49 protein-coding genes (2 of these 49 running past the window's edge) are annotated in these 57,671 nt (G+C 70.2%); 25 read left to right on the top strand and 24 right to left on the bottom strand.

Annotated features, from left to right (window positions below; translation table 11 throughout):
• The 5 genes from AB0J71_RS21090 to AB0J71_RS21070 all read left to right on the top strand — a co-directional run.
• Positions 1-388, top strand: the 3' portion of a protein-coding gene (locus AB0J71_RS21090; protein WP_364415603.1) for an ATPase. It extends 1,730 nt beyond the left edge of the window; only the last 388 of its 2,118 coding nucleotides appear in the window; its start codon lies beyond the left edge, outside the window; its stop codon occupies positions 386-388.
• A 131-nt stretch (positions 389-519) separates the two neighbouring features.
• Positions 520-1,734 (top strand): cytochrome P450, encoded by a 1,215-nt coding sequence (locus tag AB0J71_RS21085; RefSeq protein WP_352318863.1) that lies wholly within the window; start codon positions 520-522, stop codon positions 1,732-1,734.
• A gap of 240 nt (positions 1,735-1,974) precedes the next feature.
• Complete coding sequence (locus tag AB0J71_RS21080; protein ID WP_364415601.1) at positions 1,975-2,919, top strand: alcohol dehydrogenase catalytic domain-containing protein; 945 nt, start codon at positions 1,975-1,977, stop codon at positions 2,917-2,919.
• A 3-nt stretch (positions 2,920-2,922) separates the two neighbouring features.
• Entirely contained in the window at positions 2,923-4,215 is a 1,293-nt protein-coding gene (gene melA / locus AB0J71_RS21075) for an alpha-galactosidase (protein WP_352318859.1), read from the top strand.
• Entirely contained in the window at positions 4,212-5,270 is a 1,059-nt protein-coding gene (locus AB0J71_RS21070; RefSeq protein ID WP_364415599.1) for an amidohydrolase family protein, read from the top strand. Before melA ends, AB0J71_RS21070 begins: the two co-directional genes overlap by 4 nt.
• 4 nt (positions 5,271-5,274) lie before the next feature.
• Here AB0J71_RS21070 and AB0J71_RS21065 read toward each other — a convergent pair whose 3' ends face one another.
• A complete protein-coding gene (locus AB0J71_RS21065) occupies positions 5,275-6,138 on the bottom strand; it encodes a sigma-70 family RNA polymerase sigma factor (RefSeq protein WP_352318855.1) in 864 nt (287 codons plus the stop codon).
• Between the two features lie 217 nt (positions 6,139-6,355).
• Between AB0J71_RS21065 and AB0J71_RS21060 the strand changes: the two genes are divergently transcribed.
• Positions 6,356-7,663 (top strand): FAD-binding oxidoreductase, encoded by a 1,308-nt coding sequence (locus AB0J71_RS21060; protein ID WP_364415597.1) that lies wholly within the window; start codon positions 6,356-6,358, stop codon positions 7,661-7,663.
• On the opposite strand, the gene AB0J71_RS21055 is transcribed toward AB0J71_RS21060, so the two are convergent.
• On the bottom strand, positions 7,664-8,935 hold the full coding sequence (locus AB0J71_RS21055; protein ID WP_364415595.1) for a C39 family peptidase: 1,272 nt from the start codon (positions 8,933-8,935) through the stop codon (positions 7,664-7,666).
• 253 nt (positions 8,936-9,188) lie between these two features.
• Between AB0J71_RS21055 and AB0J71_RS21050 the strand changes: the two genes are divergently transcribed.
• Together AB0J71_RS21050 and AB0J71_RS21045 are read left to right on the top strand one after the other, a co-directional pair.
• Positions 9,189-10,172 (top strand): polysaccharide deacetylase family protein, encoded by a 984-nt coding sequence (locus AB0J71_RS21050; protein ID WP_364415593.1) that lies wholly within the window; start codon positions 9,189-9,191, stop codon positions 10,170-10,172.
• Positions 10,173-10,244: 72 nt separating this feature from the next.
• Positions 10,245-10,703, top strand: a complete 459-nt coding sequence (locus AB0J71_RS21045; RefSeq protein WP_352318849.1) for a GNAT family N-acetyltransferase — start codon at positions 10,245-10,247, stop codon at positions 10,701-10,703.
• 27 nt (positions 10,704-10,730) lie between these two features.
• Here AB0J71_RS21045 and AB0J71_RS21040 read toward each other — a convergent pair whose 3' ends face one another.
• Positions 10,731-11,177, bottom strand: a complete 447-nt coding sequence (locus AB0J71_RS21040; RefSeq protein ID WP_352318847.1) for an Lrp/AsnC family transcriptional regulator — start codon at positions 11,175-11,177, stop codon at positions 10,731-10,733.
• Positions 11,178-11,270: 93 nt separating this feature from the next.
• Here AB0J71_RS21040 and AB0J71_RS21035 point away from each other — a divergent pair, with 93 nt between their 5' ends.
• Positions 11,271-14,753: an indolepyruvate ferredoxin oxidoreductase family protein gene (locus AB0J71_RS21035; protein ID WP_352318845.1), complete on the top strand. Its 3,483-nt coding sequence runs from the start codon at positions 11,271-11,273 to the stop codon at positions 14,751-14,753.
• Positions 14,750-15,883 (top strand): acyl-CoA dehydrogenase family protein, encoded by a 1,134-nt coding sequence (locus AB0J71_RS21030; protein ID WP_364415591.1) that lies wholly within the window; start codon positions 14,750-14,752, stop codon positions 15,881-15,883. Before AB0J71_RS21035 ends, AB0J71_RS21030 begins: the two co-directional genes overlap by 4 nt.
• A 76-nt stretch (positions 15,884-15,959) precedes the next feature.
• Here the strand turns inward: AB0J71_RS21030 and AB0J71_RS21025 are convergent, their stop codons facing one another.
• Entirely contained in the window at positions 15,960-16,142 is a 183-nt protein-coding gene (locus AB0J71_RS21025) for a hypothetical protein (RefSeq protein ID WP_352318842.1), read from the bottom strand.
• Between the two features lie 23 nt (positions 16,143-16,165).
• On the opposite strand from AB0J71_RS21025, the gene AB0J71_RS21020 reads away from it, so the two are divergent.
• Positions 16,166-16,894 carry an XRE family transcriptional regulator gene (locus AB0J71_RS21020; protein ID WP_352318840.1) on the top strand — a complete coding sequence of 243 codons (729 nt, stop codon included), beginning with the start codon at positions 16,166-16,168 and terminating at the stop codon, positions 16,892-16,894.
• Between the two features lie 935 nt (positions 16,895-17,829).
• On the opposite strand, the gene AB0J71_RS21015 is transcribed toward AB0J71_RS21020, so the two are convergent.
• The 3 genes from AB0J71_RS21015 to AB0J71_RS21005 form a co-directional block, all read right to left on the bottom strand.
• Complete coding sequence (locus AB0J71_RS21015) at positions 17,830-18,387, bottom strand: hypothetical protein (protein ID WP_352318838.1); 558 nt, start codon at positions 18,385-18,387, stop codon at positions 17,830-17,832.
• A gap of 315 nt (positions 18,388-18,702) precedes the next feature.
• On the bottom strand, positions 18,703-20,748 hold the full coding sequence (locus AB0J71_RS21010) for a hypothetical protein (protein ID WP_352318836.1): 2,046 nt from the start codon (positions 20,746-20,748) through the stop codon (positions 18,703-18,705).
• A gap of 451 nt (positions 20,749-21,199) precedes the next feature.
• Entirely contained in the window at positions 21,200-21,571 is a 372-nt protein-coding gene (locus AB0J71_RS21005; RefSeq protein WP_352318834.1) for a hypothetical protein, read from the bottom strand.
• 504 nt (positions 21,572-22,075) lie between these two features.
• On the opposite strand from AB0J71_RS21005, the gene AB0J71_RS21000 reads away from it, so the two are divergent.
• Complete coding sequence (locus AB0J71_RS21000; protein WP_352318832.1) at positions 22,076-22,249, top strand: hypothetical protein; 174 nt, start codon at positions 22,076-22,078, stop codon at positions 22,247-22,249.
• Between the two features lie 692 nt (positions 22,250-22,941).
• Here the strand turns inward: AB0J71_RS21000 and AB0J71_RS20995 are convergent.
• The 6 genes from AB0J71_RS20995 to AB0J71_RS20970 all read right to left on the bottom strand — a co-directional run bounded on the left by AB0J71_RS20995 (position 22,942) and on the right by AB0J71_RS20970 (position 28,885).
• A complete protein-coding gene (locus AB0J71_RS20995; RefSeq protein ID WP_364415589.1) occupies positions 22,942-24,399 on the bottom strand; it encodes a hypothetical protein in 1,458 nt (485 codons plus the stop codon).
• Positions 24,396-25,739, bottom strand: coding sequence for an AAA family ATPase (locus AB0J71_RS20990; RefSeq protein WP_364415587.1), 1,344 nt, complete (start codon positions 25,737-25,739; stop codon positions 24,396-24,398). The genes AB0J71_RS20995 and AB0J71_RS20990 overlap by 4 nt, the downstream gene beginning before the upstream one ends.
• The gene (locus tag AB0J71_RS20985) at positions 25,736-26,212 is read right to left on the bottom strand and encodes a hypothetical protein (protein WP_364415585.1); all 477 of its coding nucleotides are present in this window, start codon (positions 26,210-26,212) and stop codon (positions 25,736-25,738) included. Before AB0J71_RS20985 ends, AB0J71_RS20990 begins: the two co-directional genes overlap by 4 nt.
• A gap of 488 nt (positions 26,213-26,700) precedes the next feature.
• Entirely contained in the window at positions 26,701-27,144 is a 444-nt protein-coding gene (locus tag AB0J71_RS20980; RefSeq protein ID WP_364415583.1) for a hypothetical protein, read from the bottom strand.
• A 137-nt stretch (positions 27,145-27,281) separates the two neighbouring features.
• Positions 27,282-28,196: a restriction endonuclease gene (locus AB0J71_RS20975; RefSeq protein WP_364415581.1), complete on the bottom strand. Its 915-nt coding sequence runs from the start codon at positions 28,194-28,196 to the stop codon at positions 27,282-27,284.
• Between the two features lie 314 nt (positions 28,197-28,510).
• Entirely contained in the window at positions 28,511-28,885 is a 375-nt protein-coding gene (locus AB0J71_RS20970) for a hypothetical protein (RefSeq protein WP_352318828.1), read from the bottom strand.
• 925 nt (positions 28,886-29,810) lie between these two features.
• Between AB0J71_RS20970 and AB0J71_RS20965 the strand changes: the two genes are divergently transcribed.
• Positions 29,811-33,614 (top strand): NB-ARC domain-containing protein, encoded by a 3,804-nt coding sequence (locus tag AB0J71_RS20965; RefSeq protein ID WP_352318826.1) that lies wholly within the window; start codon positions 29,811-29,813, stop codon positions 33,612-33,614.
• Positions 33,615-33,677: 63 nt separating this feature from the next.
• Here the strand turns inward: AB0J71_RS20965 and AB0J71_RS20960 are convergent, their stop codons facing one another.
• Complete coding sequence (locus tag AB0J71_RS20960; RefSeq protein WP_364415579.1) at positions 33,678-34,238, bottom strand: GNAT family protein; 561 nt, start codon at positions 34,236-34,238, stop codon at positions 33,678-33,680.
• A gap of 193 nt (positions 34,239-34,431) precedes the next feature.
• Here AB0J71_RS20960 and AB0J71_RS20955 point away from each other — a divergent pair, with 193 nt between their 5' ends.
• From AB0J71_RS20955 to AB0J71_RS20925, 7 genes are all read left to right on the top strand, one after another.
• Entirely contained in the window at positions 34,432-34,752 is a 321-nt protein-coding gene (locus AB0J71_RS20955) for a hypothetical protein (protein WP_364415577.1), read from the top strand.
• A gap of 527 nt (positions 34,753-35,279) precedes the next feature.
• Positions 35,280-36,179: a lipase family protein gene (locus AB0J71_RS20950; RefSeq protein ID WP_364415575.1), complete on the top strand. Its 900-nt coding sequence runs from the start codon at positions 35,280-35,282 to the stop codon at positions 36,177-36,179.
• Between the two features lie 251 nt (positions 36,180-36,430).
• Positions 36,431-38,128, top strand: coding sequence for a serine/threonine-protein kinase (locus AB0J71_RS20945; RefSeq protein WP_364415573.1), 1,698 nt, complete (start codon positions 36,431-36,433; stop codon positions 38,126-38,128).
• Positions 38,129-38,285: 157 nt separating this feature from the next.
• The gene (locus AB0J71_RS20940; protein ID WP_352318817.1) at positions 38,286-38,459 is read left to right on the top strand and encodes a hypothetical protein; all 174 of its coding nucleotides are present in this window, start codon (positions 38,286-38,288) and stop codon (positions 38,457-38,459) included.
• Positions 38,460-38,487: 28 nt separating this feature from the next.
• Positions 38,488-39,012 (top strand): MauE/DoxX family redox-associated membrane protein, encoded by a 525-nt coding sequence (locus AB0J71_RS20935; RefSeq protein WP_352318815.1) that lies wholly within the window; start codon positions 38,488-38,490, stop codon positions 39,010-39,012.
• Positions 39,013-39,021: 9 nt separating this feature from the next.
• Positions 39,022-39,549, top strand: a complete 528-nt coding sequence (locus AB0J71_RS20930) for a TlpA disulfide reductase family protein (RefSeq protein ID WP_352318813.1) — start codon at positions 39,022-39,024, stop codon at positions 39,547-39,549.
• Complete coding sequence (locus tag AB0J71_RS20925; protein ID WP_364415571.1) at positions 39,546-41,438, top strand: ABC transporter ATP-binding protein; 1,893 nt, start codon at positions 39,546-39,548, stop codon at positions 41,436-41,438. The genes AB0J71_RS20930 and AB0J71_RS20925 overlap by 4 nt, the downstream gene beginning before the upstream one ends.
• Here the strand turns inward: AB0J71_RS20925 and AB0J71_RS20920 are convergent.
• From AB0J71_RS20920 to AB0J71_RS20910, 3 genes are all read right to left on the bottom strand, one after another.
• Positions 41,354-41,854, bottom strand: coding sequence for a S26 family signal peptidase (locus AB0J71_RS20920; RefSeq protein ID WP_364415569.1), 501 nt, complete (start codon positions 41,852-41,854; stop codon positions 41,354-41,356). The genes AB0J71_RS20925 and AB0J71_RS20920 overlap by 85 nt on opposite strands.
• Before the next feature lie 99 nt (positions 41,855-41,953).
• Positions 41,954-42,628 carry a helix-turn-helix domain-containing protein gene (locus AB0J71_RS20915; RefSeq protein WP_352318808.1) on the bottom strand — a complete coding sequence of 225 codons (675 nt, stop codon included), beginning with the start codon at positions 42,626-42,628 and terminating at the stop codon, positions 41,954-41,956.
• A gap of 122 nt (positions 42,629-42,750) precedes the next feature.
• On the bottom strand, positions 42,751-44,040 hold the full coding sequence (locus tag AB0J71_RS20910) for a cytochrome P450 (RefSeq protein ID WP_364415567.1): 1,290 nt from the start codon (positions 44,038-44,040) through the stop codon (positions 42,751-42,753).
• Between the two features lie 221 nt (positions 44,041-44,261).
• Between AB0J71_RS20910 and AB0J71_RS20905 the strand changes: the two genes are divergently transcribed.
• A complete protein-coding gene (locus AB0J71_RS20905; RefSeq protein ID WP_352318804.1) occupies positions 44,262-45,158 on the top strand; it encodes a cation diffusion facilitator family transporter in 897 nt (298 codons plus the stop codon).
• Here the strand turns inward: AB0J71_RS20905 and AB0J71_RS20900 are convergent.
• Together AB0J71_RS20900 and AB0J71_RS20895 are read right to left on the bottom strand one after the other, a co-directional pair.
• The gene (locus AB0J71_RS20900; protein ID WP_364415565.1) at positions 45,137-46,393 is read right to left on the bottom strand and encodes a DUF3500 domain-containing protein; all 1,257 of its coding nucleotides are present in this window, start codon (positions 46,391-46,393) and stop codon (positions 45,137-45,139) included. The genes AB0J71_RS20905 and AB0J71_RS20900 overlap by 22 nt on opposite strands.
• Positions 46,394-46,413: 20 nt before the next feature.
• Positions 46,414-47,121: an FCD domain-containing protein gene (locus AB0J71_RS20895; protein ID WP_364415563.1), complete on the bottom strand. Its 708-nt coding sequence runs from the start codon at positions 47,119-47,121 to the stop codon at positions 46,414-46,416.
• Positions 47,122-47,188: 67 nt separating this feature from the next.
• Here AB0J71_RS20895 and AB0J71_RS20890 point away from each other — a divergent pair, with 67 nt between their 5' ends.
• Entirely contained in the window at positions 47,189-48,055 is an 867-nt protein-coding gene (locus AB0J71_RS20890) for a fumarylacetoacetate hydrolase family protein (protein ID WP_364415561.1), read from the top strand.
• A 29-nt stretch (positions 48,056-48,084) separates the two neighbouring features.
• A complete protein-coding gene (locus tag AB0J71_RS20885; protein WP_352318799.1) occupies positions 48,085-48,915 on the top strand; it encodes an AraC family transcriptional regulator in 831 nt (276 codons plus the stop codon).
• Here the strand turns inward: AB0J71_RS20885 and AB0J71_RS20880 are convergent.
• Positions 48,908-49,822, bottom strand: coding sequence for an NAD(P)-dependent oxidoreductase (locus tag AB0J71_RS20880; protein WP_352318797.1), 915 nt, complete (start codon positions 49,820-49,822; stop codon positions 48,908-48,910). The two genes, AB0J71_RS20885 and AB0J71_RS20880, sit on opposite strands and share 8 nt — an antisense overlap.
• Positions 49,823-49,911: 89 nt before the next feature.
• Positions 49,912-50,637: an MgtC/SapB family protein gene (locus AB0J71_RS20875; RefSeq protein WP_352318795.1), complete on the bottom strand. Its 726-nt coding sequence runs from the start codon at positions 50,635-50,637 to the stop codon at positions 49,912-49,914.
• A gap of 126 nt (positions 50,638-50,763) precedes the next feature.
• On the opposite strand from AB0J71_RS20875, the gene AB0J71_RS20870 reads away from it, so the two are divergent.
• Positions 50,764-51,585: an NAD(P)H-binding protein gene (locus tag AB0J71_RS20870; protein ID WP_364391188.1), complete on the top strand. Its 822-nt coding sequence runs from the start codon at positions 50,764-50,766 to the stop codon at positions 51,583-51,585.
• Positions 51,586-51,681: 96 nt separating this feature from the next.
• On the opposite strand, the gene AB0J71_RS20865 is transcribed toward AB0J71_RS20870, so the two are convergent.
• Entirely contained in the window at positions 51,682-52,593 is a 912-nt protein-coding gene (locus AB0J71_RS20865; RefSeq protein ID WP_364415559.1) for an alpha/beta hydrolase, read from the bottom strand.
• 115 nt (positions 52,594-52,708) lie between these two features.
• Positions 52,709-55,558 carry a LuxR family transcriptional regulator gene (locus tag AB0J71_RS20860; protein ID WP_364415557.1) on the bottom strand — a complete coding sequence of 950 codons (2,850 nt, stop codon included), beginning with the start codon at positions 55,556-55,558 and terminating at the stop codon, positions 52,709-52,711.
• A 206-nt stretch (positions 55,559-55,764) separates the two neighbouring features.
• On the opposite strand from AB0J71_RS20860, the gene AB0J71_RS20855 reads away from it, so the two are divergent.
• Positions 55,765-57,210, top strand: a complete 1,446-nt coding sequence (locus tag AB0J71_RS20855; RefSeq protein ID WP_364415555.1) for a long-chain fatty acid--CoA ligase — start codon at positions 55,765-55,767, stop codon at positions 57,208-57,210.
• Positions 57,211-57,229: 19 nt separating this feature from the next.
• Here the strand turns inward: AB0J71_RS20855 and AB0J71_RS20850 are convergent, their stop codons facing one another.
• On the bottom strand, positions 57,230-57,671 hold the 3' portion of the coding sequence (locus AB0J71_RS20850; RefSeq protein WP_352327147.1) for an endonuclease/exonuclease/phosphatase family protein. 566 nt of this gene lie beyond the right edge of the window; the window shows 442 of its 1,008 coding nt (coding positions 567-1,008); its start codon lies beyond the right edge, outside the window; it ends in the stop codon at positions 57,230-57,232.

Genomic DNA, 57,671 nt, shown 5'->3' with positions numbered 1-57,671 from the left:
GCGCGGCCAGGCCGAGCTGGCCCGCGGGCGGGTGGCGGCGGCCGTCGCCTACGGGCAGGCGGCGTTGCGCACCAAGCGGAGGCTGCACGACGACTTCGGCATCGGGCTGACCGTCGACCTGCTGGCGCTCGGCGCGGGGGCCGCGGGCCGGCCGGAGCGGGCGGCCCGGCTGCTGGGGCTGGCGCAGCGGATCTGGAGCAGCCACGGGCAGGCGCAGGCCAGCGTCCCGGCCTGGGTGGCGGCCCGGCAGGAGTGCGAGCGGCAGGCGCGCGAGGCCCTGGGCGACGACGCGTACGGGTCGGCGTTCCGCGCCGGGTACGACGGCGAGGTCGACGCCGGGATCGCGTACGCGCTCGAACCCGAGGGGGAGGGGCTGCCGAACGTGTGAGACCGCCGATCCTGGGGCTCCGACGTGGCGGAGGAGGCAGATGTTGCCTGCCTGGCGGTGACAACCTCACCCCTTGGATCCCTCGGCGTTACCACGGAGAGTAGGGAGACATCCGTACATGGGAGGCTGCATTGGACACCGCGCCACTTCCGTTCCCGGTTCCCGGCGAGCGGACGTCCGACACGATCCGCCGCCTGCGGGACGAGCACGGACCGGTCCTGCCCGTCCTGCTGCCGGGGGAGGTGAACGGCTGGCTGGTGACCTCCTACGAGGCGACGGACGAGGTGCTGGCCAACGACGAGGCGCTCTACAGCAAGGACGCCAGGAACTTCACCGGCCTTCATGACGGCACCGTCCCCGCCGACTGGCCGCTGCGCCAGGTCATCGAGGGCGACCACCTGCTGACCAAGGACGGCGCCGACCACCGGCGGCTGCGCAGCCTGATCAACCGCGCCTTCACCCCGGCCCGGGTGGCCGCCCTCGCGCCGCGCGTGCAGGAGATGACCGACGAGCTGCTCGACCGCATGGCCGGGCGGGACGGCGAGGTCGACCTCGTGGCCGCCTTCACCGAGCCGCTGCCGGTCGCCGTGATCTGCGAGCTGTTCGGCGTCCCGGGGGAGGAGCGGGCGCAGATCCGCGAGTGGACGGGGGTGATGTTGTCGCACGCCGCCGCCCCCGACGAGGTGAACGCGGCGGCCGGGTCGCTGCTCGGCTACCTGGCGGCCTTCATCGCGCGCCGCCGCCGTGAGCCGGCCGACGACCTGACCACCGGCCTGATCCGCGCCAACGAGGATGACGGCGGCCGCCTGTCCGACAACGAGCTGCTGTGGATCCTGTGGGTCGTGCTCGTCGCCGGCCACGAGACGACCGTGCACCTGATCGCCAAGGCGGTGGTGGCCCTGTGCGCCGACCCCGTCCAGCTCGACCGCGCCCGTACGGAGAACGCCTGGGAGCAGGTGGTGGAGGAGGCGCTGCGCAGCCGTAACTCGGTCGTCGGCCTGGTCTTCCGCTACCCGCTCAAGGACGTCACGGTCGCCGGCACGACCATCCCGGCGGGCCGGCCCATCGTCGTCGGGCTCACCGGCGCGGGCACCGACCCGGCCCGCTACGGTCCGGACGCCGGCCGCTTCGACCTGGGCAAGGCCAAGGAGGGGCATCTGGGCTTCGGCCGGGGCCCGCACTTCTGCCTGGGGGCGCCGCTGGCCCGGCTGGAGGCCAGGATCGCGTTGTCGTCGTTGTTCGGCAGGTTCCCGGGGCTGCGCCTGGCGGTGCGCCCCGAGGAGATCGCCTACACGGCGTCGATCATCACCGAGGGGCCGCTGGCGGTGCCCGTGCTGCTGCGCTGATTCTGCCTGTCAAACCGGCTTTCCGCGATTCGGAACAGGACGGCCGGGCCGAGGGTGACGTCCTTGGCCCGGCCGTTCCTGGCGTGCGGGATGCGGTGACGCCGCCTCGCTTCCCGTCGGCCTCTTGACATGATCTTCGCCGCAGTGGTCTCCTAGCGCCAGTTCGGAATAGCATTCCTCATGACGGAATAGGATGGGGATCTCCATGGTACGCGCGCATTCGACCGCCGGCCGGCCCTCGTGAGGGCTCTCGTCTTCACCGCCCCCGGCGTCGTGCAGCAGCGGGACGTGCCCGAGCCGGTGGCCGGGCCGGAGGAGGTGCTGGTGCACGTGGTCGCCGCCGGCATCTGCGGCAGCGAGCTGCACGGCGTGCAGACCCCCGGGTTCCGGGTGCCGCCGCTGGTCATGGGGCACGAGTTCGCCGGGCGCACTGACGACGGGCGGCCGGTGACGGTCAACCCGATCCTGTCGTGCGGCGCCTGCGACGTGTGCCTGATCGGCCGGCCCAACGTGTGCAGGAAACGGCAGATCATCGGCGTGCACCGGCCGGGGGCCTTCGCCGAGCGCGTCGCGGTGCCGGCCGCGTCCGTGGTGCCGCTGCCCGACGGGCTCGGCTGGACCGCCGCGGGCGTGGTGGAGCCGGCCGCGAACGCCGTGCACGCCTGGGGGCTGGCCGGGCGGCCGGCCGGGGCGCGCGTGGGCGTGATCGGCGCCGGGGCCATCGGCCTGACCTGCCTGCTGACCGCCCTGTCCGGCGGCGCGGCGAGCGTGGACGTGGCCGACCGCTCGCCCGAGCGGCTGGCCGTCGCCGCCGGGCTCGGCGGCGTGGCGGCGGGCGCCGAGCTGACCGGCGAGTACGACGTGATCTTCGACGCCGTCGGCGCCGCCGCCACCCACGAGCAGTCCCTGTCCCGGCTGCGCCCCGGCGGCGTGGCCGTCTGGCTCGGCCTGGCCGACCACGTCGCCGGGTACGACGCCGCCGACCTGGTGCGCGGCGAGAAGCGCGTGCTGGGCTCGTTCGCCTACGACGCGGCCGACTTCGCCGCGGCCGTCGGCCTGGTCGGCCGCTGGGACCTGAGCTGGGTCCGGACCTTCCCCCTCGAAGAGGGCGCCGAGGTCTTCACCCGGCTGATGAACGGCCAGGCCACCCCCGTCAAAGCCCTGCTGACCCCGGAATCGAGGTAACCCATGGCCCGCATCGTCCTGGTGGGCGCCGGCAGCATCACGTTCGCCAAGAACCTCCTCTCAGACATCCTGACATTTCCGGAACTGTCGGAGTCCACGATCGTGCTCCACGACATCGACCGGGCCCGGCTCGACACCGCCGCGGCGATGGCCCGCTGGATGGTCGCCGAGCTGGGCATCGGCGCCCGGATCGAGGCGTACGCCGACCGCCGGCCCGCCGTCGAGGGCGCCGACTACGTGATCAACGAGATCGCGGTGGGCGGCCTGGAGGCGGTCAGGCGCGACCTGGAGATCCCCGCCGCGTACGGCGTGCGCCAGACGATCGGCGACACCCTGGGCATCGGCGGCATCTTCCGCGCCCTGCGCACGATCCCCGTGATGGTCGGCATCGGCGACGACCTGGCCGAGCTCGCCCCCGACTCGGTGTTGTTCAGCTACACCAACCCGATGTCGATGATCCCGTGGTCGGTCTACGCCGGCACCCCGTTCAAGAACGTCGTGGGCGTCTGCCACGCCGCCCGCGACACGCAGAGCACGCTGGCCGCCATGGTCGGTGTCCCGGAGGAGGAGATCTCCTTCCTCACCGCGGGCGTCAACCACCAGGCGTTCGTGCTGCGCTTCGAGCGCGACGGCGAGAACCTCTACCGGCGGCTCGACGAGCTGATCGACCAGGACCCCGAGCTGCGGCGGCGGGTGCGCGTGGAGGTCTACCGCAACTTCGGCTACTTCCCGACCGAGTCCTCCGAGCACGGCTCGGAGTACCTGCCGTGGTTCCTGCCGCACGCCGAGGAGGTCGAGCGGTACCGCATCCCGATCAACGTCTACCTGGAGTGGCTGGCCGAGGGCTACGAGGAGTACGAGCAGTACAAGAGCTCGCTGGAGGCCGGCCGGGGCGTGCCGATCGAACGCGGCGACGAGCTGGCCTCGCTGGCCATCCACTCGATGGAGACCGGCACCCGCAGGCTGATCCACGGCAACGTGCGCAACGGCGGCCTGATCTCCAACCTGCCGCCGGAGGCCACCGTCGAGGTGCCCTGCCACGTCGACCGGTCCGGCGTGCGGCCGCTGCCCGTCGGCGAGCTGCCCGCCCAGGTCGCCGCGCTCAACCGGGCCTTCCTCAGCGTCGGCGAGCTGACCGTCAAGGCCGCCCTGGAAGGGCGGCGCGACCACGTCTACCAGGCCGCGCTGCTCGACCCCAACACCGCCGCCACCCTGCCGGTCCGTAAGGTCCGCGAGCTGGTGGACGCCCTCATCGAGGCCCACGGCGACCTGCTGCCCGAAGGCATCAGGAAGTGACCCTGCCCGACGCCGGCCTGCCGCTGTCCCGCTACCGTCCGGTGTCGCAGCTCCGGGTGGCCGTGCACGAGGTCGGCCGGGCCCGGCTGCCCGCCGTGGACGCCCACCTCCACCTCGGCCGCTGGCTGACCGAGGACGGCGGCTGGATGGTCGAGGACGTCCCCGCCCTGATCGGCATGATGGACGAGCTCAACCTGCGCGGCATGGTCAACCTCGACGGCCGCTGGGGCCGGGAGCTGGCCGAGAACCTCGAACGCTACGACGCCGCCCATCCGGGCCGGTTCGCCACGTTCTGCCACGTCGACTGGTCGCAGACCGCCACCCCCGGATTCGGCGAGCGGCTGGCCGCCCAGCTGCGCCGCTCGGTCGCCGAGGGCGCGGCCGGGCTGAAGGTGTGGAAGGACGTCGGGCTCCGGGTGCGCGACCACCGGGGCGAGCTGGTCCTGCTCGACGACCCCCGGCTGGACCCGCTGTGGGCCGCCGTGGGAGAGGCGGGCGTGCCCGTCGCCCTGCACACCGCCGACCCGGTCGCCTTCTTCCAGCCCGCGGACGAGCGCAACGAACGCCTCGAACTGCTGGCCGCCCGGCCCGACTGGAACTTCTCCGGGCCGGGGTTCCCGCCGTTCGAGCGGCTCATGGAGGCCATGGAGTCGATGGTCGCCCGGCATCCGGCCACGACCGTGATCGGCGTGCACGCCGGGTGCTGGCCGGAGAACCTGGGGTTCGCCGGCCGGATGCTGGACGCGTACCCGAACTTCCACATCGACATCGCGGCGCGCGTCGCCGAGCTGGGACGCCAGCCGCGCGCCACGCGGGCGCTCATGCTCCGCCACCCCGGCCGGGTGCTGTTCGGCACCGACGAGATCCCGCCGCACCCGGACGTCTACCGGATCCACTTCCGGTTCATGGAGACCGACGACGAGGCGTTCGCGCACTCCCTCGACGACCCGCCGCTGATGGGCCGGTGGACGATCTCCGGGCTCGACCTGCCCGACGACGTCCTGGAGCAGGTGTACGCGCGCAACGCGCTGCGGCTCGTGCCCCGGCTGGCCTGACCGGTCAGGGCGCGAGGGCGACGTCGAGGGCGGCCAGGCGGGCCGGGTCGGAGACGATGTCGATCTCGGTGATGCGCTCGCCGGACGTCGTGACGCGCAGCACCAGGAACAGCCGGCCGCCGCGCAGCACGCCGATGCCCGGCCTGCCGTCGACGAGCACGAGGTCGGCGAAGCGCGCGCCGCCGGAGTCGGTGAGCGTGCCCTGGGCCACGGGACGGGCGCCGCGCCGCTCGCCGCCCGACCCCGGCACGTCCGACCGGTGCAGCACGTCGGGGTCGAGGACCGCGAGCAGGGCGTCCAGGTCGCCGGCGCGGGCCGCGGCGAGGAAGGCGGCCACGAGCCTGCGCTGCCGGGCGTGGTCGGCGGCGGGCAGGACGGGCGTGCCGTGCACCCGCTGCCGCGCCCGGCTGGCCAGCTTCTTGGCCGTGGCGGGGGAGCGCGCCACGATCCGCGCGATCTCCCCGAACGGCACCGCGAACAGGTCGTGCAGCACGAACGCGACCCGCTCGGCCGGGCTCAGCGTGTCGAGGACGACCAGCAGGGCGAGCCCGACCGAGTCGGCCAGCACCGCCGCGTCGGCCGGATCGCCGTCATGGACGCTCACCTGGTCGAACCGCTCGCCCTCGACGAGCTGCTCGTCCCTGCGCCGGCGGGCGCGCAGCATGTCGAGGCAGACCCGGCCGACGATCGTGGTCAGCCAGCCGGGCACGTTCGCGACGCCGTCCGTGCCGGCGCGGGCGGCCCGCAGCCAGGTCTCCTGGACGGCGTCGTCGGCCTCGTCGGCCGAGCCGAGCATGCGGTACGCCACCGCCCGCAGATGGCTGCTGGCCAGGTCGAAATGGCCGGCCAGGTCGGCTTGCGCGTTCATCGGTCACCTTTCGTCGCGCCGGGTCGTCATACAGGCGGCTGGGCGACGACGGGGGGCGACCATGGCGGCATCCTAAGCCGTCCGGACGCGGTGAGGGGCCCCGGCGCACGAGCGCGCAGGGGCCTGCCGGCATGTCCCCAGGCGATCTTTCCGGTGACCGGTCACCTTTCCCGGGCCCGCGTCGTCAAGGTGGTGAGTCTTCATGAAGGAGTGGACGATGACGTACGACAAGCTGCGCACCGCGGTCGAGGGACGCGTGTGGCTGCCCGGCGACGAGGGGTTCGAGGCGGCGGCCAGGGCGTGGAACCTGACCGTGGCCCAGCCGGTGGCCGCCGTGGTCGAGGCGGCCGACGCCGGCGACGTGGCCGCCCTGGTCCGCCATGCCCGCGAGGAGGGGCTGACCGTCTCCGCCCAGCCGCGCGGCCACGGCGCGAGCGGCACCGCCGACGGCGTGATCCTGCTGCGCACCAACCGGCTGGACGAGCTGGAGATCCACCCGGCCGAGCGGCGCGCCCGCGCAGGGGCTGGCGTGACCTGGGGGGCGGTGCAGACCGAGGCGGGCAGGCACGGCCTGACCGGCCTGGCCGGCAGCAACCCCGCCGTCACCGTCACCGGCTACACCCTGGGCGGCGGCCTGAGCTGGTTCGGCCGCAGGTACGGCTGGGCGGCCGACAGCGTGCGCGCCTTCGACGTCGTGGACGCCGAGGGCCGGCCCGCCCGGGTGACGGAGGAGAGCGACCCCGACCTGTTCTGGGCGCTGCGCGGCGGCGGCGGCGACTTCGCGCTGGTGACCGCCGTCGAGTTCGACCTGTACGCCGAGCGCGCCCTGTACGGCGGCCGTCTGATGTGGCCCGGCCAGAAGGGGGCCGAGGTGTTCGCGGCCTTCCGCGAGCTGACCGCCGACGCGCCGCCCGAGCTGTCGTTGTGGGTGAACCGGGTCCAGTTCCCCGAGGCGCCCCCGATGGTGACCGTGGACCTGGCCTACCTGGGCGAGGCGGCCGAGGCCGAGGACCTGCTGGGCCGGCTCGCCAAGATCGACGGCGTGCTGAGCGACACGCGGGCCGCCATGGCCACGGCCGACCTCGGCGCGATCACCGCCGAGCCGACCGACCCGGCGCCCGCGGTGTCCCGTACCGAGCTGCTGACCGGGCTGGACGCCGGCGCCGTGGAGATCCTGCTGGCCGAGCCGGTCGGGCCGCTGGTCGCCATGCAGGTCAGGCACCTGGGCGGCGCGCTGGCCCGGCCGGGCGGCGGGGCCGGGGGAGCGCTGGCCGAGCCGTACCTGCTCTACCTGCTCGGCGCCGGGATCAGCCCCGAGCTCGGCCAGGCCGTGCGGGCCAAGCAGGACGCGGTCGTCGCCGCCCTGGGCGACCGGGTCAGCGGGCGCAAGCCGTACACGTTCCTGTCGCCGGGCGAGCGGGCGGCTCAGGCGTTCCCCGAGCCGGCGCTCGCCCGGCTGCGCGAGATCAAGCGGTCGCGCGACCCGCAGGGCGTGTTCCGCGCCAACTACCCGGTGCTGGACTGATCACCAGTTGGCGGGCAGGCCCGGCGTCGTGGCGGGCAGCGCGTGGCCGGGCGGGCGGATGACGTAGACGACGCCGCCGCTGCTCGAACTGCGCAGCCACACGTTCTCGAAGTCGGCGCGCGGATAGACGTGGCGGACGGCGTCGTTGCCGGACGAGGCGGGGTCGTTGGCGATCACGTCGCCCGTCGCGGTGAAGCCGACGATCACCATGAGGTGGCCGTCGGTGCCGTAACCGGCGCCGGGCAGCTCGCCCTTCTTGAACGACTGCGAGGTGATCACCGGGATGCCCGCCTTGATCAGCCGCTCCAGCTCGGTCAGCGTGCGCAGGCGGGTGACGAAGCCGTCCAGGCCGTAGCGGCCGGCGTAGGCGGTGTTGAACGGCCAGTTGCCGGCGCCCTGGTAGGCGTGGTCGTAGGTGTAGCGGGCCGCGTGGTCCACCTCGGGGTTCGGGTCGGACGGGTCCACCCAGGAGGTGTCCTGCGCGCTCGGCCACTTGTCCCAGTAGCCGAGCACCATCGTGGTCGAGGTCGGGCTGCACCACGCCTCGCCGCCGCCGTCCCATTCGGGGTAGTGGCCCGCGTGCACGTTCTGGGAGCGGCGCGGGACGTTCAGCTCGACGCCCCACGCCCCGCCGCCGGGGCTGACCGGGACGGTCTTGCGCTCGGGCACGTTCGAGGCCATCGCGCCGAACGTGCGCACCCGGGGCGTCACGGCCGTGCCCGGCCTGCGGTAGAGGGTCAGGCGGAGCTGGTACGCCGACAGCTGCCGCCCGGACGCCGCCACCAGCGTGTCCACGGCGACGGACCCGTCCGCGTCGCCCTGACCGGCCACGGAGGTGCGCAGGATGTCGCCCTCGGCGTAGGACCAGCGGCCGAGGACGTACCACTTGCTCAGCCCGGCGGTGTTCCTGGCCCTGGCCTCGACCTGCAGCCAGCTTCCCTGGGGCACGTCGGCCGTCCAGGAGGCGATCAGCTGGGTGGCGGGGAAGCCGACCGTGCGCTCGGGGCCGGTCCAGCGGGCGTACTCCCACGTGCTGGTGCCCAGGGCGTCGGTGTAGGAGGTGGTGCCGGCGGCCGCGGCGAACGACAGCCCGTCGGCGGCGGATGTGCCCTCGCCGGTGCCGGTGGCGAAGTCGGCCCGCTCGTAGACGACGTCGGGGACGACCGGCCCCGGCTTCGTCCCGGCGACGTCCTTCCCGGCGACGGCGACGGCGGGCGGTTGGAGGGTGGTGGCCAGCAGGAGTCCGGACAGGAGGACGGTCAGCGCGCGCATGAACCCACCTTGCTCGGAAGGCTTCGGATGCGCCCGACAGTAGGGACATCCGGCGGGCAAGACATCGGGAAATCTACGTATGGGTCATGAAGCTTTCCAGGCGCCGAAACTTTCTCTCCCGATCGGCGCAGCTCGTCGCGGTGTGTGCGGTGGTCGGTGGCGAAAGTTTCTGCATTCGATTGACATGTTTCGGCAGGGTCATCACACTCGCGATCGAGCTTCCCCTTACCGCCGCCCGCTTCGGAGGCAGAACATGATCAGGAAATTGCTCGTCCTGGGCGCCGCCTGCACGCTCGCCGCGGGCATCGCGGTGACCTGGGCCAACACCCCCTCCAACGCCGCCGACTGCAGCGGCGGCTACGTCGGCCTCACCTACGACGACGGCCCCAACCCGGCCACCACCTCCAGCCTGCTCAACGCGCTGACCTCCAACGGCCTGCGGGCCACGATGTTCAACGTCGGCCAGAACGCGCAGAACAACCAGGCCCTGGTCCGCGCCCAGCAGAACGCGGGCATGTGGATCGGCAACCACAGCTGGACCCACCCGCACCTGACGCAGCTGAGCGCCGCCCAGATCCAGTCCGAGCTGCAACGCACCCAGCAGGCGATCCAGCAGGCCACGGGCGCCGCGCCGAGGCTGTTCCGGCCGCCGTACGGGGAGACCAACGCCACCCTCCGGACGGTCGAGCAGCAACTCGGACTCACCGAGGTCCTCTGGGACGTCGACTCCCAGGACTGGAACGGCGCGAGCACCGCCCAGATCGTCCAGGCCGCCGGCCGGTTGCAGAACGGCCAGGTCATCCTCATGCACGACAACTACGCGACGACCGTCGCCGCGATCCCGCAGATCGCCGCGAACCTGCGCGCCCGCAACATGTGCGCGGGCATGATCTCGCCGGCGACCGGCCGGGCCGTCGCGCCCGACGGGAGCGGCCCGACCAGCCCGCCGTCGTCCCCGCCGCCCGGCGGCACCTGCACGGCGACCGTTTCCGCGGGCCAGCAGTGGGCCGACCGCTTCAACCTGTCGGTCACGGTCTCCGGCACGGACTCCTGGATCGTCACCGTCACCGTGCGCAGCCCGCAGAAGATCATCGCCACCTGGAACGGCACCCCGGCCTGGGACGGCACCGGCAACGTCATGACGATGCGGCCGAACGGCAACGGCAACACCTTCGGGTTCACCGTCCAGCACAACGGCAACTGGACCTGGCCCGCGGTCTCCTGCCGGGTGGGGTGAGGCCGGTCCCGGTATGGAATGCTCTCCGCCATGCTGATAAGGAACGGGACAATTGATGACATTTCCCCGATCGTGGCGTTGCACGTGGAGAGCTGGCGTACGGCCTACGCGGGCATCATGCCCGACGGTTTCCTGAACGGCCCCCTGGACGACGACCGGCTCGCGCTCTGGCGGGAGCGGCTGGACCCGCCCGTCCGGGGAGCGGGCCTGTTCGTCGGTCACGACGACGAAGGAAAGCTGCTCGGCTTCGCCTACCTGCTGCCGGCCCAGGACGGCCGCATCCTGCTCGACAACCTGCACGTGCGGCCGGGGAGCACGGGCTCGGGCGCCGGATCGCGGCTGCTGCGGCACGGGCTGGCCTGGGCGGCGGACGAGCATCCCGGCCGGGAGGTCTACCTGGAGGTGCTCAGCGCGAACACCCGGGCCATCGGCTTCTACGAACGGCACGGCGCACGCCGCACCGACGAGCGGATGTGCCGTTTCCCGCAGGGGTTCGAGCTGCCCGAGCTGGAGTACGCCTGGCTGAACTGACCCTCCGGCGACGCGCGCCGCAGGCGGTCAGGTGAGGGCGTCGCGCGTCCAGGAGCCCAGGACCAGCAGGGATTTGGTGCCGGTGACGTTGCCGGCCCGGCGCAGCCGGTCGATGACCTGCTGGAGGTGCCCGAGGTCGCGCACCCGTACGTGGATCAGGGCGTCGGGGTCGCCGGCGATGGTGAAGACGGCCTGCACCTCGGGCACGTCCGTCGCGGTGCGGACGATCTCGCCCACCGGCGTGGTCCCCGGGTACCGCAGCTCGGTGAACGCCTCGATGCCCCAGCCGAGCTTGGCGTAGTCGATCTGGACGGTGAACCCGGTGATCACCCCGATCTCCCTGAGCCGGTCGACCCGCCGCTTGACCGCCGCCACCGACAGTCCGACCTGGTCGGCCATCTCGGAGAAGGTGCGGCGGCCGTCCTCGCGCAGCAGCCGGAGCACCTGATGGTCGATGTCGTCGATGTCCGGCATGTGAGAATCCTCCTTGGTGACGCAAAGATCTTCTGCGCCAGAATCGCCCAGCTCACATTATTTGCGTCTTCGTTGTGGTTTCACGTCTGATACTTGCGCACAGTAGCTCTCCGTTGCTGTGCTGGGAAACCCCACATACGCATTGCCCGCCAGGAGGTTCGCGTGAGCGTGAACAGCGCGACCGTGTCGCTCGACGACAAGTACGCCGCGCCGGACGGCCGGGTGCTGATCTCCGGCATCCAGGCCCTCGTCCGGCTGACCCTCGAACAGCGGCGCCTGGACCGGGAGCGCGGCCTGAACACCAGGGCCTTCGTCTCCGGCTACCAGGGCTCCCCGCTAGGCGGCCTGGACCTGGAGATGGGCCGCGCGGCCCGTTTCCTGGACGAGGCCGGCGTCGTCTTCAAGCCCGGACTCAACGAGGAGCTGGCCGCGACGGCCGTGGCCGGCACGCAGCTCCTCGGCCAGGTCCCCGGCCGCAGCCACGACGGCGTCACCGCCTTCTGGTACGGCAAGAACCCCGGCCTCGACCGCGCCGCCGACGCCATCAGGCACGGCAACATGGCCGGCACCGCCGCGCTCGGCGGCGCGGTGGCCTGGATCGGCGACGACCCCGGCTGCAAGTCCTCCACCGTGCCCAGCTCGTGCGAGCCGATGTGCCAGAGCCTGTCGATGCCGCTGCTCGCGCCCGGCTCGGTCGCCGAGATCATCGAGTTCGGCCTGCACGCCGTCGCGCTGTCCCGCGCCACCGGCCTGTGGACCGGGCTGAAGATCGTCGCCGACATCGCCGACGCCTCGGCCACCGTCGAGCTGGGCGCGCCGTACGACATCCCCTTCCCCGACCACGCCGACCGCGGGAAGTCGCCGATCCTGGTCGGCCCCTCCGCCCTGGACGCCGAGTACGACCTGCTCACCCGCAGGCTGGAGCTGGCCCGCGACTACGGCCGAAGGCACGGGCTCAACCGCGTCATGCGCGACGCCCCCCGCGCCACGCTCGGCATCCTGGCCTCCGGCACCACGTACGCCGTGGTCCTGCGCGCCCTGGCCGACCTCGGCCTGGACGAGAACGCCACCGAGGACCTCGGGCTGCGCCTGATCCGGCTCGGCATGCCGTTCCCGCTGGCCGAGGCCGACCTGGCCGCCATGACCTCCGACCTCGACCGGGTGCTGGTGGTCGAGGACAAGGTGCCGTTCCTGGAAGGGCAGCTCAAGCAGGCCCTCTACGGCGGCGAGCGCGCCCCCGTCGTGTCGGGCCGGGACCTGCTGACCGCCCGCGGCACCCTCGGCGCCGAGGACGTCGCCAAGGCGCTGGCCGCCTGCCTCGGCCCCGACCGGCTCCCGCGCGGGACGGTCCACCTGTCCCGGCCCGCGTCCGCCGCGCGCCGCCTGCTGCCGATGGTCGCCGCGCGCACGCCGTACTTCTGCTCCGGCTGCCCGCACAACTCCTCCACCCGCACGTCCGACGACACGCTGGTCGGCGTCGGCATCGGCTGCCACGCCATGATCGCCCTCGACGGGCACGGCCGCGGCACCCAGATCGGCATCACCCAGATGGGCGGCGAGGGCGCCCAGTGGATCGGGCTCGCGCCGTTCACCCGGGACCGGCACTTCGTGCAGAACCTCGGCGACGGCACCTTCCACCACTCCGGCTCCCTGGCCGTGCGGGCCGCGGTGGCCGCCGGGGTGACGATGACCTACAAACTGCTCTACAACGACGCTGTCGCCATGACCGGCGGCCAGCGCGCCGAAGGGCGGCTCGACGTGCCCGCGCTCACCCGCTCGCTGGCCGAGGAGGGCGTGCGCAGGATCGTCATCACCACGCCCGAGCCGGAGACGTACCGCGGGGTGCGGCTCGCGCCGATCGCCTCCGTGCGGCACCGCGACGACCTCGCCGACGTCGAGCGGGAGCTGGCCGCGCTCGACGGCGTGACCGTCCTGCTGCACGACGACAAGTGCGCGGCCGAGGAACGGCGGCTGCGCAAGCGCGGCAAGCTGCCCACCCCGACGGCGAAGGTCGTGGTCAACGAGCGCGTCTGCGAGGGCTGCGGCGACTGCGGCGACGTCTCGACGTGCCTGTCCGTCCAGCCCGTCGAGACCGAGTACGGCCGCAAGACCCGCATCCACCAGCCGTCGTGCAACTCCGACCTGAGCTGCCTCAAGGGCGACTGCCCGTCGTTCCTGCTGGTCGAGCCCGGCACCAGGGCGCCGCGCGAGCTGCCGCCGCTCCCGGTGCGGCTGCCGGAGCCGGTCGTCCGGCTCGACGGCGACGCCGAGACGCTGATCCGGATGCCCGGCATCGGCGGCACCGGCGTCGTCACCGTCTCGCAGATCCTGCAGATGGCCGCCCACCTCGACGGCCTGCACGCCGCCGGCATCGAGCAGACCGGCCTCGCGCAGAAGGGCGGCCCGGTCGTCAGCGACGTGCGCATCGCCAAGCGGCCGGTGGACGGCTCGGTGCGCGCCTCCCGCGGCACGGCCGACGTGCTGATCGGGTTCGACCTGCTCGGGGCCGCCGCCGACGCCAACCTCGCCGTCGCCGCCCCCGGCCGGACGGTCGCCGTGGTGAACACCTCCATCGTGCCCACCGCCGCCATGGTCACCGGACGGGCGACCGTGCCCGGCTCCTCGGCCGACGCCGTGGTCAGGCTGGAGTCCGCCACGGAGGGTGCGGACAACCTGTACCTCGACGCGCACGAGCTGTCCGAGGCGCTGTTCGGCGACCACATGCCGGCCAACATGCTGCTGGTCGGCGCGGCGTACCAGCACGGCTGCCTGCCCGTCTCGGCCGCCTCGATCGAGGCGGCGATCAGGCTCAACAAGGCCGCCGTCGAGCAGAACCTCGCGGCCTTCCGCTGGGGCCGGGCCGCCGTCGCCGACCGTGAGGCGGTACGCCGGGCCGCGCTCGCCGAGCCCGCCGAGCGGCCCGAGACCGGCCTGGAGGAGACGCTGGCCCTGCGGGTGGCGGACCTGACCGGCTACCAGAACCAGACCTACGCCCGTACCTACGAGAGCGACGTCAGGCGCGTGATCGCCGAGGCGGCCAGGCGGGCGGGGGAGGAGGCCGGCGCGCGCGTCGGGCTCGCCTACGCCCGCTCCCTGCACAAGCTCATGGCCTACAAGGACGAGTACGAGGTCGCCCGCCTGCACCTCGACCCCGAGGAGCAGGCCAGGCGCGAGCGCGAGTACGGCGCCGACGCGGTCGTGTCCGTGCTGCTGCACCCGCCGCTGCTGCGCGCGATGGGCATGAAGCGCAAGATCCGGCTGCGCCGCTCCGCGCCGGTGCTGTTCCGCGGTCTGCGGGCCGCCCGCGTGCTGCGCGGGACCGCCCTCGACGTGTTCGGCCAGGCCGAGGTCCGCCGGGTCGAAAGGGAACTGATCACCGAATATCGTGATCTCATGCGTGCCGCCCTCGCCCGGCTGACCCCCGGCACGATCGACGCCGTCGCCGAGATCGCCGGCCTTCCCGAGTCGATCCGCGGGTACGAGGACATCAAGCTCGCCCGCGTCGCCGAGTTCCGTGAGCGGGCCGCGGCCGCCCTGGCCCGCCTCGCCGAAGCCGCACCCAAGGAGTCGTCGTGACCGTTGACCGCCTGCTCCCCGACCAGGACGCCAAGGACCTGATCGAGCTGACCCGCGACATCGCCGACAAGGAGCTCGCGCGCCGGGTCGACGAGCACGAGCGCGCGGAGACGTACCCGGAGGGGCTGTTCGCCACCCTCGGCGCGGCCGGGCTGCTCGGCCTGCCCTACCCCGAGGAGTTCGGCGGGGGCGGCCAGCCGTACGAGGTGTACCTCCAGGTGATCGAGGAGCTGGCGGCCCGCTGGGCGGCGGTCGCGGTGGCGACCAGCGTGCACACGCTGGCCTGCTTCCCCGTGGCCGCGTACGGCACCCCCGAGCAGCGCGAACGCTGGCTGCCCGACATGCTGGCCGGACGGATCGTCGGCGGCTACAGCCTGTCGGAGCCGCAGGCGGGCTCGGACGCGGGCGCGCTCACCTGCCGCGCCGAGCGCACCGAGAGCGGCGACTACCGCATCACCGGCAACAAGGCATGGATCACCCATGGCGGCATCGCCGACTTCTACGCCCTGTTCGCCCGTACCGGCGAGCGCATCTCCTGCTTCGTCGCGCCCGGCGCGGCCGAAGGGCTGACGTTCGGCCGCCCCGAGGAGAAGATGGGCCTGCACGCCGTGCCCACCACCAGCGCCCACTGGGACGGCGCCGTCATCGACGGCGACCGGCTGATCGGCGAGGAGGGCCAGGGCCTGCAGATCGCCTTCAGCGCCCTCGACTCCGGCCGGCTCGGCATCGCCGCCTGCGCCGTCGGCCTGGCCCAGGCCGCCCTGGACGAGGCCGTCGCCTACGCCAAGGAACGGCAGACCTTCGGCAAGCGCATCATCGACCACCAGGGCCTCGGCTTCCTGCTGGCCGACATGGCGGCGGGGGTGGACAGCGCGCGGGCGACGTACCTGGACGCCGCCCGCCGCCGCGACGCCGGCCTCGACTACAGCCGCCAGGCCAGCGTGGCCAAACTGGTCGCCACGGACACCGCCATGAAGGTCACGACGGACGCGGTCCAGGTGTTCGGCGGCTACGGGTACACCAGGGAGTTCCGGGTGGAGCGCTACATGCGCGAAGCCAAGATCATGCAAATCTTTGAGGGGACGAACCAGATCCAGCGACTGGTGATCAGTCGTCATCTGGCCAAGTAGCCTTTGACGTGCGGAAACCCCGCTTCCCTGTGGTGGGAGGCGGGGTTCACTGTGTGGGGATCGGGCGTCTAGATGATCACTGTTCCGTGCCTGTTCCGTGAGAGACCTCGCGTGGACGGAACAGGCGGTTGTCGATGGCCTTGCGGGCTCGGTCGTGGGAGCCGGGCATCAGGTGGGCGTAGACGCGGAGGGTGAACCCGGGGTCGGCGTGGCCGAGGTACTCCGCGAGTTCCCTGACCGAGACGCCGCCAGCCAGCATGACGCTCGCGTAGTAGGCCGGTCATGAACAACAACCTCCGCTACGCACTGGCCGCAGCCCGCCTCAACACCACCGACGTCGCCGCCGCCCTGGCCGTCGACCCCAAAACCGTCAGCAGATGGCTCAACGGCCGCATCCCCTACCCCCGCCACCGCTGGGCCGTCGCCGACCTCCTCAACGTCGACGAAGCCGCCCTATGGCCAGAAACCGCGCCGAGACACCCGGCACTCGCCGACGGGATACACGCCGTCTATCCCCACCGCTGGGCCATCCCCCAAACGACCTGGCGCACCCACTTCAACAACGCCACCAGGGACATCGACATCCTCGCCTACAGCGCGTTGTTCCTCGCTGAGGATCCAGCCATCCAGCGCGTCCTCGCTGAGAGGGCCGGGGCCGGCGTCCAGGTCCGCATCCTCCTCGGCGACCCCGAAGGCCCGGAAGTCGCTGCGAGGGGAGTCGACGAAGGGATCGGCGCCGAGGTGATGGCAGCCCGAATCAAGAACGCCCTCACGCTGTACCGCCCGCTGCTCGACGCGCATGGAGTCGAGATCCGGCTCCACCGCACCGTCCTCTACAACTCCCTCTACCGCGCAGACACCCAGCTCCTGGTTAACACTCACGCCTACGGCACCCCCGCAGCCAACGCCCCCGTCATGCACCTCACCCCGACCGACGACGAGGGGCCGGCGAACACCTACCTCACCAGCTTCAACCGCATCTGGACCACGGCCCAGCCCCACAACCACTAGCTCAAACCTCAGCAGGAACAGCTACGGTCAGACCAGAAAGCAACTTCTCTCCACGTCATCAAGGGCAGCCCGCCTGCGGCGGCCTGCCGCGCGTTTGGTGGTCGCTGGCCGCGCTGCGGCTCTTCGGCCGGTCGCGGCCAGCACCACCCACGCGCTGTCAGACAAGCTCGGCGACGAAGAACTCAACGATGGCTGCTCCTACCGAGATTATGGCTCCCAGGCAAGAGATGTGGCGAGGGCGTCCTTAGGCAATGGCCAGAGGCCGCGATTGATCTGCCCCCATCGCTCGGCGCCTAACTTCCGTTTGAAGTTTTGGCGTTTGTGCTCGCATACCTGATTGCATCCGAAGAGAAGCCCGCTGACGTTGTACCAGCAACGTTGGCCCTCTGTTCGGTTCTTAGCACCACACTGTTCTTGTAGAGATCAAGCGGCGGCGCGGCGCGCCGCCGTACCCTCGACCCTCGCCCGCCCGCCATCCGTGCGTGCGGCCTGGGGGTCGGTCCCGGACGGCAGCGGGACCCGGGCCGGGCACCGCGCGCCGGCCCCGCCGTAGCAACCGAACGCCCCGGCCAGGGTTGCCGCGCCGCCGCACAGATGCAGCCCTACGATCGCCACGGTATGGCTGAACGCCGTACGTGCTTGGGGGCGATCGACGAGCCAGGGCTCGTTCCTCACCCTGGCTCACCGAGTAACGTGGCTGATCTTCGGACTGCGGACAGGTTAACCAACTAGGCTCCGCCCATGCCCAAAGGCAAGGCTTTCTTAGCTCTGGTGTGGCGGATATCTTCACCGACCATGAATGCCCAGTACGCGTGGTCTGATCTCTTCCGGCAGCCGCCCTCGTGACCGTCATGCCACTCCTGCGTCGCTTCTGATAGTGAGCCTGGCGAGCACGGAACAGACAAAGGGGGACGATGTCACCCTGCTCTCGCCAGTCACTTCACGAGCCGGCCGTTGCTTTTGCTGGTCTTATCGCTGTCTCTCCCTAGATCGGGGTCAGCATGAGAACGCGTAGATGGACGTGGCGCAGCACTCGTCTGTGGAGGGTATTGGGCTGCCATCAAATGCTCAATGCTGGCTGCCATATTTGGGCGCCCTGCCTTATCGAATCCCAATGCCATCAGCGTCATAAGCATGCGTTTTTGATGGTCCTGAGGAAAGCTTGAGACGAAGCCTCTTAGAAGCTCGAGCAGCTGATACTCAACGGGGACATCAGTGAGCGGCACCAGCTTGCGGATCGCACTGGTCACCTCAGTGAGGGAGCTGAGCACGTTCATCAACTGGTCGGCCGACAGCGTGGCACTTAGGGCTTTTGTCTGTGGATCGAGCCACCATGGCACGGCGGTGGCTGGATCGCTGAGAATCCGACGGAGATGCTCAGCGCGTTGTGCTTCTACAGTGTCGTCAATACCTTGTGCACGCCGCCGAGCCAGAAGTTGTCGAACCGCGTCTCCGTCTTCTGCCGACAACCCCAAGGAGATCGAAGCTGACACGTAGACATCCGGGTACCTGGAAAGGGTCCGCCTCGCCTGAAGGTGCAGTGCGCAGACATCATGAGCAGCGGCTATATCGGCGGGATCACATCGACGGGTGACATCGGCCGCTGCATGACGCACTAGGTTACGGATGACCGTCGAGCTTTCGTGAGGAGCGTGCATGAGGGCCTTGAGGTCGCCAGTGGGCAAGGCGCTCATGCGTGCGTGAAACGCGATGCCCGGGCAGGACGAGGGCAGACGCGCAGGGAAGTTCGTGATGCCCTGCCGCAGCTGGCGCTCGGCTCGGCGGCGTGTCAACCAAGTTTCCACCGGCTAGCTTTCTGCAAGGGTGGCTGAAGGGCTGGGAGCGTGGACTCGCTGCCAGAGCAGGCGGCGCACGCGAGCGAGCCCGCCGGGATGAGGCTCCGGCTCAACGGTGGTGTCGTACAGGAGTGCGGAGACCGGGCTGGCGGTCAAGTGGTGCTGGACAATTTGATCCAGCAGGTCCAACGTCGTTGATTCGGGCAAGGTGCCTGCGACGATGCCGTATGCCCAGGCCGTGAGCACCGCTCGGGCCGCTCCGTCGAGCGTTTCGTCAAACAGCGTGGCCCGCCAGGCGTCCAGGAGGGTTCCTCTGACTTCCGGTTTCTCGTCGGCGACGACCAGCAGTTCCTTCAAATTTGAGTACGAGGGTCGCGGGTCCACCATGGCGAGGAAGGCACGTCGGCCCGACAGCAACCCATCCTTGACTGCCCATCTAGTGATGGTCGGCCAGACGTCCTTGACCAGCAAGGTGGGGTGAGCTGCCATGAGCCTAACGGCCTTTTCTGCAGCCCTTACGGCTTCATCGTCTTGAGGACGCCGGAGAATCCATTGCAGCCGTACCAGCGCCTGCCGGGGGTAGTGTTCAGCGAAGGTCATCTGGCACACCAAGGCCACGGTAGTCGCGAGGTCGAGCGATGCCTGGGCCCACGTGAGCAACTGATCCCGTACCACCGGTCCCAGGGCGGCGTCCTGGGCGGCCTCGTTCAGAATCGCGGCCACAAGGGGTCGGCGGTCGGTTGCCGCACCTTCGGCCTCCACCCATTTTTGGACGAGTCGCAGCAGCCGTACATCTGTGTGAGCGGCGGCAAGACGTACCAGCATCCTGCCGATGTGCTGCAGATGTTCTTCGGCTTCGGCCTTAGGAGCGGTGATCCTAGTGATCCACTCCAACAATGGCTGGTGAAGATCGGGGCGCTGCGTCCAGACCCGTTCGATAGTGGCCTTGTCGAGTCCCGGCTTGCCCGCCAGAGAGACGTTCTGTCCCTTCTTGGTCGCACCGATCGCCTCGAACCTCGTCTTAAGCTCTTCCCCTGCCAGAATGCGACGAACACTGCTGGTGTCGCTGTTGCCGGTGGACGCCGGCACGCCCACTAGATCGCGAGCCACGGATTGAATGCGCAGCATCGGCGCCTCACCGACAAACGCAGCAGAGATCAACAGGGCACGATTGTCAACGTTCTTGTCTCCCTCGCCTCCGAAGACTTTGGTCAGGTGCGTGTCCCATTGCTGGAATGCATCGATCGCAGCTTTGATGCCATCCTTGTCATCCGTCGCGCCGGCCAAAAGCGTAGCGAGATATGCAGCGTCGGCCGGTGCAGTGTCGTCCGTGATCAGGTGAGCGCACGAACCTGGCTGTGCTCCATCGTGAGGCAGCCTCAGCCAGGCCGCGCGAGCGGACTTCCCATGGATCTTTTCCAGATGAGCTATGGCTATCTCGCGGGGCTCCGGCCGCTCCAACGCCGGAACGAACGGCGCCGCCACTGTCCCAGTGCCGTGCGGCCAGCCGGACTGGTTGGAGATCAGAATGAGACAAGATCCCTCCTCGCGCAGACGAGCGGCGCGCGCCACCAAGGCGGAGGCTGTTTCCAGGGGATTGGACCATTCGGAGATCTCGGCGCTGACGTCGAGCAGATAACCGCGATTCGCCTCGACGGGAAGCACGCTCGCTTGCGGGGTCTTCCTCTCCCAGTCAGGGGTGAGCTGCTGCAGCTTCAGGGGCTTTCCCCCAGCAGCTACTCTCTCATCGGAATACTCGATGAGCGCGCGAATGGCACTGGACCGCTTGCCCATGCCGGGGGCACCACCGATCACTGCCAGCCCGCCCGATTGAAGCCGTTCGACTAGGCTGGAGACCACGTCAACCTGCACCCATGCTGCGCGCAGCGTCGCGAGCTCCTCCTCTGGAATGTCATCCTCTGGCAGCGTTTCACCGAAGTAGATGGAGCCGAGTGCTTGGAAGATCTTGGCGCTGTCCCTTGCTACAGCGCTCATCTCAATGGGCCGATCTACGTCACCATGCGGCAGATCCCCAGACGGATAGCTCTCGTCGATCACGGCACTCCCAATAGTGGTCGTCAGACACCATGGCCATTATCCAGATGATCTGGCTGCCGGTCATGGAGTAAAGCAGACGTGTGTGTACGCGGTTATCTATACACGTGTTTTAGCAGCCAAAAGGGCTCCACCGCGTGCTCATGGCACCCAGCAAGACGATACGAGGGTGAGAGATAGCGGAAACAGTTAGGCCTCACTCCTTAAACAGAGACGAACCAATATCCACGCGTCGAAGGTGATCTCCATGGCGCTGAACGAACATGACGTCGGCCATCTCCTTCAAGCGCCCGACGAACAGCACGGCCTGCACGGGGAAGGATCATGTTCAGAGGAGAGTGGCCACCTGTTCGACCAGCCCCATAGCTGGCGTCGCCCCGTGGATAGTTCGGCCGCGCCTGGCGTGATATGTCCGATCATGCATAGCAGCGTGGACCTTCCTCGACGGCCTGGGTCACCGCTCATGGATGGTCTGGTCACGGCCGGCCTGATAGACGCGCCCGCGCCCGCTGGCCTGCGCCTTCATGACCAGCGAGCCGATCCGCTCCCGCTCGACCGGTTGCAGTGCTGGGGTGAGCACCTCGTCCAGCACTCGCTGGATTTCGCCTGCCAGAGATGGATCGACGCGCAGCAGCTGCTGCAGCCGCACCTGCCAGGCCCCGGCCAGGGCTTGCTCGGTGTCGGCGTCGCCCTCGCGGCGAGCCTCGATCACCTGCTCGCGGACCTCGACCAGCTCCGCCTCGACGACCTGGACCTGCTCGGGGCGAGCCTTGCGCCACAACGCGACCGCGCCGTCGCGAGCAGACTGCCAGGCGTCGGTGGCCATTGCCGTCACCAACGCGGTACCCGCCGCCAATACAATTGGATCCACATTGACCCCCTCACATGCGAAGATCGACCCTCACGGTAGGTGAAACACATGGGCCATCGATCAAGCAGCATGACTCATCCGGGGTATCGTCGACGATCATGCATGCGTTACCGCAGCTAGTGGCTCACTAGCTGCAGTAACGTTCCCAGGATCAACCTGATCGGTAATCCCTACCACTTGCAAGCGCCCCATAGCGCTCCTGACATCGTCACGAGCGGAACAGTCTTGCACCGCCAAGCTGCGGGCCCTTGAGGGTCTCTCACGTAGTCTGATCGTTTCGTACGACGTCACCCGGTTGAGCAGCGGCGTCGGCCCTGGGTCACGCTCCTACGCTTCACTCGTAATGATGGACAGGGCGACCACGACGCCGGCGACGTTCGCGGGGACTTACTGAACTTGATTGGGCGACGTCGGATGATTGCCTGACAGTTGAGAGGTGGGTCCGGTAGGTCTGTGCGGGTGAACGCCTCCATGCCCAACCAGACCATCTCTCAGGACGACGAGACCACCTCCGTCACCGAGAGATTGAAGAACCTGTTTAAGAAGAACAGGAAGATCGTCATCATCATCGGTGGCACGGCCCTCGTCGTCGCCACCGGCGTGCTCATCAGTCGCACCGGGGGCAGGTCGTGACCGAGGACACCGAGGGCCTCGAGTTGTACCTGGACCCCGTAGCCGAGGACCCGAAACGCAAGTCCCCTTCCAGACACGAGGTAGCGCAATACCAGAGGACGACTAAATTCGGGATTCAGACTGTTCGGCCTCATGAGCGGGGCGGCTCCATGGCGGCCTGAAGCCGACAGCGCTCCCGCCTCGCCCTCCCGGCGTCGGTCAGCCGGCGCCCGCGTATCTCTCGCCCAACCAGAACTACAGGAACCGACACACTACTGTCAGACCGATACCCTCGACATCACCCAATCAAAATCAGTAACCACAAGCTGAGCCTTACGCAGGTGTGACGGAACTTCGCAGAGTTCGGTGCGAATCGGAAACAGGCCCTACCTCACGCCAGAGCTCCTCGTCCGGACGAGTATCCCGATAGGCAATTTTTCTAACGCTGCTGCTAACAATAGCCCTGAACGATCATGAACGAGTGTGGAATCCCTGAGACCAAACGTCCCTTCCGAACTGGTGCTCATGCCGATAATGAGCACCTAGGACGTCTCCGATCTTGCTACGGATCAGATGCTAAAGCACGATCGCACGTTGCATGCTGTACAGCAACACCAACGTACATGAGCACACGCCCGAAGGGTCCCGAAGCACTAATGACCGTATATCGACCGCCCAAATGATCGGGGTCCCGATTATCGCATAGAGTAGAATTACGACTTTACTTTCGGCACTCCACCCTTGCGTCCAATGGAGAAGGCGATCCGATAGACGTCGGGTAGGTCAATGCGGCCATCCTTACGTCGTCGCATCACACCAAGTTCGATGAGTTCCTCAATGAGTCCGGAGTATCGGTCAGGGTACCGCGGACCAGTCCTTACTTTCTCGCCCTCGACAACATATGCTGCCTGCCGTTGCAGAGCTTCAGTCAGCCCATGTTCGGACCACAGATCGATCACGGCGCCCTCATCGATCGGTACTTGCTGCCCGGCCAAGGGATCGATGGCCACTTGCACCCACGGTAGGTCTTCCTTAATTTCCCCCACACGGGTTGCCGATGCAGCTTGCACTCCACGTCGAATGCCTTCATGGTGAATAGCGTACTCATGCGCAGCGTACTGAGCAGTGGTCTCCTCCACAGCTTTGGTCAGCGCACTAAGAAAACTGCGAGGACTGACCTGTTCGGCGCCGTCCATCAAGTGATTGGGAAGCCATGTATAGGTATGACCCTTGCGAAAGTTCGCACCCATATATGGGCCAGCGATCGCTGTGAACAACTCAGCCTGTTGTTGTTCGTCGCCGAGAAGATGTGGAGGCGGAAGGTGTCGTCCGGGAGTAGCTTCGATCCAGCCCGGGATCTCCGCACGGAATCGTTCCGCCGAAGGAGAGTCATTATTCCCAAGATAGTGAAAAAGCAATCCATATAGATTAGTAGGCGACCATTTAAGACTGGCAGCATTTGCAGTGAGCTTTGACGCGTCCGGGAACGAGAGGAGCGCACCATCGAACATATCTGGTCTAATGAAGATTTTGAATCGAATATTGCGCGTGCTTAGTCGCAGCTCCAAGGCGAGTTGGAGAATGCCTATGACAAGTTGGTCCGCTTGTCGACGGTCGCGATGGAGATGTTCCAACGCGTCGAAGAGTATTAGCAAGAGGGTTCCGTCACGCGCAGCCTCACGATCGGCTTCCGCAATGGCTCGATCCCGTTCGGCAGGATGTTCGCGCACCCATTGGATGCGGTCCTTCCATGAGGAAGTGCCCATGAGATCTGGTACGCCGAGCGCAGTAAGCAGCACCGTGTTCCATAGATCCCATGGAGCGGCACCGCTGTCCATAAGGCTGCGGAGTTCTGCGGAACCCGGATAGCGTTCGGGGGTGTTGTCCGCCCCGTAGCCAGCATGGACTGTCACATGGGTTAGCCGATCGATGCGGTACTCGTGGGATGCCACCGCACGAAGTCGGTCGTCGAGTAGCGACCGAAACCAGAAGGTCTTGCCGACACCCCGTCCGCCCTTGACGATAGTGGCGTCCACGTTCAGGGCTAGGCGATGACTGTCGGGGGTGAACAGCGTGCTTACGGTTGGCACGATGGTGTCCGCGTCCTGAGCGCTCGGTAGCGAGGTGCTGAGAAGCGTGCGGAGTTCCTCGACTCCGAGATCCGCGATCATTGCAGTCCTTCGATGATGAGGCGCGTGGCAGTATTCAAGAACTCACCATACGCGGCCTGCACAAATGTACGTTCGCTCCAACCGGGACTGGCCGCTCCATCGAGGCCAACTAGATCCAGAGTGAACAAGATCGGGATGGGGTAGTGCGGAGCTGAAGTGTCCTCGGGACTTGGATTAAACCCAGATATGTCGTCTGGTGGTAGATCGTCGTAGAGTACCGAGAAGCATGTCCAGGCGTGATCACGGAATGTCTCCAGATAATCAGCGCGCAGCTTGTCTGGAACCATCGAAGCAACCATTCGGAGTTTCTCACGGATCGCCTCAGCCTGGCCTGATGTCCTCCAAGCTGTGAACAAGTCGTTGTAGCCCTGCCAAGTTTGGCTGTTGTCGGAGCCGAAGAGCAGCGCGAGGTCACACAGCCGCGAGATCGTGATAGCAGCGATATCGTGAATGCCGGCACGACTATCGAGGAGAATGACGTCAGGCTGGCGACTCCGTTCTGCGACAGCTATCTCACAAGCTGACACGGCCTGCTCGAGCCGGTCGGCAAAGGAAGGGAATGTACTGCCGGGGGCGTCCGCGTAAACACGGTTGAGCTTGTCGACATAAGCGTACGGCGCACTACCTGAACCTCTACCTCGCGCGGGGGCGACCCACAGCTCACCGTTTCCAAGGATCGACACGCCGGAGGCCCGCTCCACTAGGTCCAACCCTTCGGCGTTGCCTATAGCGCACTCGACGAGGTGGTCGACCAAACCGTATCGGGGCATGGCTTCCTCATCAAGGAGGAGCGAGCCAGAACCGGGCGATTCCAGATCGAGATCTACGACGAGAACGCACCGCCCTTGGGCGGCGAGGTGTTTGCCGAGCATGAATGTGGCCGTGGACCGACCAACGCCACCCTTGAATCCGTATAGCGCTATGCGTGCAGTCCGGACGCCGGTCACCTGGGGCGAGGGTGTAGTAACACGGGCCCAGTCCTCGCCCACCACGGTGTTGTCCAACGCACGTATGTGTCCTTGCCCTGGACGGTTTCCCAGCTCCGGCTCATCAACCACGCGTGGGGAGTCGAAGACGGCTTCCGCAGCGAAGAGTTCCGAGGCCAGCAGTACCGTATTTGGAGCAGCGTACGAGCCAAGCCGTTCCTTTAGTTCGGCTCGCCACTTGGCAACTGCCTCTTGTGACAGTTCCCCGGGCCGGTCGTCGAGAGCCAGGCAGAGACGTCCCAAAACATCGCGTATCAGGACGCTATCGATTCCCTTGGCCGCCACCTCGCGTGCTGTGGCGAGGGCAATGGGCCGAGCCTCGTCGAATCGGACAATGCCGCCGGAAGGAGTCACTGGAGTATCCCTGTGATGAGCGTCTGCTGGTGCACGGTAAGGATCTGAGCGGCAGCGGCTTTGCGCTCGTTCATTGTGGTGGTGCTGAGCGAGGGGCCGCCGTGGTAGCGGTCGGCCACATCCCAGGTAGCGAAGGGCGCGCTGGAGTTCAACATACCGGCCAGTGTGCTACCCGACCGGCCATGAACGAGAGTCGCCACGTCGGACCACAGGTCAGGCAGGTGTCCGTGCTTCTTGGGCTTGCCGTGCGCATCGGGGGTCCAGGGCCAGGGGGATGGGTTACCGCCAGGCTTGTATGGCGCCATGGTCGCGTTCAGGTGCCGCAGCAGGAGGCTCTTCAGAGCGCATTCTACGGAGAAGCCGTAGTGATGGTCGGCGTTAGGCAGCCGACCATCGTCGTGCAGATAGACCGCATCCTCATAGTGGCGGTGGGCGGCTTGAGCGAAGTGATCTTCTGGGGGGGTCTGCGGCACGCTCAAATCCTATAAGGCGTGCTCCGGTACGCTACAGCGGAGTTCGAACCCGCGTCCCACTGGACGTGCTACAAAACAGAAGCACGCTCGCGTTCGGCAGCGCAGATGCTGTCATGGCGCGAGGCCAGCCGCGTGCTTGTGCGAGGTGGCACCAAGGCTGACGCCGACCACAACGTAGAGTGTGTTGGCTGGCTATCGGTCAAGGCGCTGTACAGCAGCCGTGTACAGCAATGCCCACTCACAAAAGCGTACGGCACCGCCCACCACCTGCCGCTCGACCAGGAGGAAGACCAGTCGACGTTGTGACTGGCTCCCGTTTGCAAGAAGGAAGTCTAAGCTCGAAACTCCTAGGCTCCACCACCGGTATCACCTCCCTACGTGGAGAGCCTGACCGCTCGGAACTCCCGCGGTCTGTAGAGCTTCGCTCGGACCAGTGGCTCCGGCCCTTGTCTTGTTCCAGAGGCGGGGCCGTTCGGCGCTTCTTGGAGCTATTCGACGATCTCGTTGAGCGCGTCCTCGTACGCCTTGGCGTCGGAGGGGGCCATGTCCTTGTCTACGCGCACCACGACGTTCCCCTTGACGTACGTGTACTCAGCCAGCATCGGACTCTTCCCAAGTGCCTGTATGTACTCGGCGCGAGCTTCGGAGCTGCCGTCGTCCTCGAACACCTCGACACTGCCCGCCTTTTCAGCCTTGACCCTGCTATCAGTGAACTCAGCCTTGCTGAGGTAGCCGTTGGGGCGGCCAAGCAGCTTGTTCGGGTCGGTGTTCTCGTCATAGACGGTGCCGAGCTTGGCGGGCACGCCGTTGGCACCGAGGTCGCCGATGATGGTGGCGGCGTCCTTGTTGGTCGTGGCCCCGCCGCAGGCGGTGAGCAGGCCGACCAGTGCAAGCGCGGCGGCGGCGTGGAAGTGTCGTCGTGACCAGATCATGAGGTCATGCATACACACTGGATCGGTCCAGCGCGGCAGTGTTGATGCGATTGATAGCTGCATCGCCACCCAAATGACCAGGGAGCTGCCCTGCCCTACGGATCAGGTAGTCAATGCGGCGATGCCTCCGCAGACTCTTATTCGATGGTGAAGAAGTCGTCGTCCATCTTCTTAATGGTGATGGTCTGGGCTTCTTGGACTCCGCAGTCGTAGGCGACCATGAGTTCTCCTAGGCGGCGGCCGTCGATCAGGATGATCCGGGAGGGAACCTTCTCGGCGAAATCGATGGCACCTGGGGAAAACCGGGTGGTGGCGATAAAGATCCCCCGGGACGCCTGGGCGCCCTGGAGAGCGCCGGCGAAGGCCTGGACATCCGGTCGTTGCACCGTCCGGTCGGCGGCGTAGCGCTTGGCTTGGACGTAGACCACGTCCAAGCCAAGCGGATCCTGGCGGATGAGCCCGTCCATGCCTTCATCGCCCGGTCCGCCGAGGTGGCGCACCTCGCCTTCGGGGCCACCGTAGCCCATCCGGGTCAGCAGCTTGAGGACGCAGTGCTCCAGGAACTGCGGCGGCGCCTGACGAAGTCTCTCGACCAGTTCGTCGGCCAGTGCCGTATGCGCCTCGGTGATGAGCTGAGGGATCAACTCCAGCGGCGGCGCATCCGCCGCGGACAGCTCCGACTCCTCCGCAGCCTTGTCGGCCTTGCGGCGGCGGGTACGGAACTCCTGGTATTCCGCGAACCGGTTCAGCACCTTCATGTCCACCCGGTTCGGGTGCTCGGCCAAGACCTTCCGGCCTCGGTCGGTGATCCGGGTGACGCCTCGACGAGGCCGCTCCAACAAGCCGGCTTGGGCCATGTGAGTGACGGACCATGCGATCCGATTGTTGAAGAGCTTCTGTCCGCCCGACGGCAGCATCTCCGCGCGCTCGTCCGCGCTCAACTCGAAGCGGTCGGCCATGGATGCGATCACCTCAGCGGACTCATGGTCACCGCCGTCGAAGTGCATCTCCAGAACGGGCCGCATCAAGGCTTGAAAGTCGGGGATCGGCACGGCACTCCTCCGGTTACCGGCAACGTCAATCAGGGCCGCCATGACGATGGACGGGTTGGGAACCTCCTCGGTCAGGCGGCGTGATCCATCTTCAAGCCTGTGCCACGCCGCTGGACAGCGATTGCCTCAATCGACATCTGGAATCTGACGGAGGAGAGCCGAGGCGGGAGGTGACAGTAGCGCTGACAGCAACGTCAGCCACCAGAGGCATCTGACGACAGCCGTACACGTCGCTCCGAGCTCGGTCTCCATTGGAGGAGCAGGGTGGTTGCTCCGCCTGAAAATCGGACAGTCGTGCTGGCCGCCCGAGGAAGCTATCTCCGCATGAAAGGGACGCCGTAAACAGGCGGTTGGCCGTTCATCAGCCCGGTCAGGTCCTCATCAGTGAGGGCAAGCTCGTGGGCGTTGCCTGCTTGTCGCGGATCCCAGCCGTGAGTGAGCGCCGTGCGTATGGTCGCCGTCACGAGCGCCGGCCGTATGGCCATCGTCTGTTCTCCCCACCAGGCGTCCGGGCGTGAGCAGGGAAGCGACACCAGAAGGACGCGACCCGACGCACCGGCCACTTCCACTGCGAACGTCATTGGGCCCCAGCTGTTCCCCTGGCAATACGTGGGCTTATGACGGATGCGCCAGCGGAAGGCGGTGCCATCAACGGTGATGAGCCGCGAGCCCTTCTTCGGGATCGCCATGAGAGACCTCCTGCTCTGTTCCGTCGCTGTTCCGTGGGAGGGTCTAGAACAGTGAGAAACGACGAGAGCCGGTCGCAACAGTAACCCCTGGTCAGGCTTCTGATCGACAGATTTTCGCTGGTGGCTGCGTAGGGCATCGGAGAACATGCAGATCTTCGAGGGCACCAACCAGATCCAACGCCTGGTCATCGCCCGCCAACTCGCCAAGTAGCCCCTGACGTACGAGAACCCCGCCTACCGGTCCCTGGGAGGCGGGGTTCTCTGCATGGGGACTCAGCTCTGGATGATCACTGTTCCGTGAGAGACCTCGCGTTGCTGATCCAGGCCTGAACGTGCGACGGTTTGATGCTCTTCGCCTGGCGCCTGGCGCCTGGCGCTTGGCGAAGGCCGGCGCGACGTGGAATTAGTGTATGTGTACCTTCGTCGCCAGGGCGACGATGCGCGAAGCGAGCCGGGCATGCGGCCCAGATCGTCCAGGTGTACCTTGCCGGCGTCCGGGTCGATGGAGTCGCCGCGGGCGATGTCGGCGGCCATGGCGGAATCTTTCGTTCGCCGTCGGCCTTGCGGTCCAAGCACTTCGTCCCCGACCACGCTCCTCGAAATACGACCAATGGTTGAATTTGTCATGGTTTGTCATGCCGCTCCCATGCTGTGTACCGGTCGACCGTGTGCACGTTCTCCTCCGCAAATCCGAAAACCTGCGAACATCCAGCCGAAAGGTGAAAGAATCGCCGCGTCGGGCAGGCGCGCAAAAGCATGAATAAGATTCATGATGCACGGCGGAGAGATTGGGACATAGTGCACATATGACTCAATGTCTTATATAAGTCTATACGTTCGAGATTCACCACAATTTTCGATTCCCTCGCCGGAAAACCTCGCCTCCTGGGGTCACACCCCCTTGATCTGCAGCTCAGGAGCCGTCATGTCGAACCCCTGTTTCCAGCAGCCCGGAAACCTTGCTCCCGAACCCGCTGATTTCGTCGGTCGGGGCCGGTTGCTCGCCACCCTCGAAAAGCGGCTCGGCGAGTCGCGGCTGGTGACCGTGACCGGTGTTGGCGGGGTAGGCAAGTCGCGCACAGCGTTCCGGCTAGCGAACATGGTGCGCTCCCGGTATCGAGACGGGGTGTGGTGGGTCGACCTGGGCTGGCTGAAGGACGCGGGCCTGATCAAGCACGTCATCGCCACGGCACTGAGCCTCCCCGAGCAGTCTTCACAGTTCGAGCCGCAGAGTCTGTCGGAGTGGGTGCGCGAGCGCGACATGCTGCTGGTCATCGACACGTGTGAGCACCTGGTGCAGGGCTGCGCCGAGGTGGTGCACGAACTGCTGAAGGCGGCGCCCGGTCTCAAGGTGCTCACCACCTCGCGACAGCGGCTGGATCTGCCGTACGAGCACGTCGTGCCGGTGCCCCCCTTGGAGGTCCCGGGCGACGACGCGCTGGAGAGCTTGTCGCGCAACGAATCCATGCAGCTCATCAAGGCCCGGGCCGGCGTCAGCGTGCCTGATCTGGCACTCGACCACGGCAAGGTCGTCAAGGGCCTGGCGCAGCTGTGCCGTCGACTCGACGGTCTCCCGCTGGCCATCGAGGTGGCGGCGGCCCGATTGCGATGGTTGTCGATAGAGCAGATGCTGACCGATCAGTTCGACCTGCTGGACAGTACGGGCAACGGCAAGCTGCTGCGCCACCGGACGCTGCGCGCCGTGATCAGCCGGAGCCACGGGCTGTGTGAGCCCGCCGAGCAGCTGCTGTGGGCGCGACTGTCTGTGTTCGCCCGTGACTTCGACCTCGACGCGGTCAGAGCCGTCTGCTCCGACGAAGGATTGCCGGCGGACACCGTTTCCGGACTGCTGAGCAAGCTGGTCGACAAGTCAATCGTGCTCTTCAGGAACGACCAGGGAAGCGGACGCTATGAGTTGATCAACGCCCTGGCCGTATATGCCGAGGAGCGGCTCGACGAACTCGGCCAGACGGAGCAGATCCGCCAGCGGCACCTGGAGTACTACCTGCGCCTGGCGCAGCGCAGCGAGGACGCCTGGTCAGGGCCACGCCAAATCTACTGGCACGTGCGCCTGCGCCAGGAGTACGGCAACGTGCAAAAGGCCCTCGAACATGCGCTGAAGTCGAGCGAAAAGGGAGCACTGGCGCTACGACTGCTGTCGTCACTGTGGTTCATGTGGGTCTGCTGCGGATTCACCCAAGACGGACAGCGGTATCTCGAACAGGCGCTGAAGGCCAACGTCATGCCCAGCAAGGATCGGTGCAAGGCGTTGTGGGTCTTGTCCTACGTCCTCAGCGCCCAGGGCGACAGCATGGGCGCGCAGGCGATGGCCGAGTCCTGCCTCGAGGAGGCGGCCATGGTCGGTGACTCGCGGGCGGCGATGCTCGCCTCCAAGATGCAGGGAACCGCGGCGTTGCTCCAAGGAGACTTGAACAAGGCCGGCGCGCTGCTGGGCATGGCGCTCGAGTTCAACACCGACAGCATGGAGCTCAATCCCGGCCTGCTGCCGGCCGTCATCGAGTCGGCGCTGCTGCTGACGGCGCAGGGTGCAACCTCCGACGCCGAGGCGTTGCTCCAGGACTGCCTGCGGATGTGCAAGGAGCGCGGCGAGCAGTGGGTCAGCTCTCACGCGTACTGGGCGTTGGCGGGCAGCATGCTCACCGCCGGCCGCATCGACGAGGCTCTGCTGAACGTCAGAGAGAGCCTGCGTATCAAACGGCGCTTCCACGACACGCTCGGCACCCTGCTGGCTCTGGAGACCGCCATGCGGATCTTCGTAAAGCTCGGACGGTTGCCGCTGGCCGCCCAACTCCTCGGGACGTTGCAGCACAACTGGCACATGGCAGGGGAACCTCAGATGGGCGCGCCATGGATGACGGAGCACCACAAGGAATGCCTGCGGGATTGCCGGCGACAGCTGGACGATCCGGCCTACAGGAGCGCCTTCGAGGAGGGGGCGCGACTCGACCTCGACGAGGCCTCCGCTCTCGCGCTCGATGAGGGGGACGTCCCCCCGTCCACCGCGCTGGAAATCAGAGTCACGGACGACGACGACAAGGCCTTCGCCAAAGTGGAGGATGCTGTCGTGCAGGTCGCGGGGGCCTTCGGGTTCGAGGTGCCCACCGCGCAGGGATCCCGCCACGAGCGTTATGTCATGAAATTTCGAGAGGCCACGTCGGACGGAACGGCCGACGAGCAACTCGAGGAGATGGATCGGGCCCTGCGTGACAAGACCCGTCGTGGCGAAACGGCCCAATCAGACGCGGTGGGCTCCCTCATCACCGTGCTGGAGGATGTGAATCGCGCAGTGGTGCTGGTCGAGCAGACGCTTCTCGTCAAGATGAACGGCCGGATCGTCACCAGGCGACTGTCCACGGCCGAGCAGGCGTACCTGGACAATCATCGCCGCCTCTTCAACGAGCCAGCCGATCTGCTGCATGAGCTCGACCAACTGGAGCCGGACAGTGGACCGGACTCCCGTCGTAGAGTCAAGCGCGGTGATCGCGAGATCATCGTCGAACATCTGGGGGAGCCTGCTGCGCGGGCTCTGGACGCGTGGGCCGATGCTGCAAACTATGAAATATCGGTCAATTTGCCACTCTGGGTGAAAAGTGGGCACACGGAAAGCTGCCTGCTGGCCCTGATCGTCAAAACGCCTCGCGACAGCGGCCGGCGTACGAGCAAAGTCATCGCAAAAGTGTGTCCTCCTGGACCGTCATCACGTGAACCCTCCCAGCATCAACGGGCGTGGGATGCTAGTTCCAGGGCATTCCGCAGAGAGCATCTGGTCGCGGTCAAGCCGCATTCGCCAGCCATCGGCAATGCAGGAGGCTATGTGCTCCTGCAAGAGATCGCCGGAGGCAGTTTCGCCGGCATGTGCCAGATGGCGGAACTGGAGTCCCCGCCGGAGATCATCGACGCTTTCTCCGCGGTGTTGGACGGGTTGCTCTGCAAGTGGAACGGTAAGCGGGCTGATCCCTTTTCGCACATGGACTCAGGCGAGTACATACGCGGCGAGTTGCGCCGCAAATTCGAGCCGAGCGGCAAGCTGTACGCCTGGGCGGAGAAGAACGGGCTCCTCTCTCCGGACCGTCGTTGGATCATGTTCGAGGACGAGAGCAATGCCCGTCTTCTGCCGAACCCCCTAGCCATGGCCGCGGGAACCATCGTCGCCCGGGACAATGTTCAGCATCTGCGCGGGCTGGCTCACGGCGATCTGCATACAGGCAATGTCCTCCTGGAACGTACGCGGCAAGGGGAGCTCCCGTCGCAGCGGTTCAGGTTCGTCGACCTGACCACCTTCGACATCAGCGCACCACTGACCCGAGATCCGGCTATGCTTCTGCTCTCCATCATCGCCGGACGTATACCCCTCGACAAACGCGCTCAGGACAGATTGTCCGACCAAATCGCGCAAGGTGAGGGACGCCACGAACTCTTCGGACCGCTGATGCGCTTGATCCGCGACACCGACCGCAAACTGATACGTGACGATTTCCGCGAGGACTGGATCAATCAGCTGCCTTTGTCGCTGCTGGCCACCGCGCTCCTCCACTGCACGTTCAGTAACTTGGATGAGCGTACACGGTGGTGGTTCTTCCGTCTGGCTGCTCGATGTGGGGCGGAATATCTTCAAGCTACCGATTCATGGCCGTCCTCCAATGAAAGGCCCCATGTGGTTGGGCTGAAGGACATGGGAGGGTTCCTCATGTCTCCGCCGCGTCCGTGACGGTACGGGCGAGTTCACGTTGACACGACTGCGGGCCAGGTGCGGCCGGAGGATGGTTCGCGTCTAGCGGATGTGGTTGGCAGGGGCTTCGAAGATGAGGCCGCGGCCGTCCTCTTCGTCCCAGTCCTCTCCGACCTGGACGAAGCCGAAGCCCGCGATCGTGGCCAGGGATGCCACGTTGTCGGGGCTGATCGTCGCCCGTACGGTCTTGACTGCCGGATCGGCCGCGGCTCGGCGCAGCAACTCGATCAGGATGGCTCGGCCGTACCCCTGGCGACGGAACTCCGGGGCGACCGCGTAGCCGATCTCCACCATGCCCGTCTCGTCGGGCGGTCCGTGAAAGCCGGCATGACCGACGACGACGCCTTCGGGCCCGGTCACCGTCTGCCGCACCATCCACGGTGCGTGGTCAGGGTCGGCGGCCATCTGGTCGATCCGGATCCGCCACAGCCATCGTGCTCTGTCTGTCAGGAAGTAATCGGTCAGAGCGACCCCGGCCGTATCGCTGGCTGTGGCCAGATCCCCGTCGAGCAGAGCGGACATCGCGGTGCTCGACAACTCGACGAAGCGCACCTGCTTCCGACTGGTGGGGTACGACGTCTGGCGATCGGCTTCATCTGTCACCGTGCGATGGTCGCAAGGTGTCCGACAGACGTCCACGAGTTTTTGGCCGGCGTGTGGCGCTCACCGTAGGGGCAGCTGCATGCGCGCCGGATGACGGGCCTTGATCGTAACAGATAGTAGTTGACTTATTACTCTATGCTTATGGTGAGGATTGGGTGGCATCCGCCGCTCCTGTCCCGAAGGGAAACCGATCATGCGACGCATCCCGATCGCATTGGCCGCGCTCGCCGCCGCCGGCGCCGTGGCGATGGCCCCGTTCGCCACCGCCCAGGCTGCCACCGCTGTTTCGCTCAACGCGCCGATGGCGCGGGCGGGCGAGGTCATCACGTGTCAGGAGGTGGACGTGCAACTGCTGGACATCTTCGCCCGCGCCTGCGACACCGGCCAGTGGGGGCCTCTGTCTGACTTCGTCATCAATTCCAGAGACCGGGCCGTCTATCGCTGCGCCACCGGCTGGGCCGAAGGCAGCCTGTGGGTCCGTGGCCAAGGATGCCGGCGGCTCCAGACCTCCTGACCGGCCGACGGTTCAGGCCGGTGGCTCAGGCCGCTGGCTTAGGTCGGTGGCCCGAGCCGTCGCGGGGGCGTGGGGGAGTCCGTCCGGGAAGTGTGCGAAACGCCGGGACTGGTGACTGCATCGTGAGCGCCGCCGGTCCGGCGGCGGCCGGGAGCGGCCGGAGGGCCGCTCACCCGGCGGGCCGATCCGCCAGGCGGCGCCGAGCGTTCCCGCCGGCCCTCCGCCCGCACCCCGCCCAGGCGCCCCGCCCAGGCGCCCCGCCCAGGCACCCGGCCCAGGCGCCCGGCCCAGGCACCCGGCCCAGGCGCCCTGCCCAGGCGCGCCGGCCGCGAGCGGCCTGACCGGCAACCCGTCGCGACCGGGCGACCGGGCGGCCGCGCGGGTGCGCGGCAGGTCCTGGCCGGTGCCCGCTGGACGCCGGAGCGCGCCGACATGGAGAGCGGCATACCTGCCCAGCGCGGACGCTTGGTCGAACCCCGGGTACGGACGGTGACGACAGTTCGGAGCGCTTCGCACGGGGGACGTCCATGACCGCGATCACCTTCGACCACGCCGCCACCGGCTACACCCTGGCCCAGGCCCGCCGCCTGGCTCACGCCGCCGCCCTCGCCTACAAGGACGAACCCGTGGTCCGGGCCACCGCCAGCAGCTGGGGCTTCGACCGCGTCAGGTGCTTCCGCGTGCCGCACGCCGCGCCTTTCCCGCTGGAGGACACCCAGGCGTACGCCGCGGCCAGCGACCACATGATCGTCGTCGCCTTCCGCGGCACCCGGCCCGAGGAGCTGCGCGACTGGCTCTCGGACGCCGACACCCTGCTCACCCCCTATGCCGCCGCCGACGGCAACATCCACGCCGGCTTCTACCGCGCCCTGGACGTCGTGCACCCCGCCCTGCTGCACACCCTGGAGGAGTGGCACACCTCGCGCCAGTCGTTGTGGTTCACCGGGCACAGCCTCGGCGGCGCGCTGGCCATGCTCGCCGCCGCCCGTACCCACTTCGAGGATCCGACGTTGCTCGCCGACGGCGTCTACACCTACGGCCAGCCCCGCACCTGCTGCCCCAAGCTGGCCGCCGCCTACGACCAGGCCTTCGGCGGACGCACCTTCCGGTTCGTCAACAACAACGACATCGTCGCCCAGCTCCCGCCCGCCCCGCTGTTCCACCACGTCGCCGAAGAACGGTACTTCGACACCCACGGCAAGCTGCACGACAGGATGCCGACCGTGACCGGCCTGATCGACCGGCTCGCCGGCGCCACCGCCGACCCGCTGGCCCCCGGCACCGACGGCATTCGCGACCACTTCATCGACGCCTACCTGGCCAGGTTCGACGCCGCCGAGCAGGAAGGGGCCTCTCCGGCCGCCGGCCGGAAGGCGCAGTCCGGCCGCGGCGGCGCCAGTGCGCTGAACGGCGTGCTGCCCAAGTAGGCCCGGCGCCCTGGCCGGACGGTGACGACCACCAGGCGCCGCCGAATCTGCGGCACCAGGCCCCGACGCCGCCGGACCTGCGACGCCGCCGAACCTGCGACGCCTGGCCCCCGACGCCGCCGGGAGGCCGCTCCGACGTCGTCCGGGCAGCGCGGTGGTGACGCGGCTCCCGAGGGGGTGCTCCGCAGCGACTTGACCCGCTGTGTGTGACATTGAGGAGATCTTGTCGGTGCGCGCTAGGGTGAGATCTCGTGCAGTCGCTCACGCCGGAGGACTTATCCCGGATCGGCCCCCATCGGCTGGTCGGGGTGCTGGGGCGAGGCGGTCAGGGAACGGTTTACCTGGGGCAGGGGCCGTCCGGCGAGCAGGTCGCGGTCAAGGTGCTGCACGCCGATGCCGCGGCGGACGAGAACGCACGCCGCCGCTTCCTGCGCGAGGCCGAGGCGGCCCGCCGGGTGGCCGCGTTCTGTACCGCGCGGGTGCTGGACACGGGCCTGGTGGGCGGCAGGCCGTACATCGTCAGCGAGCACATTCCGGGGCCGTCGCTCGACCTGCTGGTCAGGACGGAGGGGCCGCGTTCGGGCAGCGGGCTGGAGCGGCTCGCGGTGGCCACGCTCACTGCGCTGGCGGCCATCCACCGGGCCGGAATCGTCCACCGCGACTTCAAGCCGCACAATGTGATCATGGGTCCGGAGGGGCCCGTGGTGATCGACTTCGGGATCGCCAGGGTGACCGCCCAGACGGCCACGCACAGCGTGGTGGGCACCCCCGTCTACATGGCGCCGGAGCAGTTCGGCGGAGCGCCGATCACCCCGGCGGCCGACCTGTTCAGCTGGGCGGCCACCATGATCTACGCGGCCACCGGGCAGCAGGCCTTCCGTGGCGACGCCCTTCCCGCGATCATGCACGCCATTCTGACCCGCGAACCCGACCTGTCGTCCGTGCCGCCGGAACTGCGTCCGGTGCTGGCGGCGTGCCTGGTCAAGGAGCCCACCGCCCGTCCGGACGCCGCGGCCCTGGTACGCCGCCTGACCGGCGACGAACCCCCGGCCCCACCCGCGCCGCACGGGCCGTCCGGATGGGCTGTCCCTCCCCAGCCGCACGGGCCGTCCGGATGGGACGTCTCTCCCCAGCCTGCACCCAGCGACGGCGGCGGACGGTCGAAGAGGACCGCCCTGGCCGTCGGCGCTGGAGCGGTCGCTCTGGTGCTGGCAGTGGTGGGCGTAGGAGTCGTGGTCAAGGGCGCGGTACGGGGAGCGCCGTCGATCGGCCCGCTCTCCACCGCCGCTTCCACCCTCCAGCCAAGCCCCTCCGACACACCGATGCCATCACAAACACCAGCCCAAACACCAGCGCAGACGCCCTCGGAAAAGCCGCGCGAGGACCCGTTCACCCCCGCCGACCTCGACAAGGAGAGCACGGACCCGACCCCGATCACGGCCGACGCCCTGCTCCCGCAGTCCTTCACGAGTGCCATGGGGATACGTTTCAGCCGTAAGGCGGCCGGGGTGGAGGACTGCCCGAGCCCGTGGCCCGTCGCCAGGGTCAAGTCCGCCCTGCGCAAGGCGCGCTGCGACGACATGGCCGTGGGCGTCTACGTCGGCTCGGGCGCCCCGAAGGGACGTGTCATGGTGACCGTCTGGGTCGTCCCGCTGAAGGACTCGGGCCGGGCCCGCGCCGCGTACGCGAGGCTCAAGGACGTCCAGGCGCAGGAGTGGGGCATCCGCTGCCCGCAGACCGGTCCGGGGTCGACCGGAATCTGCTACACGTCCAACTGGTGGGACGTGCAGCTGTCCCCGTGGACCGGGCGGCGCGGCCGGTACGTGATCCGCACCCTGGCCGTCCACACGAACCTCACCAGAGCCGCCGCCGCGGCCGAGTGGCTCAAGGACGCCTCGCGCGCGGCGTTCGAGAAGTCAGGCCCCCTGGCCCACCAGAACGGACAGTGAACAATCCGGCGGCCTACGTGCGCATAAAGGTCAGATCCGAAATGTCAAGATCACTTGCTGCTCAAAGCCGTCTCCAGTCTCAGCCGATCTCTCCGTTAACTCCGGTCCCTTGCTGGGCGACGTTGATCGCGTAAAGATCCCCACGCAAGGAGCTGCCATGATCCGCGCACTCAACCAGCTGGGAGACCGCCTCCTCGACAAACTCCTCCCCTCGGCGAACGCCTCGGCCGCGTGCTGGACCGACTGGTGCTGCCAGGGCAAGTTCTGCCGGACCTGCTGCTACCACGACTCCAGCGGCACGGTCAGCTGCGGCAGCTTCGACTACTGCTGACGACTCCTCCCGATCTCCCATGACAGCCATGCAGTACGTCGCGCTGGCCTGCCGGGTGGCGCTGGGCGTCGTCTTCCTGGTCGCGGTGGCCGGCAAGGTGCGCGGCAGGTCCGCGTTCGCCGGGTTCCGCGGGTCCGTGCGCGGTCTGGTCCCTCTGGGGCCGCGGGCCGTCACGGCGCTGAGCGGCGCCGTCGTCCTGGCCGAGGGGTGCGTCGTCGTGCTGCTGGCGGTCCCCGGGACAGTGCGGGCCGGCATGGTGCTGGCCGGCACCGTCCTGGTGGGGTTCTGCGCCGGCATCGTCAGGGCGGTGCGTTCGGGCGCCACGACGCCGTGCCGGTGCTTCGGCGCCGCCGGGACGCCGCTCGGCCGCCGCCACCTCGTCCGCAACGCCGGGCTGCTCGCGCTGGTCGCCGCCGGGCTCGTGCCGGGGCACGCCGCACCGCATCCGGCGGGCGTCGCCCTGAGCGTGCTGGCCGGCGGCGTCCTCGCCGTCATCGTGATCTTCTTCGACGACCTCGCCGACCTGTTCGCCGCACAACCGCGTCACCCCTGAGGAGCCCGCATGCCCTATCTCGTCGCCGCCGTCGTCATCGTCGGACTGTTGTGCCTGGTCAACCTGGTGCTGACGCTGGCGGTGATCCGCCGCCTGCGCGCGCACACGCTGCGGCTGTCGGAGCTGGGGCCGACGCGTCCCCCGACGGTGCAGCCGGGCACGACGATCGGCGAGTTCAGCGCGGCCACCGCCGACGGCGGGACCGTGTCGCGCGCGTTCTTCTCGGGGATCTCCGTGGTGGCGGTGTTCTCCACCGAGTGCGCGTCCTGCCACGAGCTGCTGCCGGAGTTCACGTCCTACCTCGCCGACACGCGTCCGGAGCGGGTGCTGGCCGTGGTCACGGGCGACCCGGACGAGGCCCGGCGGTTCACCCGCGAGCTGACCTCGGCCACCGTGGTCGTGGAGCCGATGGGCGGCCCGGTGAGCAGGGCGTTGCAGGTCTCGCAGTTCCCGAGCTTCCTCCTGGTCGACGGTGACGCGGTGGTCGTGGCGGCCGACGGCGCACCGGGCAGGCTGCCGGCGGTCACCCGCCGATGACCCCTCCGGCCGGGCCCGGCGGCGCCGCCCGGGGACGGCGTGCGCGCGCGGCCGTGGGGCTCGCCTGGCGGGCGCACCCGGCCGCCGTCCTTGGGTCGGGGATCGCGGTGCTGCTCATGGGGCTGGTGCCGGTGGCCGCCGCGTGGCTGACCAAGCTCGTCCTGGACGGCCTGGCCGCCGGGGCGGGGCCCGCCGAGCTGCTGCCCCCGGGGGTGGCCCTCGGCGTGACCGGCCTGGCCGGCGCCGCCCTGCCCGCGGTCGCGGAGTACGCCCAGGAGCAGCTCCGCCGCGCGCTCCAGGTGCTGATCCAGGACCGGCTGTTCCAGGCCGTCAACGCCCATCCGGGGCTGAGCCGGTTCGAGAACCCGGCCTTCCATGACCGCATGCGGCTGGCGCAGGAGGCCGGGCAGAACGCGCCGCAGCGGATCGTCCGCTCGACCCTGGGGATCGCCCAGGGGGCCGTCACCCTCGCCGGGTTCACCGCGGCGCTGGCGGTGCTCGCGCCGGGGATGATCGCCGTGGTGGCGCTCTCCGCGATCCCCTCGGTCCGCGCCCAGCTCGACCTGTCCCGGCGTCGCGCGGGCATGATGTGGGGCGTCAGCTCCAGGGCCCGGCGGCAGATCTTCTTCGCCGGCCTGCTCACCAGCCCCGACGCGGCCAAGGAGATCCGCCTGTTCGGCCTCGGCGACCTGCTGCGCGGCCGGATGCTGGCCGAGCTGCGCGCGGTCAACGCCGCCGAGCAGGGGCTGGCCCGCCGGACCCTGCGCACTCAGGGCGCGTTGTCGCTGGTGGGGGCGGCCGTCGCGGCGGCCGGCCTGCTGTGGGCGATCATCGCCGCCGCGTCGGGCGCGCTGAGCGTCGGCGACGTCGCCGTGTTCGTCGCGGCCGTGGCCGGGGTGCAGTCGGCGCTGGCGTCGATCGTCGGCCAGTCGGCGGACGCGCACAACGCGCTGCTGATGTTCGGGCACTACCTCGACGTGGTGGCCGACCCGCCCGACCTGCCCGTGCCGCGGCGGCCGCGGCCCGTCCCGGCGCTGCGCGAGGGCATCGAGGTGCGCGACGTCTGGTTCCGCTACGACGACGCCCATCCGTGGGTGCTGCGCGGGGTCGACCTCTTCGTCCCGCGCGGCGGCTCGCTCGCGCTCGTCGGCCTGAACGGCGCGGGCAAGAGCACCCTGGTCAAGCTGATCTGCCGGCTGTACGACCCGGTGCGCGGGTCCATCCTGTGGGACGGCGTCGACCTGCGCGAGACGGACCCGGCCGAGCTGCGCGGCCGCATCGGCGCGGTCTTCCAGGACTACATGTCCTACGACCTGACCGCGGCCGAGAACATCGGGCTCGGCGACGTCACGGCGATCGGCGACCGGGAGCGGGTCGAGGACGCCGCCCGGCTGGCCGGCGTCCACGAGACGGTCGCCGGGCTGCCGCGGGGCTACGACACGCTGCTGAGCCGCATCTTCTTCGGCGACCGGGACGACCCCCAGGCCGGAGTCGTGCTGTCCGGCGGTCAGTGGCAGCGTCTGGCGCTGGCCCGCGCCCTGATGCGGAAGGGACGCGACCTGCTGGTGCTGGACGAGCCGAGCTCCGGCCTGGACGCGCAGGCCGAGCACGCCATCCACCAGAGCCTGCGCCGCCACCGCGCCGGACGCACCAGCCTGCTGATCTCCCACCGGCTGGGCGCGGTCCGGGAGGCGGACACGATCGTCGTGCTCGCCGAGGGCCGGGTCGCGGAGCAGGGCTCGCACGCCCAGCTGATGGCGCTCGGCGGGGAGTACGCGAGCCTGTTCACCCTCCAGGCCCAGGGCTACGAGCCGACGCCCCCTCCGGACTCGCGGACGGGCGACATCGCCCGGACGACGACGCCGAGCACGCGATCGAACGGCACGTAACCCCACACCCGCGAGTCCTCGCTGACCGGCCCGTCACCCAGGACCACCAGCCGCCCGGCCGGGACGGTGTCGCCCGGCGACGCCCCCACCCGGCCCGCGACCTCGGGCGGAACCGGGTCGCCCGGCACGGCCACCGCCCGCTTGATGAACCACGTGGCCGCCCCCGGCGCCGGCAGCGGCCCGGTGCGCCACTCGCCCCCGGGCGGCAGCGTCTGCAGCACCACGACCTGGCCGCGCCGGACGCCCGCCCCCGTCGTCCTGCGGACGAGCACCCGGTCGCCGGTGCGGTAGGTCGGCAGCATGCTCGCCCCGCTGATCCGGACGACGACCAGACGCCGCCGGGCGACGGCCAGCCCGGCGGCCAGCCCGGTGGCCAGGGCCGCGATCGGGACCAGCAGGATCAGGACACGCCGCACGACGCCCTCCCAAGTCGATCATCACCCGGTGACTGCCGACACTAGCGGCGGATCTCCGCGCCGGACAGCCCGTACGGCCAGCCGAAGGGGCCGCGCACCTCACGGCCCGGGCCGGCCAGGGTGGTCGAGGCCGGCGGTGAGCTGGTCGATCGCCGTGTCGATCCGCCGTCCGAGCAGGGCGGTGTCCGGCGGCCCCGCGGCGGCCGCGGTCTGCCGGAGCCACTGGTCGAGGACGACGCGCAGCGCCGTCAGGGCCGCGGCCGCGCACAGCAGCGGGTAGCCGGTGTCACCGGGACGCCCGGGGGCTGGGTGGCCGACGCGCTCGGCGATCGCCTCGGCCAGGGCCTGCTCCTGCGCGGCGAGCACGGCCAGTTGCTGCGGCACCAGCGTGGGCGCCGACCGGACGAGCTGCAACGCCCGGACGTGGTCGCGGCCGGCCGCGTCGCTCTCGTTCATGACCGTCAGCACGGCCTCGCGGAAGGCGCGCAGGACCGGCTCGGTGCGCGGCCGGGCCCTGAAGCGGGCGACGAGCTCCTGCGCGGCGGCGGCCAGCGAGGCCACGACCGCCTCCTCCTTGCTGGAGAAGTAGTTGAAGAACGTGCGCAGCGCGATGTCGGCCTCGCCGGCGATCTGCTCGACGGTCACGTTCTCGACGCCGTGGCGCAGGGCGAGCCGGAGCGCCGCCTCGCGGAGGGCGGCGCGGGTGGCCTGCTTCTTGCGTTCGCGGCGGCCGGGCGACGCGGGCCCCCCGCCGCCCGATGCGAGCTGAACCACCCCGGCCTCCTCTGCCACGGTCCTCATTATGGGCTCCGGCGGGGTGACGGGGCTCCGGCGGGCATCGCGCCCGCTCAGGGCCAGGCGACGTCAGGGCCAGGCGACGTCAGGGCCAGACGACGTCAGGACCAGACGACGGGCAGGGAGTGCACGCCGAAGATGAGCATCTCGTCGCGCACCGGCACCTGGCCGGCCGGCACGGCCAGCCGCAGGCCCGGCAGACGCGTGATCAGCTCCTTCAGGCCGATGCGCATCTCCACCCGGGCGAGCTGCTGGCCCAGGCACTGGTGCACGCCGTGCCCGAAGGCCAGGTGCGGGACGCGCGCGCGGTTGACGTCGAAGCGGTCGGCGTCGGGCCAGTGGCGGGGGTCGCGGTTGACCTCGGGCGTGGCGATCACGACGGTCGCGCCGGCGGGGAGGTCGGCGCCGCCCAGCGTGACGGGCTCGGTGGTGACGCGGCTGACGCCGAGCTGGATGATGCTCAGGAAGCGCAGCAGCTCCTCGACCGCGTTGTCGACGAGGGAGGGGTCCGCCCGCAGGGCGGCGAGCTGGTCGGGGTGCTCCAGCAGGGCGAACGCGCCCAGTCCGAGCATGTTGGCGGTGGTCTCGTGGCCCGCGCCGAGCAGGACGAGGGCGACGTCCACGAGCTGGGCGTCGGTCAGCGGCGGGTCGGCGTCGTGGACGAGCCCCGACAGCAGGTCGTCGGCCGGCTCGGCGCGCTTGGCGGCCACCAGCCGCTGCATGAACGCGTACAGCTCGGCGCCCGCCACGGCCCGCTCCTCGTCGGTGGAGTCGGCGTTCAGCCCGACGGAGGTGCGTTCCTGGAACTCGGCGCGGTCGGCGTAGTCGACGCCGAGCAGCTCGCAGATGACCAGCGACGGCAGCGGCAGCGCGAACGACGGCACGAGGTCGGCCTCCGTGCCGGCCGCCTTCATCGCCTCGATGTGCTCGACCGCGATCTCGGTGACCCGGGCCTCCAGCTGCCGCATGCGCCGGACGGTGAACTGGCCGGTCAGCAGCCGGCGGATGCGCGTGTGCTCGGGCGGGTCCATGAACACGAAGAAGCCGTCCTCGCGGCTCTCGACGGACGGGCCCGCCGGAAGGACGCCGGCCGCCTGCTCGGCCACCTCGTGCGGCTGCAGCGACGTGGCCTCGCGGTGGCGGACCCGGTCGGCGCTGAAGCGGGCGTCGGACAGGACGGTGCGGGCCTCGTCGAAGCCGGTGACCAGCCACGCCCGCGCGCCGTTGAGCAGCTCGACCGGCCGGACCCGGTCCTGGCCGCGCCGCTCCCGCAGGCCCGGCGGCGGGTCGAACGGGCACCCGCCGCGCTCGACCAGGTCGGCGGGCAGGATCCGGCGCATCGCCGCGGGGCTCGCGCCGGGGGAGTCGCCGGTCAGGCTGCGGTCGCTCATCGGCACGTCCTGTTCTCTCGGGGGTGCGGGCCGTTCCAGCGTACGAAGATGCACGACGCGCATCAATGCACGTTGTGCATGTCCATTCGGACGCCGGACCGAGGTGTGTTCGCCGGCCCACGGGGCAAAGGCACGCATCCGACAGCTCACCCGCACGGGAGGAACGTGATGACGCGACAGCCTGTACGAGCACCGGTTGCGGCACCGGGTGCGGGGGCGGCGTGAGCGGTAAGGGCTCGCAGGAGGCGACCTACGCGGCGCTGGCCGCCAACCTGGGGATCGCCGTCACCAAGTTCGTGGCGTTCTTCTTCACCGGCTCGTCCTCGATGCTCGCCGAGGGCATCCATTCCTTCGCCGACTCGGGCAACCAGGGGCTGCTGCTGCTCGGCCAGTCCCGCGCCAAGCGCGGGCCCACCCCGTCCCATCCCTTCGGCCACGGGCGCGAGCGGTACTTCTACGCCTTCCTGGTCTCGGTCGTGCTGTTCTTCGGCGGCGGCCTGTTCGCCCTGTACGAGGGTTACGAGAAGATCAGCCACCCGAAGCCCCTGGAGAGCTGGCCGTGGGCGATCGGGGTGCTCGTGGGCGCGATCGTCATGGAGGGGCTGTCCCTGCGCACGGCGGTGCGCAACGCCAACCGCGCCCGCGGGGGCCGGTCGTGGCTGCGCTACATCCGCGAGGCCAAGGCCCCCGAGCTGCCCGTGGTCCTGCTGGAGGACACCGCCGCCCTGCTCGGGCTGGCCTTCGCCCTCATCGGGGTCACGCTCACGCTGGTCGTCGGCGACCCGGTCTACGACGGCATCGGCTCGATCGCCATCGGCGTGCTCCTGATCATCGTGGCCGTCACCCTGGCCACCGAGACCAAGAGCATGATCATCGGCGAGGCGGCGTCGCCGGAGGTCCAGCGGGCCATCGAGGAGGCCCTGCGCGAGGACGACGCCGTCGCCTCCTTCACCCGCCTGCGCACCCTGCACCTGGGCCCGGAGGAACTGCTCGTCGCCGCCCGCGTCACCGTCGCCGAGCAGGGGGACGCCGTGGCCGAGGCGCTGGCCAAGGCGGAGCAGCGCATCCGCGAACGCGTCCCGATGGATACGGTCGTCTACCTGCAGCCCGAGGCCTGATCCTGCCACTGCCGGACCCACGAGCGGCCGTAGTCGTTGCCGTGCGGCGTGCGCAGCACGGTGTGGACGTGGAACGGCTTGGGCGTGTCGTAGTCGAGGAAGACGCCGCGGTGGTGGTCCAGCTCGGCGACGATCACCGGTGACTGCAGCCGGTAGTAGAAGACGTCGCCCGGCCGGTGGCCGCCGATCCAGCAGAACCAGGTCTCGTCGAGGTGCGCGGCGATCTCGCGCAGCCGGGCGGCGCGCGGCCCCGCCGGGAGCAGGCCGACGAACGACTCCGCGACGGCCAGCGCGTGCTCCCGGGCCGCCGCGGGCATGGCGGCGACCCGCACGCCCTCGAACGGGATCACGCGGTTGTCCTGGAACGCCCCGGCCAGATGGCGTTCGTCCCCCGGATGCACCCGTCCCTCGGGCATCGCCGGGTCGACCATGTGCTCGTAGACGACGGCCTGCCGGCGCTGCTCCTCGGGCAGGGCGGCCATCAGCCGCAGGCCGCGGGCGACCCGGTCGGCGAACAGGTCGCGCAGGCCGGCGTGCGGACCGGCGTCGATCTCGTCCGGCTCGGCGCCGAGGAACACCGGCGACAGCGCCATGCGGCCCTCGACGACCAGGCAGTTGAGCGCGCAGTGGTGGCCGTAGAGCTGCCAGCCCCAGGGGGCCTGCGGGCCGGGGGTGCCGTAGAGGGCGAAGTTGTAGCTGAACTCGTTGAGTATCGTCTCCAGGCCGACGACCTCGCCCAGGAAGCCGTTGACCCGCATCACCGCGCGGACGAGCCGGCCGCCCTCGGGCGAGAGCGAGGCGGCCACCAGCGCCAGCGCCTTCTCCCTGACGACCGGCGGTCGCAGGTCCAGCCGCAGACCGGTGTCGAACTGCAGGAACTCCGGGTTGGCCCAGGTCTGCCACGCCGCGGCGTCGGCCTCGTGCGAGAGGCGTTCGCGGCCCTCGTCGTCGAGGCAGGCCAGCAGGTCGCGGGCGGCCGACACCATCGCGGCGACCGGCGCCTCCTCGCCGGGGGCGGCCGGGGTCAGCGGGTACAGGCCGTCCCGCAGGACGCCGTCCTCGGTGACGCCGCGGAAGTCGCTCCCGTACAGCGGGGTCCAGCCCTCGATCAGGCCGCCGGTGAACGTCCCCGGTCTCCTGGCCAGCTCGCGGTAGGCGTAGGGGTCGAGGCCGCGCACGCCGGCCAGCCGCGGGTGGTCGTGCGGGAACAGGTACTGGCGGAACTCGCCGGGCATGAGGGGCTCTCAGGTCTGTCTCAGACGGTGGTGTTGTGCCGGGCGACGGCGGCCCGTACGGCGCTCTCGTCGCCGGCCGCGATCGCCTCGACCAGGTCGGCGTGGATCTGGTGGCGCAGCTCGCGGTAGCCGGCGCCGGCCGCGTCGTCGGGACGCGGGGACGCGGCGCCCAGATGGCCGAGCGTGCCGATGTAGACGGCTCGGGCCATGGCGTTCGGGCTGATGGCGGCGATGCGCTCGTGCAGGGCCCAGTTGGCGCGCATGAAGGCGTCCCAGCCGGGCGCGGCGCGCAGCCGCCGCAGCAGGCGGCGCAGGTCGGCGACGTCCCGGCGGGTGCGGTGGCGGGCGGCGCCGACGTCGATCAGCTCCTCCAGGTGGTCGCGCAGCTCGACGGCGTCGGCCACCGTGCCCGGCTCCTCGGCGACGCCGAGCAGGGTGTGCCGCAGCCGCACCACCGGGCCCGGGTCGGCGACGAACAGCCCGCCGCCGCGGCCCGGCCGGATCTCCAGCACGCCCCGGTCGCGCAGCAGCCGGACGGCCTCGCTGACCGTGGCGTAACCGAGGCCCGTCTCCGCGCGCAGCGACTCCAGCGTGCCGACCGGCTCCCCGGGCCCCAGCCCGCGTGACCTGATCCGCTCGTCGAGCGCGGCGGCCAGCCGCTCGGCCCGCGTGCCCGCGCCCTGCCCGAGCGCGGCGGCCGGTTGTCCGGGCGAGGAGGAGTAGGGCATAGTCCGGATCCAACCACAAAACCTGCGAATCTTTAGCAGGTTTTTCGCCGCCTTGAGGAGATGAGCGATGAGGATCGTCGGGATCCGCAGGAACGCCGCCGGGGGCGTCGAGGCCGGCGCGTTGTCGGCCGACGGGGCCGAGGTCACCGTGCTCGCCCCGCTGGAGCGGTTCTGGGCCGGCGCGGCCGGCTTCCTGGCCCGCGAGCCGGCCGGCGAGCGCGTCCCGGTCCCGTCGGTCACCCTCGTGCCGCCGGTGCTGCCGGAGGCCCGGGTGATCTGCATCGGGCTGAACTACCTCAGGCACGTCGCCGAGGGCTCCTACGCGGGGGACGGCGTGCCGCCGCACCCGACGCTGTTCGCCCGCTGGACGCGGTCGCTGACCGTGGGCGGCGTCCCGGTGCCGGTGCCCTCGGGCGAGGACGGCCTGGACTGGGAGGGCGAGGTCGTCGCGTACGTCGGCGCGCCGCTGGTGGACGCGGACCCGGAGGAGGCGCTGGCCGCGGTCGCCGGCTACTCGGTCTTCAACGACCTCACCGCGCGCAGGGCGCAGAAGCTCACCAGCCAGTGGATCCTGGGCAAGAACGCCGACCGTTCCGGCCCGCTCGGCCCGCTGGTGCCCGCGTCCGAGGTCGGTGACCTGCGCGACGGGCTGCGGCTGCGGACCCGGGTGAACGGCGAGGTCGTCCAGGACGGGCGTACCGACGAGATGGTCTACGGCGTCGGCGACACGCTCGCCCTCATCTCGCGCACGTTCACGCTGCGGCCCGGCGACCTGCTGGCCACCGGCACGCCCGCCGGGGTCGGTTACGCGCGCACCCCTCCGTGGCTGCTGCGGCCCGGCGACGTCGTCGAGGTCGAGGCCGAACGCCTCGGCAGCGTGCGCAACCCGATCGTCGGCAACGACGCGCGGGCGCTGACCGAGCCGGAGGGGTGAACCGCGGCCCGATGGCCGACACTGGGGTGGTGGAGACACGACCTGTCCGCGGCGGGGCGGGGCGGCCGGGGCACCGGCTGCGCTTCGGCCCGGCCGCCGAGGGCATCGAGCGGCTGGCGGCCTCGCTCGTCGGCGAGGCGTTCGCGCCCCACCGGCACGACACGTACGCGATCGGCGTCACGCTCGCCGGCGTGCAGACCTTCCGCTACCGGGGCGAGCTGCGGCGATGCCTGCCGGGGGAGTGGCACGTCCTGCACCCCGACGAGCTGCACGACGGGGCCGCGGGCACCGACGCGGGCTTCGGCTACCGGATCTTCTACGTCGACCCGTACCTGATCCAGGAGGCCCTGGGCGGCCGGCCGCTGCCGTTCGTCGCCGACCCGGTCGTGCGGCCCGATGGCATGTCGCCGGCGCTGCTCGCCTGGCTGCGGCACCTGGACGAGCCCCTGGAGGAGCTGGCCCGGCTGGAGGTCGCGCTGCTGGTCGCGGCTGCCCTGGAGCGCCACGCCGACGTCCCCGTCCGGCGGCGGCGCGACCCGCTCGCGGTCGAGGCGCTGGCACGGGTGCGCGAGCTCATCGCCGCCGACCCGGCGACCCGGCACCCGGTGGCCGAGTTCGAACGCGTCTCGGGGCTCGACCGCTGGACGATCGCCCGCCAGTTCCGCGCCGCCTTCGGCACCAGCCCGACCCGGTACCGGACGATGCGGCAACTGGACGTGGCCCGGCACGCGATGCGCGGCGGCCTGCCGCTGCGGGAGGCCGCGCTGCGGGCGGGCTTCGCCGACCAGAGCCACCTGACCCGCATGTTCAAGCGCGCCTACGGGCTCACCCCCGGCGAATGGACCACGGCCCTCACCTGACCCCCGGCGCGTCGAGCGCGTCGCTCACCTGGCTGCCGTCGGTCCTGGCCTCGATCGCGCGGATCACGGCCACCATGTCGAGCGTGCCGTGCCCGAGTGCCAGGGTCTCGGCGAACAGGGCGTGGCAGACGTCGATCAGCGGCGAGGCCACGCCCGACGCCCGCGCCGCCCCGGCGATGAGCCGGTTGTTCTTCAGCACGTCGGCGATGGCCGCCTGGGCGGCGAAGTCGCCGTCCAGCAGCTTGCGGACCTTCCCCCGCGACACGTCGCTGGCCATCGGGCCCGAGTCGAGCACTTGGGCGAAGCGGTCGAGGTCCAGGCCGTGCCGGGCGGCGAAGTGCGCGGCCTCGGCCAGGCCGCTGACCATGGTGATCAGGAAGATGTTCACCGCCAGCTTCATCAGCAGCCCGCCGGGCACCGGGCCGCACGCGATCGTCCCGGCGCACATCGGCGCGAGCAGGGGGGCCACCTCCTCGACCGCCGCGGGCTCGCCGGCCAGCATCGCCACCAGCCGTCCGGCCTCGGCCGGGCCGCGCGAGCCCGACACGGGCGCCTCGACGTAGTCGCCGCCGGCCGCCCGCACCGCCGCGCCCAGGTCCGCCGACCACGCCGGGGACGTCGTGCCCATGTGCACCACGATCCGCCCGGCGACCAGGGAAGCGAAGCGCGGCGTGCCGCGCCCGAGCACCGCGTCCACGGCGGCCTCGTCGGCCAGCATGAGCAGCACGACCCTGGCCCGCGCGAACACCTCGTCCGGGCTCGCCGCCACCTGCGCGCCGGCCGCCCGCAGCGGCTCGCACCCGGCCGTCGTACGGTTCCAGACCACGACCGGCGTGCCCGCCCGCACCAGGTTGAGCGCCATGGGCCGGCCCATGATCCCCAGTCCGATGAATCCCGTTCCGGCCATCCGCCCTCCCGCTCTCCGTGTCCCGCCGCCACCGTTGTAGCGGCAGGGACGGGCTGCGGTCTTGAACGGTTGTGCGGCCCCGGCCGGCGTCAGGGAGTGGTGACGTCGAGGTCGACGCTGGAGACGCCGAGCACGCCGTCGATCTCCAGCAGCTCGGTGATCAGGACCCCGACCGGCCCCGAGCCCTGGACGACGAGCCAGATCGAGATCGACTCCCGGTCCTCGCGCGGCCGGTCGCGTTCCAGGGAGAGCTCGGCGATGACGAAGCCTCTGTCGCTGCACAGCGCCAGCACCCGCCGCAGCGCGCCGTGACGGTCGAGGTAGGTCAGGTGCAGGCGCGACTGGGCGTACTTCGAGCGGGGCAGCCGGGCGCTGAGCGGGGTGAAGACGAGCAGGACCAGGAAGTGGCCGGCGGTGACGGCGACCGCGAGCAGCCACAGCCCGGCCCCGGCGGCCATGCCGACCGCGCAGGTCAGCCAGACCACCGCGGCGGTGGTCAGGCCGCGCACCGCGTCCCGGCGGACGAAGATCAGGCCGCCGCCGATGAACCCGATGCCCGACACGATCTGCGCGGCCACCCGGGACGGGTCGAGCGTGACGTGCTCGCCCAGGACGTCGGCGAAGCCGTACTTGGACACCAGCATGATCAGGGCCGAGGCGAAGCCGACCAGCGTGTGGGTGCGCAGGCCGGCGCTCTTCTGGCGGATCTCGCGTTCGAGCCCGATGGCGGCCGACAGGAGCAGGGCCAGGCCGAGTTCGCCCAGCTGGGTCCATCCTTGCCCGGCCAGTGCCGTCGTGACGAACGCCGTCCCCATTTGCCCAGATGTCCCCGGCGGGCGCGGGTCTCACACCTGCGCCGCTAGAAGTCAGTTGTCTGACTGAGTTTCTGTGCTACGGTTCTTCTTAGTCAGACAACTAACTAATGACTGAGGAGAACCACCATGTTCGTTGTCACGGGTGCCACCGGGAACGTCGGCCGCACGCTGGTCGGTCTGCTGGCCGAGGAGGGCCTGCCGGTCACCGCCGTCGCCCGCCGCGTCACGCAGGCCGACGTGCCGCCGGGCGTCCTGGCCGTCGCCGCCGACCTGGGTGACGTCGCGAGCCTGCGTCCGGCCCTGGCGGGTGCGGACGCGCTGTTCCTGCTGGTGGCGGGGGAGGACCCGGAGGGCGTGATCGCGGCGGCCAGGGAGGCGGGCGTGCGCAGGATCGTCCTGCTGTCCAGCCAGGGTGCCGGGACCCGGCCGGGGGCCTACCCGCACGCAGTCCGCTTCGAGGAGGCCGTCCGCGGGTCGGGCCTGGCCTGGACGGTCCTGCGTTCGGGCGGCCTGGCCTCCAACGCCTACGCCTGGGCCGAGCCCGTACGCCTTCACCGCACCGCCGAGGCCCCCTTCGGCGACGTCGGCCTGCCCTTCGTCGACCCCGCCGACGTCGCCGCCGTGGCGGCCGCCGTCCTGCGTGAGGACGGGCACGACGGGGCGACGTACGTGCTGACCGGCCCCGAGGCCACCACCCCGCGGGACCGGGCGGCGGCGATCGCGGCGGCGCTGGGCGAGCCGGTGCGGTTCGCCGAGCAGACCCGCGAGGCCGCCCACGCCCTCATGGCGCAGGTCATGCCGCTGCCCGTGGTGGAGGGCACGCTCGCCATCCTGGGCGAGCCCACCCCTGACGAGCGGAGCGTCAGCCCGGACGTCGAGCGCGTCCTCGGCCGCCCCGCCCGCCCGTTCGCCGCCTGGGCCGAGCGCAACGCCGCCGCCTTCCGCTGACCGCCGGCGACGAGCACGGCGGCGTGGCGAGCCGGCGGGCGCCGGACGGCCGGAAGCCGGTGACGGCGGGCGTCACCGGCTCCGGAGCCGCGCCCGTCAGGTGATCGGGCAGGTGTCGCGGTACTCCTCGATCGCGGTCCCCCGCGGGGCGGGGCACAGGAACTGGTCGTAGCGGGTGTCGTCGTCGACGAACCGCTTCAGCCAGGCCACCATCGACTTGGCCATCGTGGTGTTGGTGACCTGCGGGAAGAAGTGCGAGGCGCCGTTCAGCTCCAGGTACGCCTTCTCCACCGACGACGGGATCGACTGGTAGAACGGCTCGGAGTGGGTCGCCACCGGCGCGATCGTGTCGGCCTCACCCCCGATGATCATCGTCGGCACCCGGAGGCCCGACCAGCTCTTGGTGAGGTTCCACGGCGCGAGCGGCACCGCCGCCTGGAGCGACGGGCGCGCGTCGGCGGCCTCCAGCGTGCCGCCGCCGCCCATGGAGTGACCGGCCACCGCCAGCCGGGACGCGTCGATCCTGCTCCGCACGGCCGTCGGGCTGCCCGAGGTCAGGTAGTCCAGCGCGGCCAGGAGCTGACGGCCGCGGCTGGCCGGCTGGTCGTAGATCGTGGTGGTCTCGATGCCGATCACCACGAACCCGTGCGAGGCGATCCGCGGCCCCAGCCAGGCGAGGCTGGACCAGGTGGCCGTGTAGCCGGGCGAGATGGCGATCGCGCCGAAGGTGCCCTGGCTGGTGTCGGTCGGGTAGTAGACCGTCCCGCCGCCGAAGCCGGAGACGCTCAGCCGCGAGACGCTGAGCTCGGCGGTCGCGAACGGGCCGCGCGCGGCTTCCAGGATCGCGGAGGTCGGGTCGGGGCCGCGCTCGTACGGGCCGGCCGCGTGGGCGGCCGGCGCCGCCGCGACGCCGCCGGCGAGCAGCGTGACGGCCAGGGCGAGCTTGGTGAACGTTCGCGCGCTGAAGTGGGGGGTGGAGAGCTGCACGTCGTCGAACTCCCTGCTCATCGGGGAATGACTGCTGTCTGTCGCCATTGTCGGGGCGCGCAGTCAGTCGTGCATCGGTGAAATCACCGGTCTCGTGCCGCGCGCCGCCCGCGATGGAACCGCTCGGCGGCGTCGCTCAGGACATGAACCTGACCAGCTCCACCCGTGAGCGGATGCCGAGCTTGCTGAAGATGTTCCTGAGATGGTGCTCGACCGTGCGCCTGCTGAGGAAGAGCTGCTCGGCGACCTCCTTGTTGGTGGCGCCCGCGGCCACCATGCGGGCGATCTGCGCCTGCTGCGCGGTGAGCTGCGACACCGTCGCGTCCGCGGTCGGCCGGACCGGCTCGCCGGAGGCCCGCAGCTCGGCCCTGGCCTGCTCGGTCCACAGCCGCGCGCCGTGCCGTTCGAACGTCTCCAGCGCCGTGTGCAGGTGGTTCCTGGCCGCGCCGGGCCGCCGGTCGCGCCGCAGCGCGCTGCCCAGCAGCAGGTGCGTACGGGCCGCCTCGAACGCGCAGACGCCCTGGCCGTGCAGGCGCAGGGCGTCCAGGAACAGCTCCTCGGCCTCGCCGGGACGCACCGACAGCAGCGCCCGGCAGCGCGAGACCAGCGCCCGCAGGCCGGGGCTGCGTGTGCTGCCGACCCAGCGTTCGAGCACCCGCAGGGCGGCCGCGGCCCGCTCGCGGTCACCGGTGCGGGCGGCCGCCTCGATGTAGTGCGGGGTGGACATGACCTTGATGACGACGTGGCGGTTGCGCCGCTCGGCCCGCAGCCTGCCGGCGGCGTCGGCCACGCGGCCCGCCGCCAGGTCGAGGCAGGCCAGCGCCCAGTTGCCGACCGCGCCGGCCAGGCCCAGCTCGTGGGCGTCGGCCAGCTCGATGGCGGCGTCCGCGCGGATCCGGCACGTCTCCTGGTCGCCCTCCACGGCGGCGCTGACCGCCAGCCAGGCCAGGTGCTGGGCGGCGGTGTTGTGCTGGCCCGTCTCCCGGGCCAGCCGCAGGCCCTTCGCGGCGGTCGCGGCGACGGAGGCGTACCGGCCCATCCAGACGTCGGGGTAGATCGTGAACTCCAGGAGTTGCGGCACCGCCGACGCGGCTCCGCGCAGCCGGGCCTCCTCCACGGCCCGCGCCGACAGCCGGTGGGCCACCGCGTCCTCGCCCAGCAGCATGCCCGCCACGCAGGCCCACGTGAGCACGGCCGGGTCGCGTACCGACCCGGCCAGCTCCAGCACCCGCCGCAACGGCCCGGCGGCCTCCTGGTGCAGGCCGCTGAAGGTGTGGGCCATGCCCGCCAGGTACTCGAACATGAGCTGCGCCGGCGCCGGTTCGTCCGGACGCCGCAGCGCCGCCGCCTGCCGGGCGATCGCGATGAACGCCCGGTTGTCGCCCGCCCGGTAGCTGGCGTCCGCCGCCCGGACCAGGGCGCGCACGCCGAGCTCGCGGTGGCTGTCCAGCAGCCGGCGGGCCGCCGCCAGCAGCTCCTCGCGGGCGCTGCCGGTCTCGCCGCCCAGCAGCTCCAGGCTGCCGCGCAGCAGCTGGACGTGGCCGCGCAGCTCCTCGGGCGCGCCGGGCGACCGCAGCCGGGCCAGCAGGGAACGCGCGGCCCGGGGACGTCCCGACACCCAGGCGTGCCTGGCGGCGGCGGCCAGTCGCTCGGCCTTGACCGCGGGACGAGCGGTCAGCTCGGCGGCGCGCTCCAACGCCAGGTAGGGCTCGGGGAACCCGGCACGGCACGCCGAGGAGCTCCCCGCGGCCCACCGGACGGCCAGCGCCGCCCGCGCCAGCTCGTCCCCGGCCTCCTCCGCCCCGCCGTCTGCCGCCCAGGCCCGATGCCAGGCCCGCCGCAGCCTCTCCCAACCGTCCGCACGGCCCCCGTCCGGGGCGAGCAGGCCGGCGAGGAGGCGGTGGGCGCTGCGGCGCTCGGCCAGCGACGCCGCGTGGTAGGCGACCGACCGCATCGCGGGTGCGCAGAACGCGAACGCGTCCCCGTCGGCCCGCAGGACGCCCGCCCGTTCGGCCGGTTCGAGCACGGACAACGCGCACGCCGGGCTCGCCGCCCTGGCCAGAGTCGCCACGTCCAGGGCCGGATCGGCGGCGATCAGCAGCGACAGCCGGCGCGTACGCGCGGGCAGCCGGGCCAGCACGCCCGTGTGCTCCCGCCACAACCGCCCACCAGGAGGCAGGACGGCGGGCGGCGCCGCGAGCCCGGCCCGCTGGTCGGGGGTGAGCGCGCCGATCAGCTCGCGCAGCGCCAGCGGGTTGCCGCAGGCGATCTGGTCGAGCGCGGCCGCCAGGTCCTCGGCGAGCCCGCCGGGCACCAGGTCCGCGGCCAGCTCCCGCACCGCCGGCCCGTCAAGCCCGCGCAGCTCCCGGACGGGCACGCCCTCCAGCGGCCACATCGCCCCGGCGTCGAACCCCTCCTGGACCGGCACGTCATCGGCCCCCCGCTCGCCGGAGGTCGTCCCTGGGGCGAGGGCCGGGGGCCTGGTGGTGAAGAGCAGGACGATCGGTTCGCAGGACAGGCGGCGGGCCGCGAACGCCAGCGCGTCCAGGCTCGCGGCGTCCAGCCGGTCGGCGTCGTCCACGCAGGCCAGTACGGGACGCTCGGCGGCGACCGCCGACAGCAGCCCCAGCACGGCGGCGGGCAGCGCGAGCCCCGCCGCGCAGGTCCCCGACTCCAGGGCCTCGGCCAGCGCGCGGGCCTGGGCGGCCGGCAGCGTCGCGACGGCCGCGGACACCGGCCGCAGCAGGCCGTGCAGCCCCGCGTACGGCACCCGCGACTCCGACTCCACCCCCGACACCCGCAGCACCCGGAACCCGGGGGCCCGCGCGGCGGCCAGGTCGAGCAGCGCGGTCTTGCCCATGCCCGCCGCGCCGGTCAGCAGCAGCGCCCCTCCGGAGCCGGCCCGGGCGTCGTCGAGCAGCCGCAGCAGGACGTTCTCCTCCGCGTCGCGGCCGCGGAACACGGGAACGCGCGTGACTGGTGACACGCCGTCCAGTGTCACGCGCGGGTGCCGCCGCTGAAAGAGGCCGCCGCCGACGGAAGTGCGGCCCGACCGTACGAGAAGGGGCGGACGGGAGAAAGTGTGGCATTCCGGTGACAGCAAGCGCTTGGTGACCTACCTTGAGTCCTGACCGTCAAGGAGTGCCGATGCGGAATCAGGGGCTTGGGTCATGGCCGGCACGCAGGGCGCGGATGACGCCCGCCCGGCCCGCCGTCGGTTACCGGGGAACCGACCGCAGCTACGGCGACCTGTACGACCGGGTCACCCGCCTGGCCCACGGGCTGACCGGCCTGGACGTGGGCCGCGGCGACCGGATCGCCTACCTCGGGCCCAACCACCCGTCCCTGGTGGAGACGTTCTTCGCCGCGGGGCTGCTGGGCGCGGTGTTCGTCCCGCTCAACGCCCGGCTGGCCGCGCCCGAGCTGCGCTTCCTCCTGGACGACTCCGGCGCCCGCGTCGTCGTCCTCGGCGCGGGCCAGGACGGCGGCGGCCTGCCCGGCCGGCACCTGAGCCAGGACGCCGTCGAGGAGCTGATCGCCGGCGCGCCCGCCGACCCCGTGGACGAGCCGGTCAGCCAGGACGACATCTGCCTGATCATGTACACCTCGGGCACCACCGGCCGCCCCAAGGGCGCGATGCTCACCCACGGCAACCTCATCTGGAACGCCGTGAACCTGCTGGTCGACGTGCCGCTCGCGCACGACGAGGTGACGCTGGTCAGTGCGCCGCTGTACCACATCGCGGCCCTGGCGCAGCTGCTCGTGCCGACCGTGCTGAAGGGCGGCAGGGCGCTGCTGGAGCCGTCGTTCGAGGTGGACAGGACGTTCGACCTGGTCGAGTCCGAGCGGGTCACGATGATGTTCGGCGTGCCGACGATGTTCGCGGCCCTCGCGCGGTCGCCGCGCTGGGCGGAGGCCGACCTGTCCAGCCTGCGGCACCTGCTGTGCGGGGGAGCGCCGGTGCCCGAGCCGCTGATCAGGACGTACCGGGAGCGCGGGCTGCCGTTCCTGCAGGGGTACGGCATGACGGAGACCTCCCCGGGCGCGCTCTTCCTCGGGGCGGGCCATCCGGACGCGGGGCTCGGCTCGGCCGGGGTGCCGTGCTTCTTCTCCGACGTGCGGCTGGTCGCCCCCGACGGCTCGCCCGCCGCCCCCGGCGAGCCCGGCGAGGTGTACGTCCAGGGCCCCAACGTCATGCCCGGCTACTGGCGGCGTCCGAAGGAGACGGCGAAGGTGTTGTCCGCCGACGGCTGGTTCAGGTCGGGCGACATCGGCGTGGCCGACGAGGACGGGTACGTGCGCATCCGCGACCGGATCAGCGACATGTACATCTCCGGCGGCGAGAACGTCTACCCGGCCGAGATCGAGAGTGTGCTCCTCGCCCATCCGGCGGTGGCCGAGTGCGCGGTGATCGGCGTGCCGGACGAGAAGTGGGGGGAGACCGGCAAGGCGCTGGTCGTGCTGCGGCCGGGCGCGAGCGCGGAGCCCGGGGACCTGCTCGCCCACCTGGACGGCCGCCTGGCCCGCTTCAAGATCCCGAGGTACCTGGAGCTCGTCCCCGAACTGCCGCGGAACGGCGCAGGCAAGCTGCTCAGGGCGTCCCTCAGGAAGCTGCACGGGCAGCGGCAGGCGCGGTGAGCGGGCAGGCGGCGGCGGGTCAGCCGATGGCGGGCACGCGCAGGTCGGCGAAGACGCCGCGGTGGTCGGTGCCGGGCACGTCGAGGATCTCCGTGCTGGCCACGTTCACCCGGCGGTCGGCCAGCACGTGGTCGATCGTGATGATCGGCGGTATCGCCCTGTTGTTGGGCCAGGTCGGGACGAGCCCCTTGCCCACCTGGTCGGCCGCGTCGACGTAACCCCTGGCCAGCAGGTCGCGGAAGGCACGATGGTCGAGGGTGGCGTTGAAGTCGCCGGCCAGGATCCTGATCACCGACGGCGACGGGGACGGCAGCGCCTTGAGCGAGGCGTCCCACTCGGCCGCCATCCCGCCGAGCGGCGGGTCGGGGTGCACCGCCACCACCTCGACCTTGCCGCCCGAGGGCAGGGACAGCGTGGCGGCCGGCATGTTGTGGCCGATCGGCGTGAACAGCCCCCGCAGC

The organism is Nonomuraea sp. NPDC049637, from assembly GCF_040675235.1.
Taxonomy (GTDB): Bacteria; Actinomycetota; Actinomycetes; order Streptosporangiales; family Streptosporangiaceae; genus Nonomuraea.
Note: the sequence above shows the minus strand (reverse complement) of the source record. Positions and strands in the feature narration are given on the sequence as shown.

What these genes read in the sequence shown, in the direction of transcription:
- melA (WP_352318859.1), top strand. Translation starts at nt 2,923, where the DNA reads ATGGCCCGCATCGTCCTGGTGGGCGCCGGCAGCATCACGTTCGCCAAG.
- AB0J71_RS21065 (WP_352318855.1), bottom strand. Translation starts at nt 6,138, where the DNA reads ATGAACGCGCAAGCCGACCTGGCCGGCCATTTCGACCTGGCCAGCAGC.
- AB0J71_RS21060 (WP_364415597.1), top strand. Translation starts at nt 6,356, where the DNA reads ATGACGTACGACAAGCTGCGCACCGCGGTCGAGGGACGCGTGTGGCTG.
- AB0J71_RS21055 (WP_364415595.1), bottom strand. Translation starts at nt 8,935, where the DNA reads ATGCGCGCGCTGACCGTCCTCCTGTCCGGACTCCTGCTGGCCACCACC.
- AB0J71_RS21050 (WP_364415593.1), top strand. Translation starts at nt 9,189, where the DNA reads ATGATCAGGAAATTGCTCGTCCTGGGCGCCGCCTGCACGCTCGCCGCG.
- AB0J71_RS21040 (WP_352318847.1), bottom strand. Translation starts at nt 11,177, where the DNA reads ATGCCGGACATCGACGACATCGACCATCAGGTGCTCCGGCTGCTGCGC.
- AB0J71_RS21025 (WP_352318842.1), bottom strand. Translation starts at nt 16,142, where the DNA reads ATGCTGGCTGGCGGCGTCTCGGTCAGGGAACTCGCGGAGTACCTCGGC.
- AB0J71_RS21020 (WP_352318840.1), top strand. Translation starts at nt 16,166, where the DNA reads ATGAACAACAACCTCCGCTACGCACTGGCCGCAGCCCGCCTCAACACC.
- AB0J71_RS21005 (WP_352318834.1), bottom strand. Translation starts at nt 21,571, where the DNA reads ATGGCCACCGACGCCTGGCAGTCTGCTCGCGACGGCGCGGTCGCGTTG.
- AB0J71_RS20995 (WP_364415589.1), bottom strand. Translation starts at nt 24,399, where the DNA reads ATGATCGCGGATCTCGGAGTCGAGGAACTCCGCACGCTTCTCAGCACC.
- AB0J71_RS20980 (WP_364415583.1), bottom strand. Translation starts at nt 27,144, where the DNA reads ATGATCTGGTCACGACGACACTTCCACGCCGCCGCCGCGCTTGCACTG.
- AB0J71_RS20970 (WP_352318828.1), bottom strand. Translation starts at nt 28,885, where the DNA reads ATGGCGATCCCGAAGAAGGGCTCGCGGCTCATCACCGTTGATGGCACC.
- AB0J71_RS20965 (WP_352318826.1), top strand. Translation starts at nt 29,811, where the DNA reads ATGTCGAACCCCTGTTTCCAGCAGCCCGGAAACCTTGCTCCCGAACCC.
- AB0J71_RS20955 (WP_364415577.1), top strand. Translation starts at nt 34,432, where the DNA reads ATGCGACGCATCCCGATCGCATTGGCCGCGCTCGCCGCCGCCGGCGCC.
- AB0J71_RS20950 (WP_364415575.1), top strand. Translation starts at nt 35,280, where the DNA reads ATGACCGCGATCACCTTCGACCACGCCGCCACCGGCTACACCCTGGCC.
- AB0J71_RS20940 (WP_352318817.1), top strand. Translation starts at nt 38,286, where the DNA reads ATGATCCGCGCACTCAACCAGCTGGGAGACCGCCTCCTCGACAAACTC.
- AB0J71_RS20935 (WP_352318815.1), top strand. Translation starts at nt 38,488, where the DNA reads ATGCAGTACGTCGCGCTGGCCTGCCGGGTGGCGCTGGGCGTCGTCTTC.
- AB0J71_RS20930 (WP_352318813.1), top strand. Translation starts at nt 39,022, where the DNA reads ATGCCCTATCTCGTCGCCGCCGTCGTCATCGTCGGACTGTTGTGCCTG.
- AB0J71_RS20925 (WP_364415571.1), top strand. Translation starts at nt 39,546, where the DNA reads ATGACCCCTCCGGCCGGGCCCGGCGGCGCCGCCCGGGGACGGCGTGCG.
- AB0J71_RS20910 (WP_364415567.1), bottom strand. Translation starts at nt 44,040, where the DNA reads ATGAGCGACCGCAGCCTGACCGGCGACTCCCCCGGCGCGAGCCCCGCG.
- AB0J71_RS20900 (WP_364415565.1), bottom strand. Translation starts at nt 46,393, where the DNA reads ATGCCCGGCGAGTTCCGCCAGTACCTGTTCCCGCACGACCACCCGCGG.
- AB0J71_RS20895 (WP_364415563.1), bottom strand. Translation starts at nt 47,121, where the DNA reads ATGCCCTACTCCTCCTCGCCCGGACAACCGGCCGCCGCGCTCGGGCAG.
- AB0J71_RS20890 (WP_364415561.1), top strand. Translation starts at nt 47,189, where the DNA reads ATGAGGATCGTCGGGATCCGCAGGAACGCCGCCGGGGGCGTCGAGGCC.
- AB0J71_RS20880 (WP_352318797.1), bottom strand. Translation starts at nt 49,822, where the DNA reads ATGGCCGGAACGGGATTCATCGGACTGGGGATCATGGGCCGGCCCATG.
- AB0J71_RS20875 (WP_352318795.1), bottom strand. Translation starts at nt 50,637, where the DNA reads ATGGGGACGGCGTTCGTCACGACGGCACTGGCCGGGCAAGGATGGACC.
- AB0J71_RS20870 (WP_364391188.1), top strand. Translation starts at nt 50,764, where the DNA reads ATGTTCGTTGTCACGGGTGCCACCGGGAACGTCGGCCGCACGCTGGTC.
- AB0J71_RS20865 (WP_364415559.1), bottom strand. Translation starts at nt 52,593, where the DNA reads ATGAGCAGGGAGTTCGACGACGTGCAGCTCTCCACCCCCCACTTCAGC.
- AB0J71_RS20855 (WP_364415555.1), top strand. Translation starts at nt 55,765, where the DNA reads ATGACGCCCGCCCGGCCCGCCGTCGGTTACCGGGGAACCGACCGCAGC.